At 71.1% G+C, this 56,206-nt stretch carries 55 protein-coding genes (1 of these 55 cut by a window edge); 30 read left to right on the top strand and 25 right to left on the bottom strand.

Annotation, left to right across the window (positions count from 1 at the left end; translation table 11 throughout):
* The 3 genes from AB0K10_RS01950 to AB0K10_RS01940 form a co-directional block, all read right to left on the bottom strand.
* Positions 1-178, bottom strand: partial view of a hypothetical protein gene (locus tag AB0K10_RS01950; protein WP_363678988.1) — the 5' portion only. Its footprint begins 152 nt before the window's first position; 178 of the gene's 330 nt are visible here — the first part of the coding sequence; its start codon is at positions 176-178; its stop codon lies beyond the left edge, outside the window.
* Positions 179-277: 99 nt separating this feature from the next.
* Positions 278-1,243, bottom strand: a complete 966-nt coding sequence (locus AB0K10_RS01945) for a hypothetical protein (RefSeq protein ID WP_363678986.1) — start codon at positions 1,241-1,243, stop codon at positions 278-280.
* A 187-nt stretch (positions 1,244-1,430) separates the two neighbouring features.
* Complete coding sequence (locus AB0K10_RS01940; protein ID WP_363678984.1) at positions 1,431-2,024, bottom strand: pentapeptide repeat-containing protein; 594 nt, start codon at positions 2,022-2,024, stop codon at positions 1,431-1,433.
* Between the two features lie 96 nt (positions 2,025-2,120).
* Here AB0K10_RS01940 and AB0K10_RS01935 point away from each other — a divergent pair, with 96 nt between their 5' ends.
* Together AB0K10_RS01935 and AB0K10_RS01930 are read left to right on the top strand one after the other, a co-directional pair.
* Positions 2,121-3,353 (top strand): serine hydrolase domain-containing protein, encoded by a 1,233-nt coding sequence (locus AB0K10_RS01935; RefSeq protein WP_363678982.1) that lies wholly within the window; start codon positions 2,121-2,123, stop codon positions 3,351-3,353.
* A 53-nt stretch (positions 3,354-3,406) separates the two neighbouring features.
* Positions 3,407-4,048, top strand: a complete 642-nt coding sequence (locus tag AB0K10_RS01930) for an NAD(P)H-binding protein (protein WP_363678980.1) — start codon at positions 3,407-3,409, stop codon at positions 4,046-4,048.
* 261 nt (positions 4,049-4,309) lie between these two features.
* On the opposite strand, the gene AB0K10_RS01925 is transcribed toward AB0K10_RS01930, so the two are convergent.
* Positions 4,310-4,774, bottom strand: a complete 465-nt coding sequence (locus AB0K10_RS01925; protein ID WP_358153847.1) for a PPOX class F420-dependent oxidoreductase — start codon at positions 4,772-4,774, stop codon at positions 4,310-4,312.
* A 119-nt stretch (positions 4,775-4,893) separates the two neighbouring features.
* On the opposite strand from AB0K10_RS01925, the gene AB0K10_RS01920 reads away from it, so the two are divergent.
* Together AB0K10_RS01920 and AB0K10_RS01915 are read left to right on the top strand one after the other, a co-directional pair.
* The gene (locus tag AB0K10_RS01920; protein ID WP_363678978.1) at positions 4,894-5,703 is read left to right on the top strand and encodes an ABC transporter ATP-binding protein; all 810 of its coding nucleotides are present in this window, start codon (positions 4,894-4,896) and stop codon (positions 5,701-5,703) included.
* A complete protein-coding gene (locus AB0K10_RS01915; protein WP_363678976.1) occupies positions 5,697-8,306 on the top strand; it encodes an FtsX-like permease family protein in 2,610 nt (869 codons plus the stop codon). Before AB0K10_RS01920 ends, AB0K10_RS01915 begins: the two co-directional genes overlap by 7 nt.
* Positions 8,307-8,371: 65 nt before the next feature.
* On the opposite strand, the gene AB0K10_RS01910 is transcribed toward AB0K10_RS01915, so the two are convergent.
* Positions 8,372-9,010: a DUF6642 family protein gene (locus tag AB0K10_RS01910; protein ID WP_266249300.1), complete on the bottom strand. Its 639-nt coding sequence runs from the start codon at positions 9,008-9,010 to the stop codon at positions 8,372-8,374.
* A 305-nt stretch (positions 9,011-9,315) separates the two neighbouring features.
* On the opposite strand from AB0K10_RS01910, the gene AB0K10_RS01905 reads away from it, so the two are divergent.
* Positions 9,316-10,104, top strand: a complete 789-nt coding sequence (locus AB0K10_RS01905; protein ID WP_363678974.1) for a D-Ala-D-Ala carboxypeptidase family metallohydrolase — start codon at positions 9,316-9,318, stop codon at positions 10,102-10,104.
* Between the two features lie 96 nt (positions 10,105-10,200).
* Here AB0K10_RS01905 and AB0K10_RS01900 read toward each other — a convergent pair whose 3' ends face one another.
* From AB0K10_RS01900 to AB0K10_RS01885, 4 genes are all read right to left on the bottom strand, one after another.
* Positions 10,201-10,692, bottom strand: a complete 492-nt coding sequence (locus AB0K10_RS01900) for a hypothetical protein (RefSeq protein WP_363678972.1) — start codon at positions 10,690-10,692, stop codon at positions 10,201-10,203.
* A gap of 88 nt (positions 10,693-10,780) precedes the next feature.
* Positions 10,781-12,205, bottom strand: a complete 1,425-nt coding sequence (locus AB0K10_RS01895) for a DUF234 domain-containing protein (protein ID WP_363678970.1) — start codon at positions 12,203-12,205, stop codon at positions 10,781-10,783.
* A 96-nt stretch (positions 12,206-12,301) separates the two neighbouring features.
* A complete protein-coding gene (locus tag AB0K10_RS01890; protein WP_363678968.1) occupies positions 12,302-13,015 on the bottom strand; it encodes a response regulator transcription factor in 714 nt (237 codons plus the stop codon).
* On the bottom strand, positions 13,003-14,256 hold the full coding sequence (locus tag AB0K10_RS01885) for a histidine kinase (RefSeq protein ID WP_363678966.1): 1,254 nt from the start codon (positions 14,254-14,256) through the stop codon (positions 13,003-13,005). The genes AB0K10_RS01890 and AB0K10_RS01885 overlap by 13 nt, the downstream gene beginning before the upstream one ends.
* 132 nt (positions 14,257-14,388) lie before the next feature.
* Here AB0K10_RS01885 and AB0K10_RS01880 point away from each other — a divergent pair, with 132 nt between their 5' ends.
* The 4 genes from AB0K10_RS01880 to AB0K10_RS01865 are packed head-to-tail and all read left to right on the top strand — an operon-like array spanning position 14,389 to position 17,415.
* Positions 14,389-15,285: an ATP-binding cassette domain-containing protein gene (locus tag AB0K10_RS01880; RefSeq protein ID WP_363678964.1), complete on the top strand. Its 897-nt coding sequence runs from the start codon at positions 14,389-14,391 to the stop codon at positions 15,283-15,285.
* Positions 15,282-16,079 (top strand): ABC transporter permease, encoded by a 798-nt coding sequence (locus tag AB0K10_RS01875; protein WP_363678962.1) that lies wholly within the window; start codon positions 15,282-15,284, stop codon positions 16,077-16,079. The genes AB0K10_RS01880 and AB0K10_RS01875 overlap by 4 nt, the downstream gene beginning before the upstream one ends.
* A gap of 2 nt (positions 16,080-16,081) precedes the next feature.
* Complete coding sequence (locus AB0K10_RS01870) at positions 16,082-16,819, top strand: hypothetical protein (RefSeq protein WP_363678960.1); 738 nt, start codon at positions 16,082-16,084, stop codon at positions 16,817-16,819.
* 32 nt (positions 16,820-16,851) lie between these two features.
* Complete coding sequence (locus tag AB0K10_RS01865; protein ID WP_363678958.1) at positions 16,852-17,415, top strand: heme-binding protein; 564 nt, start codon at positions 16,852-16,854, stop codon at positions 17,413-17,415.
* On the opposite strand, the gene AB0K10_RS01860 is transcribed toward AB0K10_RS01865, so the two are convergent.
* On the bottom strand, positions 17,416-19,824 hold the full coding sequence (locus AB0K10_RS01860) for an FtsX-like permease family protein (protein WP_363678956.1): 2,409 nt from the start codon (positions 19,822-19,824) through the stop codon (positions 17,416-17,418).
* A complete protein-coding gene (locus tag AB0K10_RS01855) occupies positions 19,818-20,564 on the bottom strand; it encodes an ABC transporter ATP-binding protein (RefSeq protein WP_363678954.1) in 747 nt (248 codons plus the stop codon). Before AB0K10_RS01855 ends, AB0K10_RS01860 begins: the two co-directional genes overlap by 7 nt.
* A 169-nt stretch (positions 20,565-20,733) precedes the next feature.
* Between AB0K10_RS01855 and AB0K10_RS01850 the strand changes: the two genes are divergently transcribed.
* Both AB0K10_RS01850 and AB0K10_RS01845 read left to right on the top strand, forming a co-directional pair.
* Positions 20,734-21,891 carry a sensor histidine kinase gene (locus AB0K10_RS01850; protein WP_363678952.1) on the top strand — a complete coding sequence of 386 codons (1,158 nt, stop codon included), beginning with the start codon at positions 20,734-20,736 and terminating at the stop codon, positions 21,889-21,891.
* A complete protein-coding gene (locus tag AB0K10_RS01845) occupies positions 21,888-22,556 on the top strand; it encodes a response regulator transcription factor (protein ID WP_363678950.1) in 669 nt (222 codons plus the stop codon). The genes AB0K10_RS01850 and AB0K10_RS01845 overlap by 4 nt, the downstream gene beginning before the upstream one ends.
* A 56-nt stretch (positions 22,557-22,612) precedes the next feature.
* On the opposite strand, the gene AB0K10_RS01840 is transcribed toward AB0K10_RS01845, so the two are convergent.
* Entirely contained in the window at positions 22,613-23,899 is a 1,287-nt protein-coding gene (locus AB0K10_RS01840; protein WP_363678948.1) for a hypothetical protein, read from the bottom strand.
* 150 nt (positions 23,900-24,049) lie between these two features.
* Here AB0K10_RS01840 and AB0K10_RS01835 point away from each other — a divergent pair, with 150 nt between their 5' ends.
* Positions 24,050-24,589: a DUF1697 domain-containing protein gene (locus tag AB0K10_RS01835; protein WP_363678946.1), complete on the top strand. Its 540-nt coding sequence runs from the start codon at positions 24,050-24,052 to the stop codon at positions 24,587-24,589.
* Between the two features lie 32 nt (positions 24,590-24,621).
* Here AB0K10_RS01835 and AB0K10_RS01830 read toward each other — a convergent pair whose 3' ends face one another.
* Together AB0K10_RS01830 and AB0K10_RS01825 are read right to left on the bottom strand one after the other, a co-directional pair.
* Positions 24,622-25,599 (bottom strand): MBL fold metallo-hydrolase, encoded by a 978-nt coding sequence (locus tag AB0K10_RS01830; RefSeq protein ID WP_363678944.1) that lies wholly within the window; start codon positions 25,597-25,599, stop codon positions 24,622-24,624.
* 154 nt (positions 25,600-25,753) lie between these two features.
* On the bottom strand, positions 25,754-26,653 hold the full coding sequence (locus AB0K10_RS01825) for a serine hydrolase (protein WP_363678942.1): 900 nt from the start codon (positions 26,651-26,653) through the stop codon (positions 25,754-25,756).
* A 51-nt stretch (positions 26,654-26,704) separates the two neighbouring features.
* Between AB0K10_RS01825 and AB0K10_RS01820 the strand changes: the two genes are divergently transcribed.
* A complete protein-coding gene (locus AB0K10_RS01820) occupies positions 26,705-27,664 on the top strand; it encodes a LysR family transcriptional regulator (RefSeq protein ID WP_363678940.1) in 960 nt (319 codons plus the stop codon).
* Between the two features lie 97 nt (positions 27,665-27,761).
* Positions 27,762-28,613 carry an aldo/keto reductase gene (locus AB0K10_RS01815; RefSeq protein WP_363678938.1) on the top strand — a complete coding sequence of 284 codons (852 nt, stop codon included), beginning with the start codon at positions 27,762-27,764 and terminating at the stop codon, positions 28,611-28,613.
* Between the two features lie 67 nt (positions 28,614-28,680).
* Here the strand turns inward: AB0K10_RS01815 and AB0K10_RS01810 are convergent, their stop codons facing one another.
* On the bottom strand, positions 28,681-29,523 hold the full coding sequence (locus AB0K10_RS01810; protein ID WP_363678936.1) for a helix-turn-helix transcriptional regulator: 843 nt from the start codon (positions 29,521-29,523) through the stop codon (positions 28,681-28,683).
* A 102-nt stretch (positions 29,524-29,625) separates the two neighbouring features.
* On the opposite strand from AB0K10_RS01810, the gene AB0K10_RS01805 reads away from it, so the two are divergent.
* Together AB0K10_RS01805 and AB0K10_RS01800 are read left to right on the top strand one after the other, a co-directional pair.
* The gene (locus AB0K10_RS01805) at positions 29,626-30,378 is read left to right on the top strand and encodes an SDR family oxidoreductase (protein ID WP_363678934.1); all 753 of its coding nucleotides are present in this window, start codon (positions 29,626-29,628) and stop codon (positions 30,376-30,378) included.
* Between the two features lie 84 nt (positions 30,379-30,462).
* A complete protein-coding gene (locus AB0K10_RS01800) occupies positions 30,463-31,449 on the top strand; it encodes an aldo/keto reductase (protein ID WP_363678932.1) in 987 nt (328 codons plus the stop codon).
* Between the two features lie 24 nt (positions 31,450-31,473).
* Here the strand turns inward: AB0K10_RS01800 and AB0K10_RS01795 are convergent, their stop codons facing one another.
* Positions 31,474-31,989 (bottom strand): GNAT family N-acetyltransferase, encoded by a 516-nt coding sequence (locus AB0K10_RS01795; protein ID WP_363678930.1) that lies wholly within the window; start codon positions 31,987-31,989, stop codon positions 31,474-31,476.
* Positions 31,990-32,173: 184 nt separating this feature from the next.
* On the opposite strand from AB0K10_RS01795, the gene AB0K10_RS01790 reads away from it, so the two are divergent.
* Both AB0K10_RS01790 and AB0K10_RS01785 read left to right on the top strand, forming a co-directional pair.
* Entirely contained in the window at positions 32,174-33,187 is a 1,014-nt protein-coding gene (locus AB0K10_RS01790; protein ID WP_363678928.1) for an ATP-binding cassette domain-containing protein, read from the top strand.
* Positions 33,184-34,038: an ABC transporter permease gene (locus tag AB0K10_RS01785; RefSeq protein WP_363678926.1), complete on the top strand. Its 855-nt coding sequence runs from the start codon at positions 33,184-33,186 to the stop codon at positions 34,036-34,038. The genes AB0K10_RS01790 and AB0K10_RS01785 overlap by 4 nt, the downstream gene beginning before the upstream one ends.
* A gap of 21 nt (positions 34,039-34,059) precedes the next feature.
* On the opposite strand, the gene AB0K10_RS01780 is transcribed toward AB0K10_RS01785, so the two are convergent.
* On the bottom strand, positions 34,060-37,512 hold the full coding sequence (locus tag AB0K10_RS01780) for an AAA family ATPase (RefSeq protein ID WP_363678924.1): 3,453 nt from the start codon (positions 37,510-37,512) through the stop codon (positions 34,060-34,062).
* Positions 37,513-37,614: 102 nt separating this feature from the next.
* Here AB0K10_RS01780 and AB0K10_RS01775 point away from each other — a divergent pair, with 102 nt between their 5' ends.
* From AB0K10_RS01775 to AB0K10_RS01755, 5 genes are all read left to right on the top strand, one after another.
* Positions 37,615-38,154, top strand: coding sequence for a PadR family transcriptional regulator (locus AB0K10_RS01775; RefSeq protein ID WP_363678922.1), 540 nt, complete (start codon positions 37,615-37,617; stop codon positions 38,152-38,154).
* A complete protein-coding gene (locus AB0K10_RS01770) occupies positions 38,151-38,867 on the top strand; it encodes an ABC transporter ATP-binding protein (RefSeq protein ID WP_363678920.1) in 717 nt (238 codons plus the stop codon). The genes AB0K10_RS01775 and AB0K10_RS01770 overlap by 4 nt, the downstream gene beginning before the upstream one ends.
* A 1-nt stretch (position 38,868) precedes the next feature.
* Positions 38,869-40,668 (top strand): FtsX-like permease family protein, encoded by a 1,800-nt coding sequence (locus tag AB0K10_RS01765; RefSeq protein ID WP_363678918.1) that lies wholly within the window; start codon positions 38,869-38,871, stop codon positions 40,666-40,668.
* A 109-nt stretch (positions 40,669-40,777) separates the two neighbouring features.
* Entirely contained in the window at positions 40,778-41,227 is a 450-nt protein-coding gene (locus AB0K10_RS01760; protein WP_363678916.1) for a helix-turn-helix domain-containing protein, read from the top strand.
* A complete protein-coding gene (locus AB0K10_RS01755; RefSeq protein WP_363678914.1) occupies positions 41,220-41,588 on the top strand; it encodes a DUF4180 domain-containing protein in 369 nt (122 codons plus the stop codon). Before AB0K10_RS01760 ends, AB0K10_RS01755 begins: the two co-directional genes overlap by 8 nt.
* Positions 41,589-41,593: 5 nt before the next feature.
* Here the strand turns inward: AB0K10_RS01755 and AB0K10_RS01750 are convergent, their stop codons facing one another.
* Together AB0K10_RS01750 and AB0K10_RS01745 are read right to left on the bottom strand one after the other, a co-directional pair.
* Positions 41,594-42,214, bottom strand: a complete 621-nt coding sequence (locus AB0K10_RS01750; RefSeq protein ID WP_363678912.1) for a hypothetical protein — start codon at positions 42,212-42,214, stop codon at positions 41,594-41,596.
* Between the two features lie 179 nt (positions 42,215-42,393).
* Entirely contained in the window at positions 42,394-43,299 is a 906-nt protein-coding gene (locus tag AB0K10_RS01745) for a hypothetical protein (protein WP_363678910.1), read from the bottom strand.
* A gap of 189 nt (positions 43,300-43,488) precedes the next feature.
* On the opposite strand from AB0K10_RS01745, the gene AB0K10_RS01740 reads away from it, so the two are divergent.
* Entirely contained in the window at positions 43,489-43,710 is a 222-nt protein-coding gene (locus tag AB0K10_RS01740) for a hypothetical protein (RefSeq protein ID WP_363678908.1), read from the top strand.
* A gap of 42 nt (positions 43,711-43,752) precedes the next feature.
* Here AB0K10_RS01740 and AB0K10_RS01735 read toward each other — a convergent pair whose 3' ends face one another.
* Complete coding sequence (locus tag AB0K10_RS01735; RefSeq protein WP_363678906.1) at positions 43,753-44,676, bottom strand: S-4TM family putative pore-forming effector; 924 nt, start codon at positions 44,674-44,676, stop codon at positions 43,753-43,755.
* A gap of 251 nt (positions 44,677-44,927) precedes the next feature.
* Between AB0K10_RS01735 and AB0K10_RS01730 the strand changes: the two genes are divergently transcribed.
* Positions 44,928-47,537 carry a hypothetical protein gene (locus AB0K10_RS01730; RefSeq protein ID WP_363678903.1) on the top strand — a complete coding sequence of 870 codons (2,610 nt, stop codon included), beginning with the start codon at positions 44,928-44,930 and terminating at the stop codon, positions 47,535-47,537.
* A 14-nt stretch (positions 47,538-47,551) separates the two neighbouring features.
* On the opposite strand, the gene AB0K10_RS01725 is transcribed toward AB0K10_RS01730, so the two are convergent.
* Positions 47,552-47,935 carry a peptidase inhibitor family I36 protein gene (locus tag AB0K10_RS01725; protein WP_363678901.1) on the bottom strand — a complete coding sequence of 128 codons (384 nt, stop codon included), beginning with the start codon at positions 47,933-47,935 and terminating at the stop codon, positions 47,552-47,554.
* Positions 47,936-48,038: 103 nt separating this feature from the next.
* Here AB0K10_RS01725 and AB0K10_RS01720 point away from each other — a divergent pair, with 103 nt between their 5' ends.
* Positions 48,039-48,308, top strand: coding sequence for a hypothetical protein (locus AB0K10_RS01720; protein WP_363678899.1), 270 nt, complete (start codon positions 48,039-48,041; stop codon positions 48,306-48,308).
* A gap of 30 nt (positions 48,309-48,338) precedes the next feature.
* On the top strand, positions 48,339-49,199 hold the full coding sequence (locus AB0K10_RS01715) for a cellulose binding domain-containing protein (protein WP_363678897.1): 861 nt from the start codon (positions 48,339-48,341) through the stop codon (positions 49,197-49,199).
* 14 nt (positions 49,200-49,213) lie between these two features.
* On the opposite strand, the gene AB0K10_RS01710 is transcribed toward AB0K10_RS01715, so the two are convergent.
* Both AB0K10_RS01710 and AB0K10_RS01705 read right to left on the bottom strand, forming a co-directional pair.
* Positions 49,214-50,254 carry an FAD-binding oxidoreductase gene (locus AB0K10_RS01710; protein ID WP_363678895.1) on the bottom strand — a complete coding sequence of 347 codons (1,041 nt, stop codon included), beginning with the start codon at positions 50,252-50,254 and terminating at the stop codon, positions 49,214-49,216.
* Entirely contained in the window at positions 50,251-50,487 is a 237-nt protein-coding gene (locus AB0K10_RS01705) for a hypothetical protein (RefSeq protein WP_363678893.1), read from the bottom strand. Before AB0K10_RS01705 ends, AB0K10_RS01710 begins: the two co-directional genes overlap by 4 nt.
* 249 nt (positions 50,488-50,736) lie before the next feature.
* Here AB0K10_RS01705 and AB0K10_RS01700 point away from each other — a divergent pair, with 249 nt between their 5' ends.
* The 3 genes from AB0K10_RS01700 to AB0K10_RS01690 all read left to right on the top strand — a co-directional run bounded on the left by AB0K10_RS01700 (position 50,737) and on the right by AB0K10_RS01690 (position 53,441).
* The gene (locus tag AB0K10_RS01700) at positions 50,737-51,255 is read left to right on the top strand and encodes a flavoprotein (protein ID WP_363678891.1); all 519 of its coding nucleotides are present in this window, start codon (positions 50,737-50,739) and stop codon (positions 51,253-51,255) included.
* Between the two features lie 108 nt (positions 51,256-51,363).
* Entirely contained in the window at positions 51,364-52,869 is a 1,506-nt protein-coding gene (locus tag AB0K10_RS01695; RefSeq protein ID WP_363678889.1) for a hypothetical protein, read from the top strand.
* Positions 52,866-53,441 (top strand): GNAT family N-acetyltransferase, encoded by a 576-nt coding sequence (locus tag AB0K10_RS01690; RefSeq protein ID WP_363678887.1) that lies wholly within the window; start codon positions 52,866-52,868, stop codon positions 53,439-53,441. Before AB0K10_RS01695 ends, AB0K10_RS01690 begins: the two co-directional genes overlap by 4 nt.
* 584 nt (positions 53,442-54,025) lie before the next feature.
* On the opposite strand, the gene AB0K10_RS01685 is transcribed toward AB0K10_RS01690, so the two are convergent.
* Entirely contained in the window at positions 54,026-54,784 is a 759-nt protein-coding gene (locus AB0K10_RS01685; RefSeq protein WP_363678885.1) for a hypothetical protein, read from the bottom strand.
* A 13-nt stretch (positions 54,785-54,797) separates the two neighbouring features.
* Positions 54,798-56,206: hypothetical protein (locus AB0K10_RS01680; protein ID WP_363678883.1), on the bottom strand; the 1,409-nt coding region annotated here is incomplete at its 5' end.

Here is a 56,206-nt window from a genome sequence, read left to right as displayed (position 1 = left end):
AGACCACACCGCCGGACCAGCGCCGCGGTGCGTGCACCACCACCGCACGCACCGCGAACTGGGCGTCCTCGCCCGTCACGTACGGCGGCAGGGGAATGTCGCGGAGCACCTCGCCGGGCAGGTCGTCGGCACCGGAGGAGTCGACGGGACGGACGCGGTGGGCGGTACTGCTGCTCATCTGCGGGTCCTCCACAGTGGAAAGTGAGACGGGGACCACAGAAAGTTACGTCGCTGTCGACCGAGGGCGACGGACAAACTGTCCCGCGCCCCGCCCGGTTCAGCGCAGCGCGACGGCCTGGAGCCCGACGTTGCCGCAGTGCTCGGTGAAGACCTTCTCGACGGTCCAGGTCAGCACCAGCCGGGCGTTCTTCGGCAGCTCGAACCGGATGGTGAACACCGCGCTCTGGCTGGTGTACGGGTCCTCCAGGCGTGCGGTGCCGACCGGCCCGCCGGTGGACAGCCGCGCGTCCAGCCGACCCCGGGCCATCCAGATCCCGGCGTAGACCTGGACGGTACGCGGCGCCCCGCTGCCGACGACCGCCAGCGTGAACCCGTTGCCCACACCACAGGTGTAGACACCGTTGGAACTGCCACGGTCGAACCGCTCGGGCGTGCCGTCGGACCAGCGGACGACCTCCTGGTTGCCATCCCAGCCGATCCGGTTGCCCCTCCCACCTCCGTCGACGATCTCGCCGGATCCGGAGCGCTTGCGGACGGTCGAGGTGCCGCCGCGCAGGCCCCAGTGCATCCAATCGCGAACGCCCACGGCGGTGAGGTCGACCTCGGCAGGCACCTCGGCACGGCTCACCGACAGCAGCGACGCCCCCGGCCTTTTCGGAGGCGGTGCGGGCGTGCTCGTCGACGGGGTCGGTTCGGGCGAGGGCGGCCGTTCCCGGGGGCGCAGGCCGGGCAGCGCCGGCCCGGCGTCGGTGGCGTGTCCGTCGGCAGCCGGGAAGGCCGTCGGTCGAGTGGCCCCGGCGGGTATGCCACCCGCGCCACCGACCGGGCTACCGGCCGATTCCGGGCCGGACCGTGTGCCGAGGTACGCGACGAGCAGCACGAGGCAGACGAGCGCGCCGAGCCCCTCCAACGCCCAGCGCCGCCGCTGCCGGGCACGGGCGAGCCGGCGCAGCATGCGGCCGTTCAGCCCGGTGGCGACGGTGGGCGGCCGGTGCGACGCGGGTCGCCCGGTCGGCTCGTCCCCGGCCCGCGCACCATCCCGCGTACGGTCCTCGTCCGCCACCGACCCCTCCACTCCGCCGCCCGGCCGCCACGGCACGCGACGGATCGACAGTCCACTGTGGGCCGCTCAGGTTCACACCGGTGTGGTCGACACGCTAAATCGGGACAGGCTGGCCTGTCCAGTCCGGATCGGGACGGTATGGGACGTCCGACGGTCTCGTGGCAGATCGACGGAGAGCCAGCCCGTGTCAGCCGATCCGGAAGCCGAGCGCCTGCGCGATGACGAGAGCCTGCTCGGCGTCGACGATGGCGCCGGCTCGTTCGACAGACGTCGGGTCCAGCGCCGTGAGGTCGCTGCGCCGCAGGTCAGCACCGCCCAGACGGCAGTTGTGCAGTTGCGCACCGGAGAGGTCGACGCCGGCCACCGTGGCGCCGGTGAGGTTGGCGCCGGTCAGGTCGGCCTCGCGCATCCGCACGCCGCTCAGCCAGACGGCGCGCAGGTCCGCGCCGGGCAGCGCGACGAACGACCAGTCGCCGCCGTCGACCCGCAGCGGGCGAAGCTCGCACTGGACGAAGGTGCTCCCGACCAGCTTGCAGCCGGTGAACTCGGCCTCGAAGAAGTTGCACCGCCGGAAGACACAGCGGGTGAACGCCGAGTCGAGGTGCCGGGACGCGTTGAACTGCACGTTACCGAACGTGCAGCCGGTGAAGACCGCGCCACGGGTCACCGCCTCGGTCAGGTCCACGTCGAAGAACTCGCACGCCACGAACTGGCGGTCGGTCAGCTCCTCGGCGTACCAGTCCTCGTGGCGGAAGGTCACGTCCTCGGTCAACTCCGGCATCCGGCCAGGCTAGTGCCGCCCACCGACGCCCTCGGGGCGGCCCGCGGGTGGCGGCCCCCTTCCGGTGATGGCGTACCGCCGAGTAGGTTCGGCGACGTGAGTGTGGCTCGGAGCACGGACCCGGATCAGATCGGTTTCGACCCGGCGCGGCTGGCGCGGATCGACGACCACTTCGGCAGATACGTCGACGACGGCCGGTTGGCGGGCTGGCAGGTGGTGGTCACCCGGGGCGGCGAGGTGGCGCACTCCTCGACGTACGGCCTGGCCGACCGCGAGTCGGGCGCCCCGGTCGAGGCCGACACACTCTGGCGGATCTACTCGATGACCAAGCCGGTCACCTCGGTCGCCGCCATGATGCTGTGGGAGCAGGGCCGCTTCGAGCTGACCGACGAGATCAGCCGCTGGCTGCCCGAGTTCGCCGACCTGCGGGTCTACTCGAAGGGCTCGACGCTCAAGCCGTACACCGTGCCGGCCAGCGAGCCGATCCGGGTCTGGCATCTGCTCACCCACACCGCCGGTCTGACGTACGGCTTCATGCAGACCTCGGTGGTCGACGGGCTCTACCGGGCGGCCGGCTACGACCTGTACCCGCCGGCGGACGTCGACCTGGCAGGCGCCTGCGCGGCCTTCGGCGAGCTGCCCCTGCTCTTCCAGCCCGGCACGGCGTGGGGCTACTCGGTCGCCACGGACGTGCTCGGCCGGCTGGTCGAGGTGGTCTCCGGGCAGACCTTGGACGCCTTCTTCGCCGAGAAGATCTTCGGCCCGCTGGGCATGACGGACACCCGCTGGTGGGTCGAGGGCGACGAGGCCGAGCGGCTGGCCGCGCTCTACGCACCGGATCCGCGCAGCGGCCGGGCGGTCCGCTACGACCGGCTCGGCGCGCTCGCGCACCACAAGCCCGGCCTGCTCTCCGGTGGCGGTGGCCTGATCTCCAGCGCCGCCGACTACCACCGGTTCACCCAGATGCTGCTGCGCGGCGGCGAGCTGGACGGCGTACGCCTGCTCGGGCCGCGCACGGTGCGTTTCATGACCCGCAACCACCTGCCCGGCGGACAGGATCTGGGCACGCTGTCCACCGGCGGCTTCGCCGAGACCACCCTCGACGGGATCGGCTTCGGTCTCGGCTTCGCGGTGGTCGAGGACCCGATCCCGAGCCGGGTGCCGAGCAGCGTCGGCGAGTACTACTGGGGTGGGGTCGCCAGCACGGCCTTCTGGGTGGACCCGGCGGAGGAGATCACCGCGCTGCTGTTCACCCAGCTCATGCCGTCGAGCACGTACCCGCTGCGCTCCCAACTGCGCCAGCTCGTCTACGCCGCCCTCGTCGACTGACCGGGATCGCCGTTCCGCCGACGGGTGGGGTGCCCGGTCCCTAGCCTGAGCTGGTGAGCACCATTGTCGTGTTTGGCGCGGGCGGCACCGCCGGGTCGCGGGTCACCGCCGAGGCGGTCGACCGGGGGCACCGGGTGATCGCCGCGGTCCGCCGCCCGGAGGCCACCTCGTACCTGCCGGCCGGTGTACGGACCGTCACCGGCGACGCCACGAGCGAGCGCAGTGTCCGGGAGCTGGCGCCGGACGCGGACGCGCTGGTGGTGGCGATCGGCGGCGGCGAGCGCGGGCTGTGGCGCGACGCGGCGGAGAACCTGGTCACCACGCTGCGGTCGGTGCCGTCCGCGCCGCGGATCATCCACCTCGGCGGCGGGTCGACCCTGCTCACGCCGCGTGGCACCCGCATCCTCGACGAGCCGGACTTTCCGGAGCGGTACCGGGACGCGGCGCTGGGCCAGGCCGACGCCCTGGACTACTACCGCACCGCCGCCGACGGGGTGAGCTGGACCTACGTGTCGCCGCCGCCACTGGAGTTCCACCCAGGCGACCGCACCGGGCACTACCGCACCGGCACCGACGAGCCGGTCACCGACGACCAGGGCCGGTCGGTGCTCACCTACGAGGACCTGGCTGTCGCGATCGTCGACGAGATCGAGCAGCCCCGGTACGTCAACGCCCGCTTCACCGCCGCGTACTGACCATCGCGGCAACCGACGGTCGGGGCCGAGGAACCTACCTCCCCTCGCCCCCTGTAGAGCTGCCCCAGAGATGGGGCAGACGCGGGCGGCAACGCAGAGGACAGCCACCCGCACGCGGCGGACACGCCACCCTCGTCGTCCGCCCCATATCTGGGGCAGCTCTACAGCACGCCAACCCACCCGGTGGGTGCGGGCGCGTTCGGTTGATCGAGCATCGCCGGACCTGGGGTGGCGCTCACCGCCGCGTAGTGAGAAGGGGCGTCAGTCGGCGAGGCGGGCCGGGAAGCCGCCGGTGGCGATGGGACCCCAGGCGTCGATGGTGACCCGGATCAACGACTTGCCCTGGCGCACCATGGCCGCCCGGTAGTCGTCCCAGTCCGGGTGCTCGCCGGAGATGCTGCGGAAGTACTCCACCAACGGCTCCAGCGCCTCGGGCAGGTCCAGCACCTCGGCGGTGCCGTCGAGCTGCACCCACGGGCCGTTCCAGTCGTCGGAGAGCACGCAGGCCGAGACCCGGGGGTCACGACGAATGTTTGTCACCTTCGCCCGCTCGGGATAGGTGGACACGACGAGCCGGCCCTGGCCGTCGATGCCGGCGGAGACCGGCGAGGACTGCGGCCGGCCGTCCGCCCGGGTGGTCATCAGCACGACACGGTGCCGAGGCCGGAGGAAGTCGAGCAGGGTGTCCCGGTCGACCCGGGTGTTCTTCGCGATGCTGCGCGCCATTCCCCGTTCCTACCAGGGGCCGAGGGCCGCGGAACACCGGGGCACTACCGCCAGCTGTACCCCTTTTCCGGTGGCGTGCGGTATCGGCCAGGGCCGCCGCCGTTCCTAGCATCGGACGCATGAGACCAAACAGGGAGCCGTCGGACCGGCGCGTCCCACCCGCGGAGACCGCCGCGGCCGGCTCCCTGCAGACCCGTGCGGCGCCGGCAGCGGTTTACCTGGAGTCGGTGTCGAAGGAGTACGGGTCGGGGAGGAACGCGGTACGGGCCCTCGACGCGGTGACAGCCGCGTTCCCGCGCGGCACCTTCACCGCCGTCATGGGCCCGTCCGGGTCGGGCAAGAGCACATTTCTGAACTGCGCGGCCGGCCTGGACCGGCCGACGTCGGGCCGGGTCATGCTTGGTGACACGGAGCTTTCCAGCCGGTCGGAGCGCGAGTTGACCGAGCTGCGACGCGACCGGATCGGGTTCGTCTTCCAGGCGTACAACCTGCTCGGGGCGTTGACCGTCGAGGAGAACGTCACGCTGCCGCTGCGGCTGGCGGACCGGAAGACCGATCAGGCGTTCCTGCGGGAAGTGCTGACCGCTGTCGGCCTCGGCGAGCAGGCCAAGCGGCGGCCGAACGAGCTTTCCGGCGGTCAGCAGCAGCGGGTCGCGGTGGCCCGCGCGCTGATCACCCACCCGGATGTGGTCGTCGCGGACGAACCGACCGGCGCGCTGGACACCCGGTCCAGCAAGCAGGTTCTGGAACTGCTGCGACACATCGTCGACGACATGGGGCAGACGGTGCTCATGGTCACCCACGACCCGGTTGCCGCCTCCTTCGCCGACTCGGTTGTGTTCCTCGCCGACGGCAGGATCGCGGGCCAACTGACCCGACCCACCACGGAGCAGATCGCGTCGCGTATGACGCACCTGGGCGAATGGTGATCCGCCGCATCCGGCGGCTGGTCCGCCTCGTGGTGCCGTACCCCAGAGATCTGTCGCTGGCGTGGAGCACGATCAAGGGGCGCAAGGGCGGCTTCGTCGGCTCCTTCGTCGCGATCGCCGCGGGTTCGGCGGTCATCACCGCCTGCGGGACCCTGCTGGTGTCCGGGCTCGGCACCGGCGTGGCCCCCGAGCGCTACTCGGGGACGGCTGTGGTTCTCGGCGGTCAGCAGTCGTTCCGGCTGGACGAGACCTCCCAGGTCCGCTACAGCGAGCGCGTCACGCTGCCCGTCGACAAGGTCGCCGCCGTCGCTGCGGTGCCCGGTGTTCGGTCAGCCATCGGAGACGTCAACGTCGAGGTCAGCGTGCTGACCTCCAACGGCGACACGGTGCCCGGCCCGGACGGCTTCCCGGTGTTCGGGCACGGCTGGTCCGCCGCGGCGCTCGCGCCGTTCCGGGTCCGCGACGGCCGGGCGCCCGCCGCGCCCGACGAAGTCGTGCTCGACGCCGACCTCGCCGCGCGCGGCGGCGTGTCGCTCGACGAGACCGTGCGCCTCGTGGTCGGCTCGATCCCATCGTCCTATCGCGTGGTGGGCACGGCCGCCATCCAGGGGAACGGGTTGGATCGGCAGTCCGCCGTGTTCGTCACCGACGATCAGGCGGCCAGGCTGTCCGGCCGTCCGGACCGGGTGGACGCGGTCGGCGTGCTCGCGGCGCCCGGAGCCACCCCGGAGCAGTTGGCCGAGCGCATCACGGCCGCCGTACCGGGCGTGCTGGCGCACACCGGCACGGGACGCGGCGACGTGGAGTTCCTGGACGTGGGCGCCGCCCGCAGCCTGGTGGTGGAGACGGCGGCGTCGTTCGGCGGCACCATGGTGCTGATCGTGGTGTTCGTGGTGGCGAGCACCCTCGCACTGTCGGTGCGGCAGCGCAGACGAGAACTGGCCCTGCTACGTGCCATCGGCGCGACACCTCAGCAGATCCACTGGATGATCGGCGCCGAGATGACAGTCGTGTCGTCGGTGGGCGCCGTGGTCGGCGCGGCGCCCGGCGTGGCGCTCGCATTCGTCATGCGCGGCGTGTTCGTCCTCGCGGGCGTGATGCCCCCGGACTTCCGGATGCGGGTGGGGTTGCTGCCCGTCCTGGCCTCGCTGGTGTTGTGCATGACGAGCGCCCGGCTTGCCGGCTGGCTGGTCGCGCGGCGGGTGGCCAAGGTCAGCCCGGTCGAGGCTCTCGGTGACGCCACGGTCGAGCCCACGAAGATCGGCTGGGTTCGGTTGATCATCGGCGTCGTCCTCATTCCGCTCGGGCTGCTGCTGACGTTCGGCAATGCCGTGTCACCGGGCGACTCGGCCGCCGACACGGCCGGGAGCGCGGTCCTGGTGTTCGTCGTGGCGCTCGGATGTCTTGGACCCCAACTGCTTCGGGGCGCCATCGTGCTGTTCGGCTCGCGCCTCAACCGGCAGTCCACGGCCAGCGGGTTCCTCGCCCAGGCCAACGCGCGGACCAACTCGAAGCGGTTCAGTTCGGCGACCATTCCGCTGGCCATGGGCGTGACCCTGGCCGCCGTGCAGGTGTTCGGCGCCTCCACGGCGATCGCGGGGGCGCAGCACCAACTCGAGGACGGCCTGCGGGCCGACCACGTGCTGACCGCGTCGTCCGGTGCCGGGGTGTCTCCCGGAGTCGTGGATGCCGTGCGCGGCGTGCCCGGCGTCGCAGTGGTGACGCCGGTGGCCCGGATGCAGGTGCTGTTGACCTTCCCGTCCGAGGACAGCACCGCGACCAAGGTCTTCGCCGCCCAGGGCGTGGAGCCCGAACGGCTCTCCGAAACCATGGATCTCGCGGTGGACCAGGGCGACATCGCGGAACTGCACGGCGAGGCGGTGGCACTGAGCAGAGTCGCCGCGCAGACCGTCCGAGCGAGAGTCGGCGGGACTGTCGACCTCCGGCTCGGCGACGGCACGCTTGTCGCGCCACGGGTGGTGGCGATCTACGAGAACGGCCTGGGTTTCGGTGATGTCGTCCTGCCCAACGACCTCGTCGTGGCCCACACCACCGCGCGGGTGGACGCCGCGGTGCTGATCCGATCGGTGGACGGGACCGACCCGCAGGCGCTCGCCGACGCGCTGCGTGGCGTCGTCGCACGCTACCCGACGGTTCAGGTCGGGGACCGGCAGACGTTCCTGGCCGCCCCGGGGCCCGGCGGCTCGGGTGACTGGGCGCTGAACCTGCTGTTCCAGACGGTATTACTCGGCTACATCGCCATCGCCGTGGTGAACACTCTCGTGATGGCCACGACGGCGCGGGTTCGCGAGTTCGCGATGCTGCAACTCATCGGCGCCAGCCGGAACCAGCTCCACGCGATGATGAACGGCGAGGCCAGGCTCGTGGTCTTTTCGGCACTGCTGTTCGGTTCGTTGGCAACGATCCCACCGCTGATCGGCATCAGCCTCGGACTGACGCAGTCGCCCGTTCCGAGCATCTCCCTTACCGGGCTCAGTGCGATCGTGGCGATCACCGTCGCGCTCTCCTGGGGTGCGATCAGGGTGGCCACCCGGTACGCGTTGCGACAGGCGCCTGTCGACGCGATCGGCGGTCGTGAGTGAGCAAACGATGGAGGCGGGGCCGGATCAGCGACCGCTCACCTGGCCCGCGGCGTTGAGGTGGGCGATCAGCGGGGGCCGGCGGCGGCGCGGTGCACCGCCTGGGTGGGCACGCGGGGCCGACCGACCGGGCGCCAGGCCCGGCCGTTGGCATAGATCACCCGGAAGCCGAGGTACGAGGCCAGCGGCGCCCAGTGCGCGGAGCCCATCCGCAGTTCGGCGGCATTGTGCCGCTGCCCGTTCGCCAGCACGTCGAGCAGGACGGTTTCGAAGGCGGCCGACTCGACCCAGTCGACGTCCCGGGTGAAACCGCAGATCAGGGCGGCCCCGGTGACCTCCAGGAACTCGCGCAGCACCGCGTCCGACGCGCGTAGGACGGAACAGCTGCCAAAATAGAGCCGGCGCCCCTCGCAGCGGCCGGCCATCAGCTCGGCCACCTCGTTCAGCTCCACCGACTGCCAGTCGGTGAGGCAGAGCCGACTCGGCTCGCCGTGCATCGCGAAGAAGCCGACGCGGTGGTCGGCGTACTGCTTGAGCAGCCAGCGGTCCAGGAAGTAGAACAGCTCGTCGCGGGTGGCCGCGTCCTTGTGAATGAAGCGGATCTTGCCAAGCCGCTCCAGCAGCTCAAGGGTGGGCAGCACGGAACCGCGTTCGTTGAGGTCACGGTGCCACTGACCCTCGACACAGAAGACGCCACCGCGTGCCACGTGCACCTCCGCCAGTCCGCCGGCCAGCGCTGACGTTACCGGCCCCCGACGCGCGAGGAACATCACCCTGGGTGTGACCGATTGCGACGTTCGGTGGGGTTATCCCGTCACCGGGTCCATCGGGGGGAAATGGCTGTTTCGCAAATCAGTCGAATTCCCAGCCGATGCCCAGGAACAACGAATCGTGAGGACAATTCTCGTTAATTGCCGCCTACGGCACTGATCAGTGCGAGGGTGGAAATCACGGGACGTCCCGGTCGATGTCCCGAAGCAACCCCATTCGCTCTCCTATCGGGAGGACTTCTGTGCGCGTAAACACCTTGAAGCGAGTTGCTGTCGCTTTCGCCCTGGCGCTGCCCGGGGCAGCGATCGCCTCGGTGGTCGCCGCGCCGGCAGCGTACGCGGACGGCTGCTACACCTGGAACCGCAACCTGTACCAGGGGCGCTCCGGCGACGACGTCCGCCAGCTGCAGATCCGGGTCGCCGGCTGGGCCGGCTACCGGGACATCGTGGAGAACGACGGTCGCTACGGACCGAAGACCGCCGCCGCGGTCAAGCGGTTCCAGCAGGCGTACGGGCTGCGCGCCGACGGCGTCGCGGGCCCGCAGACCTACGCCAAGCTGTACCAGCTCCAGGACAACGACTGCACGCCCGCGCATTTCAGCTACAACGAGCTGGACAACGGGTGTGGCGGCAGCGGGTGGAGCGGCGGTCCGGTGTCGGCGAGCCAGACGAAGCAGAACGCGCTGCGCACCATGTGGAAGTTGGAAGCGTTGCGCAAGAGCCTCGGCGACAAGCCGCTGAACGTGTCGAGCGGTTTCCGCAGCCGCGCCTGCAACAACCAGGTGGGCGGCGCGTCGGACAGCCAGCACCTGTACGGCAACGCCGCAGACGTCACCTCGCGGACGTCCTCGCTCTGCACGGTGGCCAAGAGCGCCCGCAACAAGGGCTTCAGCGGCATCTACGGGCCGGGCTACCCCGACCACGACGATCACGTGCACGTCGACTCGCGGCGCGAGAACAACAGCGACAACAGCCCGAACACGACGAGCTGGTCCGCGCCGGACTGCGGCATCGGCGCCGGCAACGACTGAACAAGCCGGCAGTGTGACGTCGGCCCGGCGCGGGTGGAGATCTCCGCGTCGGGCCGACGTCGTGTCGACCCCGGACAGGGCGTGGGTGGGGACCGCTCAGCTCGCCCGGGGCCAGCGCGGCGCGGTGACGGGGGGAGTCACCGGCCGGCCGGCAGAGGCCTGTCGTACCCCCGCAGGGGTGACCCGCGCGGCCTGGTGTCGCGCCGGCAGCCCGCCGCGGCCCGGGGCCGGTGCCGGATAGCCGGCGGTCGTCGCCGGCCGGACGCCTGTGGGACGCGCCGACGACGGCCCGGTCGCGGTGAACGGGAAGGGCACGTGCACGAAGGGGTTGCCGTGCTGGATCAACGCTTCGATCTGCCGCTCGTTGAGCCCGTGTGACTCCAGGACCCGACGCCCCCACCTGTGCAGTCGGCACGGGTAGGAGGCGCCGTCGTTGCGGCACAGCGGCCCGGTCGGCCACTCCTCGGCGGTGTGCACGACCACCGCCCGGACCGCGAGCCGGACATCCTCGGGGGTCAGTGGTGCCGGCACCGGCACCTCACCCAGCACCAGGTCGATGGGATCCGTCGACTGCTCACCAACACGCACGGCAGGCCTCCCGCAGTTCGGCAGCGGTACGGCGGACTCACCGCACCGACATCCTCGGGCAGTGGTACGGCCGGCATCGGACGAAGGTTCAATTCCGGTACGCGCTGAGCAGATCGTCCGGCGACAGCACATGGATCCCGTCGACAGCGCTGCCGCTGCGCGATACGGCGAGGGCCGGCACCGATTCGTCGGCACCGGGCAACCGGGATCGGTGCAGGAGCAGTCGGCCCAGGTCATGCGCGTCGAAGGGTCGACTTTCCTGCCACTTGATCGATCCGACGAAGCAGATGCGCGCCGCCACGGGCGCACGATCGGCGCCGACGATGTCGATCTCCGGATCATTGGTCCGCGTCCAGTAGCCGCCGATCACCGGCGCTTCCGCTGGCAGGTGATCCACAGGCAGCCGGCGCAGCGCCTCTCGGACGACGGGCTCGATGACTCTCCCGCGCCAGGACGTCCATGACCCGGTGATCCGATCCAAGGTGAGATCACCTCGACCTCGTTCGATCTCCGCGAGGTGTGGGCCCAGGAAGGAGAGCCAGAATCGCAGGTACGGATCGGCCACGACGTACCGGGTTTCCCGGGACGGCTTCGTCGACAGTGGGAGTGCGTCGTCCACCACCCGCTTCTGGGTCAGAAGTCGCAGAGCTCGGCTCAGTGACGCCTGCGGGAGATCCCCTGCGGCACGCGCAATCAGTGAGAAGGTCCGCTCACCCGAGCCGATCGCCCGCAGCACCAGGCCGGCCTGGGACTGCGCCGGGAACTCGGCCGCCAGTGCCCGCTCGCCGCTGACCAGCAGGGCCGAGGTCGGATCCGGTACCGCGGCGCTCAGATACTCGCGCACTGATGCGCCGGCCGGCCACTCGTCGAGAATCAGTGGCAGACCACCGGACACGAGGTAGGCGTCGAACGCGTCGGCGGCCGACAGGTCGAGCATGTCGCGGACGTCGGCCGGGCTCAACGGCGGTATGACCATCTCGGTGGCACGCTGGTGAAACGGTCGGCCGTAATCGTTGAGCGCCTCCATCATCGCCAGGTCGGACCCGACACAGATCAGCAGGACCGGAAGCCGGGAGAGCTCCCGGTCGAAGATCTTCTGCAGGGTGCCCTCGAACCCCGGGTCGGTCTCGATGAGGTACGGCATCTCATCGAGGACGACGACGCTCGGCCGATCGGTCGGCAGCGCGGCGGCGAGCAGAGTGAGTGCGGCGTCCCACGTCCGTGGTTGCTGTCCCCGGAGCAGTTGCGCGCCCGGCAGCGTCGATGCGGCCGCCGCTTCCACGAAGAGCGCGAGATCGGCCGTGACGGTCGGCTGCGCCGAGGCGGTGAAGAAGAGGTGTGGCACCTCCGCTCGCTCGACGAACTCCTCCACGAGGCGCGACTTGCCGACCCGGCGGCGACCGCGCATCAACAGGGCCCGGCCGGGTCGACCGGCACGGCCCCCGCGTTCGACCCGCGCGAGTGCCGCCTTCAGCAGGGCCAGCTCTCGCTCTCGTCCCACGAAGCCGTCCACGACACCATCCTTGAGGCTCTCATTTATGGAACACTCACGGCTGAGTGTATCAACGACAGTGGCACGGATGGCTTGGTGATGCGGTTCGACGTGCCGTCAGACGAGGTCGGCGTCGTGCACCAGCAGGGCCACCTGGACCCGGTTGTTGAGATCGAGCCGGGTCAGCAGCCGGGAGACGTACGCCTTCACCGTCGCCACGCTCATGAACAACTCCCCGGCGATCTCCGCGTTGGTGCGGCCCCGCCCCAGCGCTACCGCCACTTGACGCTCCCGCTCGCTGAGCCCACCGAGCAGCCGCAGCGCCCGCTCGCGACGCGGATCCGGGCCGGCCAGACCCGGGGTGGCGGCGGTCACGTGGTCGATGAGCGTGCGGGTCACAGTCGGGGAGAGCGTCGCCTCACCCGCGGCGACCCGGCGGACCGCGTGCACGATGTCCGCCGGAGGGGTGTCCTTGAGCAGGAAGCCGGCCGCACCGGCGCGCAGCGCCCGCAACACCTGCTCGTCGGCGTCGAAGGTGGTCAGCACCAGCACCTCCGGCGGGTGCGGCTGGGCACGTAGCGCCTCGGTGGCGGTGAGCCCGTCCACCCGGGGCATCCGGATGTCCATCAGGACCACGTCCGGGGCGTACGCGGCGACCGCCGCCGGGACCTCGCCGCCGTCGGCCGCCTCGCCCACCACCAGCAGGTCCGGCAGGCCGCCGAGGATCATCGAGAGACCCGCCCGGACCAGCGCGTCGTCGTCCACGATCAGCACCCGCACCGGCGGCGTGCCGGTTCCGGCCGGACCGGGCGGGCCGGTCACGCCGGCCACGGCAGCCAGGCGGCCAGGCGGAAGTCGCCCGCGTCGTCCCGGCCGTAGGCCAGCCGACCGCCGGCAAGTGTGACGCGCTCGCTGATACCCACCAGGCCGGTGCCGGCGCCCGGCAGGCCGCCGCCGGCCGAGGTGCCGACCGGCCACCGGTTGCCGATCGCCACGGTCAGGCCGGCGCCCGGCCCGCCGGCGACGTCAACGGTGACCGCAGCGCCGGCCGCGTGCTTGCGGGCGTTGGTGAGCCCCTCCTGCACGATCCGGTACGCGGCCCGGCCCAGCGCCGCCGGCACCTCCCCGGACCGGTCCACGGTGTCGCTGACGTTGACCCGGACCCCGGCCGACCGCGATTCCGCGATCAGGGCCGGCAGGTCGGCGAGGGTGGGCTGCGGCGGCTCGGGGGCATCGCCGGGGCTGTCGCCCTCGGCCCGGAGCACGCCGATGACCTCCCGCAGGTCCTGCAGGGCGGCGTGGGCGCTGCCCCGGATCACACCGGCGGCGCGGGCCACCTCGTCGGCGGGAGCGTCCGGGCGGAACTCCAGCGCGCCGGCGTGCAGGCTGAGCAGCGAGATCCGGTGGGCCAGCACGTCGTGCATCTCCCGGGCGATCCGGGTGCGTTCGAGGTGGCGGGCCTGGGCCACCCGCAACTGCTGCTCGGACTCGGCGCGCTCGGCCCGGTCGCGCAGCGACACGATCAACTGCCGCCGGGCCCGGACGAACATCCCCCAGGCCAGCACGACGAGGCTGAACACCACACCCCACGCCGCGGTTTCCCAGTACGTCAGATTCGGGTCCGGACGCAGCCAACTGAAGCCCAGGTTCGTGATCAGGCCAGCGCCCGTGACCCCGATCGCGATGGCGGTGCGTCGGTGCACCACCACGGTGAAGTAGAAGATCAACAGCGGGACGCCGGCGGCCAACGAGAACAGGGTCAGCGGTATCGTCGCCACCACCAGCCCCAGCGGCCACCGGCGGCGCACCCAGAGCAGCCCGCAGCAGACCAGCCCGATCAGCGCGTCGACGCCGACCATCCAGTCGTGCGGGAGCGCGGTGGCGATCGTCGGGTCGGGTGCCAGGGCGTCGGCCGTGGCGAACAACACCCAGACCAGAGAGACCAGGAACGCGAGGCCGTCCACGACCCAGTCGCGGGTGGTGCGGCGCGGGTGTGCCCGGTCACGTTCGCCCGGCACGACCAGCTCCCCCGGCAGCAGCCAGGGGTGTTCCGGGACGGCGAGGCTGGTCACGGCCCCATGCTAGGCAGCCGACGGGCACCACGACCAGCTACCAAAGTCGAGACCCGAACGTCGACCAAGGTCGGTACGGCACCTACCGGCGGCCGCAGCGGAGAGCCGGGCGGCACGGGCACGCTCAACGGCATGATCACGGTAGAGAACCTCACCAAGCGGTACGGGCCACACCCGGCCGTGGACGACGTGTCGTTCCGGTGCGAGCCGGGCACCGTCACCGGCTTCCTCGGCCCCAACGGCGCCGGCAAGTCCACCACCATGCGGATGATCTGCGGACTCACCGCCCCGACGGCCGGCCGCGCCACCGTCTCCGGGCACCCGTACCGGGAGCTGCCCAACCCGGGGCGGGAGGTCGGGGTGCTGCTGGACGCCTCCGCCCAGCACGCCGGGCGCACCGGCCGCGAGGCGTTGACGCTGTCCGCGTACACCATGGGGTTGGACCGGCGCGAGGTCGCCGCGAAGCTCGACCTGGTGGGGTTGAACGCGGTGGCGGCGAAGCGTCGGGTACGGGCGTACTCGTTGGGCATGCGCCAACGGCTCGGGCTGGCGCACGCGCTGCTCGGCGACCCCCGGGTGTTGATCCTGGATGAGCCGGCCAACGGCCTGGACCCCGAGGGGATCTTCTGGATGCGCGGCCTGCTGCGCGACTTCGCCGACCGGGGCGGCACGGTGCTGCTCTCCTCCCACCTGCTGCGCGAGGTGGAGGCGGTCGCGGACCGGCTGGTGGTGATCGGGGGCGGCCGGATCGTGGCCCAGGGCGACAAGAACGAGCTGCTGGCAGGCGGCGGGACTGTGGTCCGGGCCCGCGACGGCGCGGCGCTGCGCCGCGCACTGGAACTGGCCGGGCTGAGCGCGGCCGACAGCTCCGAGGGGCTGCTCGTGCAGGCCGACGCCGAGGCGGTCGGCCAGGCCGCCGCCGATGCCGGCGTCGCGCTGGCCGAGCTGCGCCCCGCCAGCGGCGGTGGCCTCGAACAGCTCTTCCTCACCCTGACCGCCGGCGAATCCACCAAGGAGGCCGTCCGATGACCACCACCACCGCGCCCGCCGCCGACGCCGTCGTGCCCCGGCACCACACTCCGGTACGCCGCCCGTCGCTGCTCCGGCTCACCGTCGTGGAGCTGCGCAAGCTCGTCGACACCCGGGCCGGTCGCTGGCTGGTGATCACCATCGGCCTGATCACCGCCGCGATCGTCGCCCTGCAACTGGTCTACGCGAAGGAGGCCGACCAGACCTTCCTCAACTTCTTCGTCCCCTCGCTGCTGCCGGTGTCGGTGCTGCTGCCGGTGCTCGGCATCCTGTCGATCACCAGCGAGTGGTCGCAGCGGACGGCCCTCACCACGTACGCGCTGGTGCCCCGCCGGGAGCGGGTGGTGGCCGCGAAGCTGGTCGCCGTGTCGCTGACCGCGATCGCCTCGGTGCTGACCAGCCTCGCCGTCGCCGCCGTCGGGACGCTCGTGGCGTCCGCCATCGGCGGCGCTGGCACCTGGCAGTTCGACTGGTCGCTGGTGCTGAACGCGGTGGTCATCCAGGTCACCAGCGTGCTGATGGGCGCGGCCTTCGGTCTGCTGCTGCTCAACCCGCCGCTGGCCATCGTCGGCTACCTGCTGCTGCCCACCCTGTGGGGGGTGCTCGGCGAAATGGTCAAGCCCCTGCGTGGCCCGTCCGAGTGGCTGGACACCAGCAAGACCATGGAACCGTTGTTCAGCAGCGACGCAGTCACCAGCGGGCAGTGGGGGCGGATAGCGGTGTCCCTGCTGGTCTGGATGGTCCTGCCGCTGGCCGCCGGCCTGTTCCGGACGCTGCGCCGCGAGGTGTCCTGACCATGGACCTGGCCGGATACCGACCCCGCACCGTGGTCAGCGGCGGCGTGGTCGAGCTGGTCGTCATGTGGGGTGGCTTCCCGCTTGTCGGCGCGGGCGTCGGATGGCTCCTCGCGGCGACGACCGGCTGGCTCGCCCGGCTGCCCTGGGTGCCGTTCAGCGACCTGATCGAGTGGCTGGACCGGCTGCCCGAACCACAGGCAACCGCCGGCACGATAGGCGTGGGTGTCCTGGCCGGCCTGGTCGTCGCCGGGCTGGGCACCGCCGAACGGCTGATCGTCACCGTCGACGCGGCGCAGGTCCGGCTGCGCCGCGCCGCCGAGAACCGGACCGTCGCGCGGGCCGACACGCGGGTGGTCTTCCTCGCCGACAAGCACCTGGTGCTGCTCGACGCCGACGGGGCGGAACTGGTCCGGGAGTCGACGGACCTGCCCGCCGCGCGGCTCGCCGGCGCCTTCCGGGAGCACGGCTGGGCCTGGGCGGACGGCGACCCGCACCGGTCGGCGTACCGGCTGTGGGTGCCCGACCTGCCCGGTCTGCCGGCAGGGGCGGACGCGCTGCTGCGCGCCCGCGAGCGAGCGATCGCGCGGGATCGCCGCGACGACGCCCGGGAGCTGCGACGCGAGCTGGGCCGGATCGGGGTGGTGCTGCGCGACGAGGGCAAACGCCAGTACTGGCGAGCCGTCGCCCCGGGTGCGGGACGACCGACTTCGGCCGAGCGGGAGCCGGAGGGGCGGTAGCGTCTGTCCCAGAGAGATCCTGGGAGCGCGCGATGACCGAGCAGCAGCCGTACCGGGTGGTGTCCCGACACCCCGGCTTCGAGCTGCGCCGCTACCCGGCCCACCTGGTGGCCGAGATGCAGATCCAGGCATCCTTCACCCGGGCGCCGATCGAGGCGTTCCGGCCGCTGGCCGCCTACATCGGCGGCGCCAACCGGGCCCGGCACCCGATCGGGTCGGCCGCGCCGGCGCTGTCGGCGGCCAGCGACTCGGAAAAGATCGCCATGACCGCGCCGGTGGTCCAGATCGAGGGCGAGTGGCCCGGCGCGTACCTGATCCAGTTCGTCATGCCGGCCACCTTCACCACTGCCACCCTGCCCGAACCGGTGGACGCCCGGGTGCGCATCCACGAGGTCCCGGCACGCCTGGCGGCGGCGATCCGCTTCTCCGGCCGGTGGACGGAGCGGGCGTTCAGCCAGCGGGCCACCATGCTCGGCCGGTCGGTGACCGCCGCCGGGCTGCAACCCACGGGCGCGATCAGGTACGCGCGCTTCGACCCGCCGTGGAAGCCGTGGTTCCTGCGCCGCAACGAGGTCGTCCTGCCGGTCGTCGAGTAGCTAGCGCGCGGGGCGGTGCCGCAGCGACCGCCACGTCGGCAGCACGCTCGCCAGCGCAGCGAGCAGCAGGCACAGCCCCACCACCCCGGCCACCACCGACCACGGCACCACGAGGTCGACGGGGGCCCCGACCTGCTCGGCGAGGCCGGCGCGAATGCTGAGCAGACCGACGAACGCGACAGCCCCACCGAGCAGCGCACCGATCATCACCACCAGGGCGGACTCGGCCGTGACCAGCCAGATGACCTGCCGCCGGGTCGCCCCGGCCAACCGGATCAACCGCAGGTCGGCGGCTCGGCCGGCGGCGGCCAGCACCAACGTGTTGACCACGGCGATGGCGCCGTAGCCGGCCGACACACCGATCAGCAGCAGCGTGAAGAGCCAGACGAGACGGTCCTCGGCAGCGTCGGCCTCCGCCGCCCAGGTGGCGACGTCGACGACCCGTGCGCCGACCGGAGGCGCGATCCGGTCCCGGACGTACACCGTGGACGTGAGCGCCGACGGGTCGTGCGCCCGTACCACGGCCCGGGGCAGGAGCAGGTCGCCGGGGAGCGAGGTGTCGGTGACCACGGCGACGACGCGCAGCGACACCGACGTCCCGTCCGCGAAGACCACCACGTACGGCTCGGACGGCCGCAGGTTCGCCGCGGCGGTCACCACCACAGTGTCGTCGCCGCGCAGGTCGTCGAGCGTGCCGGCGACGACGGTGAGCGCCCGGTTCGCGGCGGCGAAGCCGGCCGGGTCCACACCGAGCGCGGTCAGTGGACGGTCCGCCGGCCCAGTTCCGGGGTCGGTGCGGAAGACAGTGGTCGGCAGGAGAGCGGTGCCACCGGTCGCGGCGACTGCCTGCTCCGACAGTCCCGGCGTCCGGTCGGGCACGACGATCCAGCCGGCGTTCACGTTGTCCGCCCGACCTGCCGCGTACGCGGCGGTGGTGGTTCGCACCATCCCGGACACCAGCACCGCGAAGGCGACCGTGAGCAGCACCGGGGCGGCCGTCGACGCCGTCCGCCGGGTCGCGGTGAGCGCCGAACCCCGGACCAGCATCCCGATCGCGCCGCCGGAGCGCCGCACCGGAGACCGCAGCAGTCGCACCACCGGCCCGACCACCGCCGGGGACAGCACGGTGGCACCGGCCACCAGCGCCATCACCGCGTAGAGGGCGTACTGCGCCGCGACGCGGGCCTCGCCGGCGGTCGCCGTCCCGACGCTGAGCGCGACCCCCGCCGCGACGAGCAACGCCCCGACGACGACGCGCGGCCGTCCCATCGGCCGCTGTTCCACAGTCGCCTCGCGCAACGCCTCCAGCGGGCGGACCCGCGCTGCCCGGCGCGACGCCGACCAGACGGCCAGCAGCGCGATCACCGGCCCGGCGGCGAGCGAGACCGCGACCGGCCAGGGGGCGTACCGGACCCGGAAGGTAGCCGGCTCGAACCCGACGTCGACCAGGAGCCGACCCAGCAGCGGGGCGAGCGCCGCGCCGACCAGCAGGCCGACGAGCCCGGCCGAAGCGCCGACGACGAGCGCCTCGACGTGGACCATGCGGCGGACCTGACGTCCAGTGGCGCCGACAGCACGCAGCAGGCCCAGCTCACGGCGGCGCTGGGAGATGGTGAACGCGAAGGTGGAGGCGACGACGAACACAGTGACGAAGCCGGCGAGAACAGCCGTACCGGTGAGCACCTGCATGCCGATCCAGCGGATGCGGGCGTCGTCGCGCGGCTCCAGCGCGCTGCGCGCGTCGCCGGTCAGCACCCGCCCGTCACCGCCGACGACGCCACGAGCCGCCGCGGCGACCCGCTCGGGGTCGGCGCCCGCCGTGAGCACCAGCCCGATGGCCCGGACGCCGGGCGCGAGCGCGGCGGCGACCTCGTCCGCGACATGGACGCCGGGCCCGTCGACCAGACCACTGACGGTGTACGCCTCCGGACCCGCCGCCGTCAGCAGGGTGACCCGCGCCCCGGTCCGCAACCCGAGCGCACGGTCGACAACCACCTCACCGGGCCGGCGCGGCGGTTCGCCGGCCGTGCGGCGCAGTCCACCGAGCTGGGCGCTGGACCAGCCGTGCCCCTGGTGGGCGTCCTTTCGCCCGGTGTCGGCGGCCGAAGGCCGTCCGTCGACGAGCGGCTGGGCGTAGAAGGTCCGGTCCGGCACCGCCGCCGCGACACCGGGCAGGGCGGCCAGCCGGCCGACGAGTTCCGCCGTCGCCGTGGCGGACCAGGGCCGGGTCGGCACGAACGAGTCGGCCGACGCGCCCGCCTCGGGGCTCTGCACCACTACCGCCGCCCGCGCCAACCGGTCCGGCACCTGCGGACGCCCGGAGGCGAGCAGCAGGGTGGCCGCCGACACCAGCGCGACTCCGACGGCGACGGCCACGAACGCGCTGGCCGACCGCCGGACGCTCAGCACGACGACTCCGCGACGGTCTCCCGCTCGGCGATGCGTGCGGCGACGGCGGCGGTTATCCCGTCGGTCAATTCGTCGACGACGCGACCGTCGGCGAGCAGGAGGACCCGGTCGGCGTACGCGGCGGCGGCGGGATCGTGGGTCACCATCACGACGGTCTGCCCGTGGTCGTCGACGAGCCCGCGCAGCAGCCGGAGCACCTGCCGGGACGCCGCACTGTCGAGCGCCCCGGTCGGCTCGTCGGCGAACACCACCACCGGCCGGGTGATCAACGCGCGGGCCACTGCGACGCGCTGCTGCTCGCCACCGGACAGCTCGCTCGGCCGATGCCCGGCCCGGTCGGCGAGGCCGACCGCGTCGAGCGCGGCGGCGACGTCCGCGGCCGGTGGACGGCGACCGGCCAGCCGCAACGGCAACTCGACGTTCTGCGCGGCGGTCAACGTGGACACCAGGTTGAACGCCTGGAACACGAAGCCCACGCGGTCGCGCCGCAGGCGGGTCAGCTCGTCCTCGCCGAGGTCGTCGAGCCGGGTGCCGTCGATCGTGACGGTCCCCTCGGTCGGGCTGTCCAGCCCCGCCGCGCAATGCAGCAGGGTGGACTTTCCCGAGCCCGAGGGGCCCATCACCGCCGTGAACGTGCCGCTCGCGAAGCTGGTGGTCACGCCGTCGAGCGCCGTCACCTGCCGGGTTCCGGTGCCGTACACCGCGCGCAGCCCCGTCAGGGTCACCGTGTGTGTGGTCATGACCGTTACGGTGCCGAATGCGGGGGGTGCGGCGCGTCGTGCCGGGGCTGGCACTTTCCGGCCCTCCCCCGGGCGGAGGCGAAGGCCCGCAGGCACGGTCGGATCGTCCTCGGGGATGACCCCCCACGGGTGGACGCGGTCCGGCCCGCCGGCCGATACGGTCGGACAGGTGACCGCTCTCCTGTTGACCCGACGGCTGCGACCGGTGGACCTGTACGTCGTGGACGCCGTGCTCGCCGTGGCGGTCGGTGGGCTGCTCTGCCCGTACGCGGCTCTGGAGTCCCCGCTGCGCGGGGGCGTGCACGAGCCGCTCTGGGTGTCGGTGCTCGTCGGGATGGCCCTCGGCCTGCCGCTGGCCGCCCGCCGACGGTGGCCGATCCCCGTCGCCGTCGTGATCAGCGCCGTCACCACCGTCGCCCTGATCACCGGGGTGATCCCCAACTTCGCCGCCGCCGCGCCGGCCCTCGCCATCGGCCTGTCCTTCTACACGGTGGCCGTGTCGACCACCACGCGCCGCTCGCTGCTCAGCGCGGCCGGTTGTCTCGCTCTGGTGAGCGTCGCCCTGGTGCTGACCGCGGGCGACCTCTGGTCGCGGACCGGCGCGGTCGTCTACGCCGCCGTCATGATCGCGCCGGCCTGGGTGATCGGCTGGCTGCTCCGGGAGCGACGTGCCCTCGCCGCCCGGCAGGGCGAGCACCTGGTCCGGCAGGCCGCCGCCGAGGAGCGGTTACGGGTGGCACGGGAGCTGCACGACGTGGTCGCGCACACGCTGAGCCTCATCGTGGTGAAGGCGGCCGTCGCCAACCATGTAGCCGAGGTCGATCCGCGTGAGGCGGGGGCCGCGCTGCGGGTGATCGAGGAGACCGGCCGCACCGCGCTGACCGACGTCCGGCGCGTGCTGGGCGTCCTGCGCGAGGGCACCCCGTACGCCCCGACGCCGGGGTTGGACGAGTTGCAGGTGCTCGCCCGGCAGGCGGCGATCGGCGGGGTCGACGTCCGGCTCGACGTCCGGCGGGAGGAACCGGTCGGCGCGGTGCCGGAGTCGGTGGGCCTCGCGGTGTACCGGATCGTGCAGGAGGCGGTGACGAACGTGGTGAAGCACGCGGCGCCGGCGGCCTGCCGGGCCACGGTGACCGTCACGCCCGACGAGGTACGGGTGGAGGTGACCGACGACGGCCGACGGCCGGTCCTGATCGGCGGGGAGGGGCACGGGTTGATCGGCATGCGGGAACGGGTGGCGTTGCACGGGGGTGAGTTCCGGGCCGGGCCGCGCTCTGACGGCGGCTTCGCGGTGACGGCCAGCCTGCCGTACCGGGTGGCCGCGTGATCCGCGTGCTGATCGCCGACGACCAGGCGCTGCTGCGCGGCAGTTTCCGGCTGCTTGTCGATCTCGCCGGGGACTGCACGACTGTCGGCGAGGCGGGCACCGGCGCGCAGGCCGTCGCGTTGGCCGGACAGCACCGGCCGGACGTGGTGTTGATGGACGTCCGGATGCCGGAGATGGACGGCATCGAGGCGACCCGGCGGATCTGCGCCGACCCGGCGACGGCAGGCACCCGGGTCATCATCCTGACCACGTTCGACCTGGACGAGTACGTCTACGGGGCGCTGCGCGCGGGCGCCAGCGGCTTCCTGCTCAAGGACACCCCACCAGCGGACCTGCTGGCGGGGATCCGGGTGGTCGCCGCCGGTGAGGGCCTGCTCGCGCCGACGGTGACCCGCCGGCTGATCGACGAGTTCGCGCGGCAGCCGGAGCCGACCCGGCCACTGCCCCGGCAGCTCGACGGGGTGACCGATCGGGAACGGGAGGTGCTCGCGTTGATCGCCCGGGGCCTGTCCAACGCGGAGTTGGCCGCGCACCTCAACCTCAGCCAGGCCACCGTGAAGACCCACGTCGGGCGGTTGCTGACCAAGCTGGCCCTACGCGACAGGGCGCAACTGGTCATCGTCGCGTACGAGACGGGCCTGGTCGGGCCGGGCCGGTCGGGGTGACTCAGGAGGGTAGGCGCGGGAGCACCCGCGGAGAGACGCTCCCGCGCCTACCAAGATCAGCTGACGTACACCGACGCGCTGGTCGCCGACTGGAAGTCGGTCGAGGTGCCGGGGTAGACGACTCGCCAGTAACCGGCCGTCTTCTTGTAGATCGACGTGGCGAAGTCGTAACTGCCGCCCGCGTAGATGGTTGCCGGGGTGGCCCAGGTGCCGTCTTCGCCGGTCGCCGAGAACTGCACCTTCAGCGGCAGCGTCCCCGGGGAGATCCCGCCGTTGAACTCAATTTCGCCGCTGAGCGCCACGGTCGTCGCGTTCTCCCGGACGGCCGAGAAGCTCCGGAAGGCGGCCGGTTGCAGCACGGAGATGTTCGTGCTGGCGGTCACGGAGCTGACGAACTCGTCGTTCATCGAGTAGCCGACCTGGAGGCGGCCGCTCTGGTACGGGGAGACGGTCAGCGAGTATCGCCCGTCCGCGTCGGTGGTGGCGGAGCCGAGGAACGTCTGGCAGTAGTCGACACTCGAGCAGAGGGAGACCACGGGCTGCACACCGGGCACCGGCACCCAACCCTCCGGCGTCCGCCAGGTCAGCTGGCCGCTCACCGTGACGGTCTCATCCTTGAGGATCTTGGGTCGATCCGCCCCGATGGTGATCCGCATCGGCCGCTTGGTGATCGCGATGGTGGTCTCGGCCGACCGCGACGAGCCGTGGAAGAGATGGTCGTTGTCATAGCTGTAGGCCGCGTACACCATCTCGTCCTTGCGGCCGATCGTGACCGTGCCGGTGAAGGAACCATCGGCCCTGGTGGTGACCGCGTCCCAACTGAGGTCGGCGTTCACCGACATGGGGAACTTCCCCAGTGACCTGATCTCGCGGCTGCCCGGCCAGCGGCCCTTGAGCCATCCCCGCACCGTCACGTTGCGGTTCTCATAGGTCACCGTGGTGCGGTTCAGCGTGACGTTGTCGAAGAACGTGACCACTGAGTAGTCCAGGTCGCCGGCATCGGTCTGGGTGACGTGGTGCCCGGCCTCGTCGCTGACCTCCACGTCGACCCGGTAGTAGCCGAGCTTGTCGAGGATGATCGGACTGGATCGCCACACGCCGTCCCGCTCGGTGCCGGACTGGAGGTAGAAGTTCTCCTGAACGGCAACCTCCGCCCCGGTGTTGTAATCGCGGATGTGCGCACGGACATCGGTGACGTCGCTGGGCGACGTGATGGACACCAGCAGCGTGCCCCGATCGAGGTCGTAGTCGCTGTGGGCGGACGTGACGATCGGGACATCGTCGGCGTGTGCGGTCGCGGGAAGCCCCACGATCGCCGTCGCCGCGGCGACGGCGATCGCCACGGCAAAACGGGAACGGATCAAAGCTGACCTCCAGGAAAGACCGGCGATTCGCTGAGTGGCGGCCGGCAGTGGGAGCCTACCGATCCCGTCCGACAGCTCCGCGCACACCGCTAGGCTGACGCCGTACCCATGTGGACGGAGGAGGACGGGATGACCCGTTACGTCGCCCTGCTGCGCGGAGTCAACGTCGGCAGCGTCCGGCTGGCGATGGCCGACCTGCGCCGGATCGTCACCGACCTCGGCCATGAGGACGTCACGACGTACCTGCAGAGCGGCAACGTGGCCTTCGGCAGTTCGGTCCGCGACGCGGAGAAGCTGGCCGCCGGGATCGAGCGGGCGCTCACCGACGAGCTGTCGTTGACAGTGCCGGTGCTGGTGCGCAGCGGCCGGGAGCTGGCGGCGGTCGCCGGCGGCAACCCGTACGCCGACCGCGAGGACGACCCGAAGAGACTGCTGGTGGCCTTCCTCGCCACTGCTCCAAGGGAGTCCACGGTGGATGCTCTCACCGTGCCCGGCGGTGAGAACGTGTCGTTCACGGTGACCGGCCGGGAGGTGTTCCTGCACTTCCCCGATGGCGGCTACGGCCGGTCGAAGTTCACGAACGCCTACCTGGAGAAGAAGCTCGGTGTGGTGGCCACCACCCGCAACTGGAAGTCGGTGCGTGCCCTCGCGGAGCTGACCGCCGGCTGACCGGGCGGGCGTGGACGCCCGCCCGGATCCGGTCAGAAGCGGTACGCGGTCTCGTACTCGGGCACCAGCACCCGGCTGCGCGGCGAGATCCGACGCACCGCCGCGATCATGTCGTCGAGCCGGGCGCGGTCGGCAGGTGCCACGACCGGCGGGTTCTGCAACGGCGTCTCGAAGTTGTCCCAGTGCACCGGCACGACGACCTTCGGGTAGTCCAGACCGGCCAGCAGCCGGGGCAGGTAGTCGCCTGTGGTGGTGGCGCTCTGCATGGCCACCATCGCCACGTCCGGCGCCAGGCCGGAGAGGTTGCGCTCGGCCACGTCGCTGGCCCCGGTGAAGTAGACCGACGGGCCGCGTTCGACCCGCAGCAGGTATCCCAACGTGTCGCCCTCCGGGAGGTCCGCGATGGTCGCGGGCCGCGCCGGCTGGCTCACCCGCACCCCGGGGAAGGCCACGGAGTACGACGCGTTGCGGCTGTGCAGCGAGCCGACCACCTCGATGCTGTGGTCGCCGAAGTCGAGCACCTCCCCGCCCTTCACGGCGCTGAGCTGCGTCGCCGGCACCCCGTAGGCCAACCCCAGGTGGTACGCGGTGAGCGTGCCGAACACCCGCGCGCCGGTGCGCCCGGCGATGTACGGGACGTCCATGAAGTGGTCCCAGTGGGTGTGCGTGACCAGGACTGTCGTGGCCTTCTCGACGCGCGGATCGATCACGTCGGTGCGCACTGTCAACGGGGCGTCGGTCTTGAACGCGCCGGCGAACAGCCCTGTGTCGATGCGGCTGAGGAACGGGTCGACCAGGACTGTCCGGTCGGCGATGTCGATGCGCCAGCCGGCCGTACCCCACCAGCGGAAGCTGACCGCGCCGGTGCGGCGGGCGGCGGGTGTCGGCGCGGCGGCCGGCGGCGCGGCCTGGGCCGGGGTGGTGGAGGTGGCGGCGAGGCCACCGGCCGAGACCAGGGCGGTGGTGGCTGCGGCGTCGCGCAGGAAGCGACGGCGGTCGAGGTTGGACATGCGGATCTGCTCCCCGTGTTCGGGTGATCGGTCGACACGAGCCAACCAGCGCCACCGCGCCCCGGTCCAAGATCGAACGCTGCCACCTCCGATACGTCCCGGCATATCGTGCCTGCTCAACGGCTGCCTGTCGGCGCTCGGACGCGCGGAAAACTCAGCCGCCGCGCAGCGCCTCGACGGCCGTGCGGGCGGCCTTACCCATCGCCAGGTCCACGTCGATCCGGCGCGGGGTCAGCTCGTCGGCGCGGGCGAAGACGGCGATGGCGTACCGGCCGCCGTCGGGGTATTCGGCGACGCCGGCCTCCAGGTGCAGGCCGGGCAGGGTGCCGGTCTTCCCGGACACGCGGACACCGGGCGGAAAGCCGGCCGCGAGCCGGGTCCAGAAGATCTGCCGAGCCATCCAGGCGCGGACCATCGCGCAGGCGGCCGCCGACCCGGCCTCGTCCCGCCAGATCAGGGTGAGCAGCCGGGTGATCTCCCGGGCGGTGCTGCTGGTGGTGTGCGCGGGGTCGAAGACCCGCATCGCCCGGACCCGCTCTGCCGGCAGCGTCGGGAAGATCCGCGCGAACTCCACCTCGGTCCGTGCGCCCACATCGGCGAGCATCAGCTCGACCAGCTCCCGAGGACCGCCGAGGACGCGGGTGCGGGTCAGCCCCAGCTCGGCGGCGAGCATCGGCAGCAGGTCCAGGCCGACCCGACGCAGCAGCAGGTCGGCGGCTGTGTTGTCGCTGACCGACATGGCGAAGTACGCGAGGTCGCGCAGCGACACCTCGGCGTCGTCGGCGCAGCCGGCCAGCCCCCACCCGCCGAGCCGGTCGGCGGCGGTGACCAGCACCCGTTCGGTGGGGTCGAGCTGGCCGGCGTCGACCTGCCGGGCGAACTCCAGCACCAGCAGGATCTTGAAGATCGACGCGATCACCACCTGCTCGTCGGCACGCACCCCTACCTGCCCGTCCACCGCGTCCGCGTCCACCGCGTCCAGGTCGACGACGTGCAGGCTGGCCGTCACCCCGACGCCCGCGAAGATCGCCTCGATCCGCTCCCCCACATCCACCCGGGCACGGTATCCAGTGGGGGTGTTCCGCCGCTGGCGTAGGGTCCGGCCGTGGACCTGCTCCGGCACCTGCGGCACTTCGTGGTCGTCGCCCACGAGCTGCACTTCGGGCGGGCGGCCGAACTGCTCGGGATGGCCCAGCCGCCGTTGAGTCAGTCGATCCAGCGGCTGGAACGGGAGCTCGCGGTCGAGCTGTTCGACAGGTCCCGCCGCCAGGTGCGGCTCACCACCGCCGGCGGTCTGCTGCTCGCCGAGGCCGAGGAGCTGCTCGCCGGCGAGGGCCGGCTGCGCAACCTCATGGGGCAGGTCCGCGCGGGCGAGCTGGGCGTCCTGCGTGCCGGTGTGCCGCCGGAGACCCCGGCGGTGACGCTGCGCGCCCTGCTGGACCAGCTCACCTGTCGAGCGCCCGGCCTGGACGTGGAGCTGCACGAGCTGACCACCGCCGAGCAGGTACGGATGCTCACCGAGCGGAGGTTGGACGTGGGCCTCGTGCACCATCCGGTCCAGGCGGACGGGCTGCGCTTCGGCGCCCCGGTGGACGTACCCCTGGGAGTGTTGCTACCGCGGACCTCGCCGCTGGCCCGCGGCCGGGAGGTGCCGCTCGCCGCGCTCGCCGGCCTGGACCTGGTGGCCGCGCCCCGGGCCACCGCGCCGGGCTGGCACGACCACCTGCTCGCGGTCTGCCGGCGGCACGGGTGGCGGCCGGCGCGGGTGCGGCCGGCGCGCAACCCGGAGTTCCTGTTCGGGCTGGTGCTGGCCGGTGGCGGCGTGGCCGTGGAGCCGGCGACGCTGGCACGCCGGGAACCCCGGCTCGCGTGGCGGCCGATCGCCGACGCCTCGCTCGCGAAGCGCACCTCGGCGGTCTGGCCGGAACGGGCCGCACATCCGGCGGCGCCGATGGTCGGGCAGCTCGCCGCCGAGGTGCTGGCCGTCGCCGAGCCGGCACCGCCCACGCCGTCCTCGGCGCCTGCGGAACGGCCCTGGCCGGTGTTGTTCGACACGACCGGGTGAACCGGGCCGACGTTGCGCTCGTCACCCCGGGTTGGGCGGTGGATCCTTCGCCTGCCCGGGTATGGATGACGGATACCGAAGACGCGAAGGAGCCGCAATGGCGAACACGATTCCTGACATCAGCCTGAACGACGGCACCACCATCCCGCAGCTCGGCTTCGGGGTGTTCCAGATCGAGCCGAAGGACACCGTCGCGGCGGTGACCACGGCGCTGGAGACCGGCTACCGGCACATCGACACCGCCGAGATGTACGGCAACGAGGCCGAGGTCGGCGAGGCGGTCCGCGTGTCCGGCCTCGACCGGGGCGACGTCTACGTGACAAGCAAGCTGAACAACGGCTTCCACCGCCCGGACGACGCCCGCAAGGCGTTCGACTCGACGCTGTCCGCGTTGAAGATGGACTACATCGACCTGTTCCTGATCCACTGGCCGCTGCCGACGCTCTACGACGGCGACTACGTCTCGACCTGGAAGGTGCTGGAGGAGTTCCAGCGCGACGGTCGGGCCCGCTCGATCGGCGTGTCGAACTTCCAGGTGGCGCACCTGCGACGGCTGGCCGACGAGGCGAGCGTGGTGCCGGCGGTCAACCAGATCGAGGCGCACCCGTACTTCGTCAACGACGAGGTCCGCGCCTACGGCCTCGAGCACAACATCCTCACCGAGGCGTGGTCGCCGATCGCCCAGGGCAAGGTGCTGAACGACCCGACGGTCGTGGACATCGCCGAGCAGCTCGGCCGTACCCCGGCGCAGGTGGTGCTGCGGTGGCACGTGCAGCGCGGCGACATCATCTTCCCGAAGTCGACCACGCCGAAGCGGATCGAGGAGAACACCCGGATCTTCGACTTCGAGCTGGACGACGCGGCGATGGAGCGGATCACCGGGCTGGACAAGGGTGAGGCCGGGCGGACCGGCCCGAACCCGGACACCTTCGCCTACGTACCCCGCTGACGCTCGCCGGCCGGTGCTGCCGCTCGGTCAGTGCGCTGACCGAGCGGCAGCACGATCGCCCTCGGGGTCAGGAGTCGACGCGCTCGGCCAACCGGCGGAACACCGCCTGGGTCGGCGAGTCCGGCTCGGCGACGTAGACGATCAGCCGCTGCTCGGTCTCCGGCACCAGCAGCACACGGCACTCGAACTCCAACGGCCCCAGCTCGGGATGCGCCACCCGCTTCACGACGGGACGGCGCTCCTCGACGTCATGCTCGGCCCACAGCCGAGCGAACCGGGGCGAGGTGCCGAGCAGTTCGGTGACCAGCTCGCGGATCGCCGGGTCCGCCGGGTAGCGGCCGTAGGCGGCCCGCAGGTCCGCCACCGTGCTGTGCACGAACCGGCGTGCGTCGGCGTCGGTCCAGTGGGCGTCGGTCATCGGCTGCCGGAACGTCCAACGGATCATGTTGCGCTCCGCGTCCGGCACGGCCGCGAGATCCCCCACGAAGTGCGTGGCCAGACGGTTCCAGGCCAGCACGTGGTACGCGGCGTCGACGAGGTACGCCGGCGACTCGCTCATGGAGTCGAGCAGGTGCCGCAGCCCGGGGGTCACCTCCCGGCTCGGGCCGACGGTCGAGGGCGCGTGCTCCCCGGCGATCCGGAACAGGTACTCCCGCTCGTCGCGGCTCAGCAGCAGCGCCCGGGCCATCGCGGCGAGCACCTGCCGGGACGGGTGTGGGCCGCGGCCCTGCTCCAACCGGATGTAGTAGTCGATCGACATCCCGGCGAGCTGGGCGACCTCCTGCCGACGCAGCCCGGGGGTGCGCCGACGCGTCCCGTCGGGGAGGCCGACCTCGGCGGGGCTCAGGCGGGCGCGGCGGGTGCGCAGGAACGCCGCCAGTTCGTCACGCCGCAGGCCGCTGCTCGTCATCACACCAGCATGCCCCGGGCGGGGCCGGTCAGGGTGGTATCGCCGGTCCCAGCCTCGGCCCGTCCCTGTCCACGGGCCGCCGCCGGGGTGAGGCTCGACGGCATGACGAACATGGTCGCCCTGATCACCGGGGCCAACAAGGGAATCGGCTTCGCCACCGCACGACAGCTCGGCGGCCTCGGGATGACAGTCCTGGTGGGCGCACGCGACGCCGAGCGCGGTCGGGCCGCGGAGCGGGAGCTGCGCGACGGTGGTGCCGACGCGGTGTTCGTACCGCTGGACGTCACCGACGCCGGGTCGGTGGCCGCCGCCGCGAAGCTGGTGGAGGCGGAGTACGGCCGTCTGGACGTGCTTGTCAACAACGCCGGCATCGTCCTCGCCGACGGTGCGCGAGGGCTGCCGAGCGAGACGACAGTGGCCACGCTGCGCCGGCTGTACGAGACGAACGTCTTCGGGGTGGTGACGGTGACCAACGCGCTTCTGCCGCTGTTGCGCCGGGCACCGGCCGCCCGGATCGTCAACGTCTCCAGCGAGGTCGGCTCGATCGCGGTGATGACCGACCCAAACGGCGCGCTGTTCGAGTTGACCTCGGTGCCGTACCCGTCGTCGAAGGCAGCGCTGAACATGCTCACCGCCATGTACGCCAAGGAGCTGCGCGACACCCCGATCAAGGCGAACGCGGCGAACCCCGGCTACTGCGCCACCGACCTGAACGGCAACAGCGGCTTCCGCACCGCCGAGCAGGGTGCCGAGGTGAGCGTGCGCCTGGCGACGCTGCCGGCCGACGGGCCGAGCGGACTGCTGTGGGGCTTCCAGATGGACGCCGACGGCGGGTACGGCGTACTCCCCTGGTGAGGACGAGCACTTGACCTGGAGCGCACTCCAGCCACCACTGTGGTCCTCGGGCGCCCACCGGCAGGGCGCACGGAAGGAGATCCCATGCGGTACCGCACGATCGGCACCGACCCGGCGACCCGGCGCGAGGTCAGCGTGCTCAGCCTCGGGGCCATGCTGTTCGGCAGCGCCACCGACGAGGCCACCTCGTACGCGATCCTCGACCGGTACGTCGAGGCGGGCGGCACGTTCATCGACACGTCGGACAACTACGCCTTCTGGGTCGACGGCTCGCAGGGCGGGCAGAGTGAGGAGCTGCTCGGGCGATGGCGGCGCAGCCGGGGCATCGGCGCCGAGATCGTCATAGCCACCAAGCTGGGTGCCCGCCCGCTGGCCCCCGGCACGAGTTACCTGGACAACGCCGAGGGCCTGTCGGCGAAGGTGATCCGCGAGTCGGCGCAGCGCAGCCGCGACCGGCTCGGCGTGGAACGGCTGGACCTGCTCTACGCACACATCGAGGACCGGACGGTGCCGCTCGCCGAGACGGTGGAGGGCTTCGCCGAGCTGGTCGCCGAGGGGACTGTGGGCCTGCTGGGCGCGAGCAACCACCGGGCGTGGCGGGTGGAGCGTGCCCGGGCCCTCGCCGCAGCGGCCGGCCTCCCGGGGTACGAGGTGCTCCAGTACCACCGCAGTTACCTGCCCAACCGCACCGACCTGGCCAGCGAGCTGGACCCGGACGGCGAGCCGGGCGGAGTGGGCGGCGACCTGCTCAGCTACCTGCGCGCCGAGCCGGAGCTGACCCTTGTGGCGTACTCGCCGCTGCTCAAGGGGGCGTTCACCCGGGCCGACAAGCCGCTCAGCTCGGCGTACGACCTGCCGAGCGCGCCCCGGCGGCTGGCCGTCCTGCGGGAGGTGGCGGGCCAGACCGGCGCGACTGTGAACCAGGTGGTGCTCGCCTGGCTGCTGGGCGGTGACCTGCCGTCGATTCCTCTGGTGGGAGCGTCCTCGGTGGCCCAGCTTGAGGAGAGCCTGGCCGCCGTGGAGCTGGAGTTGACCGCCGAGCAGCGACACCGCCTCGACACCACCTGGTGACCGGCGACGGCCGCCCCACCGACCTCAGTCCCCGGTCGGCGGGGCGGTCAGGTCGAGCTGCCAGTCGTTGGCACGCATCATCTGCCCGGGCGGGTACTCGAAATTCGTCTCTCCGAGCAGGGTGAAGCCCGCCTTGCGGCAGACCGCGTTCGAGGCGGGGTTGTCGACCGAGGGGTACGCGTGCGCGTAGCGACGGTCCCGTCGGGCGCGGGCCACGTCGAGAGCCGCGCGCACCGCGGCGGTGGCCAGCCCCTGCCCCCGGTACGCGGGCAGCACCGCCCAGCCCAGCTCGTACACCTGTTGGTCGCGCCACTCGCGGGCCCAGTAGCCGACGCTGCCCGCCCGCGCGCCGTCCGGCAGCACAAGTGTGAACATGCACCCCTGCCCGCCCTCGGCGAAGTGCACGTACCTGTCGTGCCGGGCGAGCACCTGCTCGTCGGTCTCCGGGCCGCCGGTGTGTCGGCGCGTGTCAGGTGAATTGAGCTGCCGCAGCAGATCGAGATCATCCTCGTGCCACGGCTCGATGCGTACCTGCGCCATTCCGTCCCCTTCGTCGACCCCAGTCAAGCCGATCCCACCGACATTCCTTTCCGAAACAGCGCCCGCTAGATCCGATCTAGCGGGCGGTCGGCCGTCACCTCGCGCCTTGTGGTGGGCGGCGTCGTTGATCTCACCAACCACGGCGCTGCGCGTCTGTGCACACGTCGGACGAGAGGTACGAATCATGGATAGACGTTCCACCGGCCTGGCCATCGAGGCCGAGGGGCTCACCCGCTCGTTCGGGGAGACCCGGGCGCTGGCCGGCATGGACCTGCGGGTGCCCGCCGGGACCGTCTACGGCCTGCTCGGCCCGAACGGGGCGGGCAAGACCACGGCGGTCCGGGTGCTGGCGACCCTGCTGCGCCCCGACGGCGGCACCGCGCGGGTGTTCGGGCACGACGTGGTCGCCGAGGCGGACAAGGTTCGCAGCCGGGTCAGCCTCACCGGCCAGTACGCCTCCGTCGACGAGGATCTGACCGGTACGGAGAACCTGGTGCTCCTCGCCCGCCTGCTCGGCCTGCGCAAGCCGGCCGCCCGCGAGCGCGCGGCGGCGTTGCTCGCCGCGTTCGGTCTGACCGAGGCGAGCGACCGCCAGGTGAAGAAGTACTCGGGTGGGATGCGGCGGCGCATCGACATCGCGGCGAGCATCCTCAACACGCCGGACCTGCTCTTTCTCGACGAGCCGACGACGGGTCTCGACCCGCGCAGCCGCAACCAGGTGTGGGAGATCGTCCGGGCCGTGGTGTCGCACGGGACGACAGTGCTGCTGACCACCCAGTACCTCGACGAGGCCGACCAGCTCGCCGGCCGGATCGCTGTGGTCGACCACGGCCGGGTGATCGCGGAGGGCACCCCGGGGGAGCTGAAGTCGTCGGTCGGCTCCGGCACCGTCCACCTGCGACTGCGGGACCCCGGTCAGCGGCCGCAGGCGGAGCTGGTGGTCCGCGAGGCGCTCAACGTGCCGGTGCAGCTCTCCGCGGATCCGGTCGCGTTGACCGCCCGGGTCGGCGAGGCCGGCAGCGACCTCGACGCCAGCGCGCAGGCCGCCCGCGCGCTCGGTGACCTGGCCCGCGCCGGCATCGTCGTCGACGACTTCTCCCTCGGTCAGCCGAGCCTGGACGAGGTCTTCCTGGCCCTGACGGATCACCCGGCCGTGTCGGCCGACGAGCGCGACGACGAGCTGGAGGCAGCCCGATGAGCGACACCACCACCACTACCGAACGGGCACCGTCGGTCTACGTACCCTCCGCCGAGGCGCTGGCGACCGTCCTCGCGCCGGGTGCGCGACCGCCCCGACCCAGCGCGTTGGGCGCGTCGCTCACCTTCGGTTGGCGGGCCCTGCTGAAGATCAAGCACGTGCCGGAGCAGCTCTTCGACGTGACCGCGTTCCCGATCATCATGGTGCTGATGTTCACGTACCTGTTCGGTGGCGCCCTCGCCGACAGCCCGCGCGACTACCTGCAGTTCTTCCTGCCCGGCATCATGGTGACAAGCGTCGTGATGATCACCATGTACACCGGCATCGGCCTCAACACCGACATCGAGAAGGGCATCTTCGACCGCTTCCGGACGCTGCCCGTCTGGCGGCCGGCCGCGCTCGTCGGCATGATCTTCGGCGACGTGCTGCGCTACGTCCTCGCCGCCCTGGTCATCCTCGGCGTCGGGTTGGCGCTCGGTTTCCGACCCGACGGCGGCGTCGCCGGGGTGGCTGCCGGGATCGGGCTGCTGGTGGTCTTCTCGTTCGCGTTCTCGTGGGTGTGGACGTTCTTCGGGCTGATCCTGCGCAGCGAGAAGTCGGTGATGGGGGTCAGCATGATGGTGCTGTTCCCGCTGACGTTCCTCAGCAACGTCTTCGTCGAGCCGAGCACCATGCCCGGCTGGCTCCAGGCGTTCGTGAAGGTCAACCCGGTGACGCAGCTGGTGGCGGCGGTGCGCGCGGTGATGGCTGGCGAGTCGGACCCGTCCGCCACGATGTGGCTGCTGGCGTGGAGCGTCGGCTTCGTGCTCGTCTTCGGCACGTTGACCATGTACAGGTACAACCGCCGCTGACCGTGCCCGCGAATCACGGGGTCAGAGCCGCCAGCGCAACGGCTCGGGCGGCAGGTAGCGGCAGGTGCTGCCGGTCGAGACGGACTCCCGCAGGTGACCGCCGAGCGCCGGATGGCGTTCGTCGAGCTTGCGCAGCGTGTCCCGGATCCGCGCGGTGACCGTCTTGCGCGCCCGCTCGGCCTCGTCGCCCAGCCGCCGGCTCCGGCCGGCCAGCCCCGCCGCGGCGCGCAGCTCGTCGAGCAGCGCGCCGCGCTCGGCGTCCAGCGCGGCCGCCTTGCGCTCGTCGCCGCGTGCGGCGGCCCGGTCGATCTCGTCGTCGAGGCGGGTCAGGTGCCGCCGGTAGCGGGCCTTCGCCTCGTCGTCGAGGACCGGATCGCCGCCCATCCGGCGGGCGGCCACCAGCTCCGGTCCGGCGGCCGGGTCGAGCAGCTCCACCGCCGGCACGTCGCTGCCTGGGCGGCTCAGCAGCAGGTGTAGGTCGTGCAGACCCTTGGCGTCGGGCAGGTGCGCCACGACTCCGGCGTACGCGAGCTGCCAGACCGGCCCGTCGCGCCGAAAGGCGTACCCCTCGACCGGCGGGTCGGGCGGGGTCACCCGGCGCCGCCCGACGGCCTGGCTCGCCTCGGCGGCCCCGCCCGGAAGGGCGACCTGGGCTGGCCCGGCGGACCGGCCCGGGGGCGCGACTCGGCCTGGCTCGGCGGCCCGACCCGGGAGGACGACTCTGCCCGGCCCGGCGGCCCCGCCCGGGAGAACGGTTCGGCCTGGGCCGGCGTGTTCGCCCCTGCCGGTGACGTAACCCGGGGCGGCGCGGGCCGGCTTCGGGGCGGCGAGCCGGAGGAGTACCTGTCGCATGCCGAGGGCTGTGGCGTCCCGCGCGGTCGTGGCACGCAGCTCGGCAAGCGTCGCGGCGTCACCCGGGTCGTCGCGGCCGGCCAGGGCGTTCACCAGCCCGGCGCGGGCGATGAGCGACCAGGGTCGGGAGCCCATCCGGTCGGCGGCCTCGCGGGCCGCCGTGAATCCGGCGATCGCGTCGTCCCAGCGCTCCTCGGCGGCGTCGACCACGGCGAGCCAGTGGTCGATGGGCCCGCTGATGTCGCAGCCGAAGAGCCCCACCGCCCACCGCCCCCGGTGCGGGGTCAGCGCGGCCCGCGCGTCGCCGCAGCGCTGCGGGTCGCGGGACGCGGCGGCGGCCTGCGCGCGCAGGCGCAGCCACAGCGGTGACACCGGACGCGGGTAGCGAATGTCGGCGGCCTCGATGACGGCGGTCAGCCGCACCGCCGTCTCGTCATCACCGCGCTCGGCCGCCGTGATCGCCGACAGCAGCTCCCGGTACGGGTAGTCGGTCGGCGCCCACTCGCGCAGCAACGCGTCGATCTCGTCGAACCGCCCCTGCAACAGCAGCCGGGCCCAGCGCAGGTGATGGCCCATGAAGGCGAACTCGGCATGCCCCGGGTCGGACAGGTCGGTGATGACTGTGAACCGCTCGTCAGCCTCGGCGAAGTCACCCCGGAACGCAGCGATGATCCCGCCGTCGACGGCCGCCGCCATCCGGGGGCGGGCCAGGTCATCCTGCTGGCCCGCGGTGACGAAGGCGGTGAACTCCTCGACGAAGCGCGGGTCGCCCAGTTCCAGCAGCGCCACCCAGCGCAGCGAGGTGGCCCACAGCTCGGTCTCCCGGTCGCCCGAGCGGCGGGCCACGTCCCGGATCTCGGCGGTGAGCGCGGCTCGTGCCGCCGCGGTGCCCAGACCCCAGGTGGTGTCGTGGCGGGCCCACAGGCTGAAGGTGAGCGCCTCGTCGTCGCGGCCGGAACGGGCGATGGTCTCCGTCGCGGTGATCAGATCCGCCACCAGCGTGCCCACCGACGCGGTGGCGGCCGGCTCGCCGATCAACCGCTGGTACGCCTCGCGTACCAGGTCCGCGGCGTCGACCGAGTGGATGGTGTCCACCTGGCGGGAGCGGTGCACGGTGAGCGCGACGCGGGCCAGCAGCACCGGGTCGTCGAGCGTGCGGGCCAGCGTCGCGGCCTCGGCGAGCAGGCGTACGGCCTCGTCCCGACCGGCGTGGTGATATTGCACCTCACCGAAGTCGACGAGCAGCCGCACGCGCTGCGCCCGATCCTCGACGACCTCCAGCGCCCGGCGGAAGTGCACAGCCGCCTCGTCGGCGGCGAGCCGGGCGAACGCGTCCCGCCCGGCGGCGACCAGCAGCTCCACGACCCGGGCCCGGTCGAGCGCGGGGCCGGCCAGGTAGGCGTGGCGGGCCAGGTCGGCCGGGATCAGCCGGTCGGTCAGCGCCGTCGGCGGGTCCACCGCTCGGACCACCGCGGCGTGCCAGGACTGCCGGTCGTCGGCCGTGAGCCCGTCGTAGAGGGTCTCCCGGACCAGGTCGTGGGCGAAGGCGAACCGGCCGCCGCCCCGGCTGACCATCAGCCGGGCGGTCACCGCCTGGTCGAGCAGGCGGTCGAGCTGCGCCGCCGAGGCAGGCGCGCTGGCCGCCAGGACCTCTCGGTGGAACTCGCGGCCCAGCACGGCGGCGACGATCAGCGCCTCGACCACCGTCGCGGGCAACTGGTCGAGCCGCCGGCGCACCGCCTCCCGGACACCGGGCGGGATGGTGCCGGTCGTGCCGTCGGCATGCCACAGCCGGGCGGTCTGTTCGACGAAGAACGGGTTGCCGCCGGTACGCCTGTGCACCTCGTCGGCCAGGTCGGCGTCGGGCGCACGCCCGGCGGTGCGCGCCATCAACGCGGCCACCTCGTCGCGGGTGAGGCCGGTGAGGGTGATCGTGGTGGCCTTGGCGACCAGCGGCATCAGCAGCGGGCGCAACGGGTGCTCGCCCGCCTCGACCTCCGCGTCGCGGTACGTGCCGATCAGCAACAGCCGCTCGAACCAGGTGTGCTGGGCGGCGAACGCCAGCAGCCGCAGGGAGGCCGGGTCGGCCCAGTGCAAATCGTCGAGGACGACCACCACCGGCCGGTGCTGGGAGACCGCGACCAGGGCGGCGGTCACCGCGTCGTACACGGCGAACGCCTCCTGGTCGGCGACGTCCCGGGCGTCTTCCTGGACGGTCCAGGCGGCTTCGTCCTGGCCGTCGGCCTGGGCGGGCCAGGCGGCGGCGAGGTTGGGCATGTCGGCGGCGCTGGTCTCGCCGAGCAGGGCAGCGAGGGCCGGCTCGGCGTCCGGCCGGGCGAGCGCCCAGTCATCGGCGGAGCGCCGCAGGACGCGCAGCACCTGCACCCACGGCCAGTAGCCGGGGGCGCTGTCGGAATCCCAGCAGGCCGCGCCGAGCACGAGCGCCCCGCGCCGGCGGGCTTCCCGGGCCACAGTGGTGACGAGGGTGGTCTTGCCGATGCCCGGCTCACCGGTGACCAGGACGAGACCGCCGTGGCTGGTGGCGGCCCGATCCAGCTCGGCGCGCAGCAGGCCCGCGGGATGATCCCGCCCGATGATGGCGTCGCCGCCCCGCGCGTCCATGGTCCCCAGACCGTACTGGACCCCACCGACGGTGAGCGTCGAGATTTGACAGCGCAATAGCTAGCGGTTATCTATTAGCGGTCGATGTGGGGGGCGTGCCGGATGCAGGACGTGGTGCTGGCCATGCTGGCCAAGGAGCCGGCGCACGGGTACGAGCTGCGCAGCCGGATGCGCGGCGCGCTCGGTCCCCTCGGCGAGGAGATGAACGCGGGGCAGATCTACGTGACCCTGGCCCGGTTGGCGAAGGCCGGCCTGGTGACCTCCGAGCGGGCGGACGGTCTGCCGGATCGGCCGGATCGGCGCGTCTACGCGTTGACCCCGGCCGGGCAGCAGCGTGTCGCCGGCTGGCTGACCGAGGTGAGCTGGCCGAAGCCGGACCTCGCGGAATTTCACCTGAAACTGGTGGCCGCCGCGGCTGCCCGGCTGGCCGATCCGGTCGCCCTGGTGGACGCCCAGCGGCGCGAGGTGCTGCGCAGGCTGCGCGACGCCCAACGGGCGGCGTTGGAGCGGTCGGTGGATCCGGTCGCCGGATTGCTGGTGGAGGGCGTCGTGTTGCGTCTGCGGGCTGACCTGGAGTGGCTGGAGGCGTGCGAACGCATGTGGACCGAGCGCGGTCGAGCGGGACGGAGGGCGGGGGCATGAACGGGTCGATGGCGTTGCGGGCACGCGGCCTGAGCAGGTACTACGGCTGGGACAACGCGCTGGTCCGCGCGGTCGACGACGTGGACCTGGACGTGCCCACCGGGCAGGCGGTGGCGATCATGGGTCCCAGTGGGTGCGGCAAATCCACCCTGCTGCACCTGCTCGGCGGGCTGCAGCGCCCCACCGACGGCGAGGTGTGGCTGGCCGACCGCCGGATCGACACGATGAGCGAGCGCGCCCTCGCCCGGCTGCGACGCGACACCATCGGCCTCGTGTTCCAGTCCTTCCACCTCATGGACGAACTGACCGCCGTGGAGAACGTCGAAATGGCCGCCCTGCTGGCCGGTCGGTCACCCGGTCAGGCCCGCCGACGCGCCCTGCACCTGCTCGACCAGGTCGGGCTGGCCGACCGTGCCTCGCACCTCCCCTCGGCCCTGTCCGGCGGCCAGCGTCAACGCGTCGCCATCGCCCGCGCGCTGAGCAACGAGCCGCAGGTCGTGTTGGCCGACGAACCCACCGGCAACCTGGACAGCGCCGCCACCCTTGAGGTGCTGCGGCTCTTCGAGGACCTGCGCGGCGCGGGGCAGACCCTCGTGGTGGTCACACACGACCCCCGCATCGCGGCGGTCGCCGACCGGGTGATCTCCATGCGTGACGGGGCGTTCGCCGACGACAGCATGCTGGCCGGCACCGCCGTGCAGAACGGGGCATGACGTGGCGGGCCGCCTGCTGCTCGTGTGGCGGTTGCTGGTGCGAAGCCTGCGTCGGCACCGGACCGAGAACGTGCTGCTGCTGGTCGCCATCACCGCGGCGACCGCGACGTTGACCCTCGGTCTCACCCTCAACGAACTCGTCAATCGCCCGTACGAACGCACCCGATCCGCTACCGCCGGCCCCGACCTGGTGGTGGAGCCAGCATTCACCGGACCGCAGGCCCGGGACGCGCTCACCCCACTGACGACCCTGCCCGGTGTCACCGACCACAGCGGGCCGTACCCACTGGCCTTCCTCGCGCTGACCGCCCGCGACACGACCGTCCGGGTCGTCGTCGAGGGCCGCGACGACACGCCGGCCGCCGTCGACCGGCCGGCGGTCACCGACGGCACCTGGACACGCCCCGGCGGGGTCGTCGTCGAACGCGCCTTCGCCGACGCCCTTCACCTGCACACGGGCGACACGGTCAGCGTCAACGGTCACCCGCTGCACGTCACCGGATTCGCGGTCACGGCCGCCCGGCCCGCGTATCCGCGCCCCGGGTGGCACTTCCCGGGAAGCATCACGACGGAGGGCGGCGGCCTGGTCTGGGTCGACCGCCGTGACATCGCCACGCTCGCCGGGGACCAGCCGCTGTCGTACACCTTGAACCTCAGACTTACCGACCCGCGGACCGGCATCGCGGCGGTGGATCCGGCGGGCGGCGGCATCGGGTCCGATGCGCGATTCCACGGGTGGCGCTTCCGCACCGGGCCACAGATCGCAGAGGTCAACAGCATGTTGAATGGCCCGGCGCGGCAGGCCCTGCTGATCGGCAGCTGGCTGCTGACCGCCCTCGCGGTGACCGGTGTCGCCGGCATCGTCGCGGGCCGGGCCATCGGCCAGCGCCGCCGGGTGGGCCTGCTCAAGGCCGTCGGCGCCGGGCCCGCCATGATCGCGACCATCCACCTCGCCGAGTACCTCGTGATCGGGCTCGCCGCCGCTGGCACCGGTCTGGCCGCCGGCTGGCTCGCCGCGCCCGCCCTGTTCCGCCCGGCGGCCGGGCTCATCGGCTCGGTCGGCGTACACCCACCGCCGCCGCGCATGGTGGTCGCGGCCGTCGCGCTCGCCCTCGGGATCGCGGTCACGGCAACCCTGGGGTCGGTGGTCCGCGCCGCCACCACCAGCACCGTCCACGCGTTGGCCGACGCCGCGACACCGCCGCGCCGCCGGCGGTGGGCCATCTGGCTGTCGCGCCGGCTGCCCACCGCTCTCCTGATCGGGGTACGCATCAACGCGCGCCGACCGCGCCGCGCCCGGCTCATCACGGTGAACACTCTGATCACCACCACCGCGATCGCCGTCGTGCTGATGGCCCTGGCGCAGGATCGCGCCCCACTGAAACTCGGCTACTCGGAGCTTCCGGACGTTCGCGACGAGCGCACCACCCAGGCGATGCTTCTCCTCGTCGGCGTGGTGTGTGTCCTGGCCCTGCTCAACACCGCCGTGAGCACCTGGACCGCTGTTCTCGACACCCGGCACCCGTTGGCGGTGGCCCGCGCGCTCGGCGCGACACCCGGGCAGGCCGGCTTGGGGCTGGCGACGGCACAGCTACTTCCCGCGATACCGGGCGTGGTCGGCGGAATCCTCGTCGGCCTCGTGACCTACTTCGCCGGGGACGACAACCGGTTCGCACCAGCTTCCTGGATGCTCTCGGCGGCGTTCGGGGTGCTGCTCGCCGTCGTCGCGCTCACTGCGATCCCGGCGCTGGCCGCCGCACGCCGTCCGGTGGCGGACACCCTCCGGTCCGCAGCGACCTGACCGCCGCCGCTCACCACATCGGGGGGCGGGCGGTCCTGCGGAGTTGATGTCGTCCATGACTCGACCCCATCGTTACCTAACTTTCCTTATCTGGTTACGATAGGGAGCGATGACGGAAGAAATGTACTCGGTTGAACAGGTCGCAGACCGGCTCGGCCTGCACGTGCGGACGGTGCGCGGCTACATCCGCTCCGGGCGGCTGCGCGCCGTGCGGATCGGCAAGCAGTACCGGGTCGCCGCCAGTGATCTCGACGCGCTCACCGGGCGGCCGCCCGTCGCCACCGTGGCCGGGCAGGCCGAGGTGTCGAGCATCGTGCAGATCGACGGTGTCGACCGGGCCGCAGCCGACCGGCTGGGCACGCTCGTGCTGGCCGGCGTCAACACCGGGCACGACCCGGCCCGGCCGATCCGTGTGCAGACCGTGCACGACGACGATCGCCGCCGCCTGAAGATCATCATCCTCGGTGATCCCGCCGGCACCGCCGAGCTGCTGCACCTGCTCGACGCCGTCCTCAACGCCGACAACGGCCTACTCGACCGGGAGGTCAACGATGCCTGACGAGATGCAGGAGCGCGCCGGAGTGCCGGTGCTGGTGTGCGACCCGGCCGGCCCGCCGGTCGCCACCGAACAGGACGCGCTGGACCTGATCGGCGCGGCCTTCCTCGGCGCCCAGGTGGTGGCCGTGCCGGCCAACCGGTTCGACGAACGCTTCTTCTCGCTGGGCACCCGCTTCGCCGGCGACGTGATGCAGAAGTTCGTCAACTACCGGATGCGGCTCGCCGTGGTGGGTGACATCTCGACGCAGCTCGCCCAGAGCTCGGCGCTGCGCGCCCTGGTGCACGAGTCGAACCGGGGCGAGCACATCTGGTTCGTGCCCGACCTCGACGCCCTCGACGAGCGCCTGCGCGCCGCGTCCTGACGCCGTCACCGGCCCTGGAAGACCGCCAGCTCCACCTCGTCGGGCTCGACGCCCCTGCTCCGGGCCTGCTCGGCGGCCCACCGCAGGTAGGCCAGCCACTCCTCCGCCAGCCAACCGTTGCGGCGGGTGACACCGGCCTCGGCGGGGAGGTGACCGGCCACGACGCGATCGAGGATCAGGGGCTGCACACCGCCCGCCCCCTGGCGGTAGCCGACGAAGTAGAGAACCTTCGTGAAGAAGGCCGGCCCCAACCAGGGCAGGCGCACCTGGCCCGGGTCGCGGAACCGGCGGTACGCCGTGCGCAGCAGCGCCTCGTCCAACGCCGACGCCGACACCTCGTCGAGGACCCCCGCCAGACGCTGGCCCGTCGGGTCGCCGCCGAGCGACTTGGCGGCCCGCCACGGCCCGTACCCGATGGGCCCGTAACCCCACATCAGCACGGCGGCCAGCAGTTGCCGCGCGCTCGCCGACCCGGCTCGGTACGCGTCGGCGACCGCGAACACGTCCCGCCGCCAGACGTCGCCGCTGGTCGGGAAGCCGTCGGGCCAGGCATCGGCCGGCAGCCCCGCCCGCCACCGGTCAACCTGGACGGGGATCGGGCACTCCCCCGGTAGTGCTTGCCGCATGACCGCCTCCCTCAGGTCGCGAAGCAGCCCGCCGCGCTCGGGCGCCTCCGTCGCCTGCACGCTATGACCGCACCCACCGGCCCGACCGTCCGAGAACGCCATATCGGGGTATCCGCGCTCCAGCCCCGAGACGTGACCGCCCCGCGCGTTGCGGGGCGGCCATGCCGGACAGCGGGTGGTCAGGCGGTGGCGCAGATGGCGTACGCCGTGTTGGACCAGTTGCCGGCGAACGCGTCCTCCTCGTACGCGCCCGAGTCGACAGTCGTCGGCGCGGTCGTCGTGTTGCCGTTGGGCCGGAAGTCGTCGACGACGCCCTCACCGGTGACCCCGTTCAGCTCGTAGCCGGCACCGGTCAGCACCTTCCCGACCGGGCAACCCGCCAGGACGCTGCGGAAGTCGAGCGAGTTGCTGGCGCCCACGGTGGACGTCCGGACCAGGCCGGCCAGCGGGTTGGCGCAGATGGCGTACGCGGTCGCGGACCAGCTCAGCGCGGTGGCATCCGCCTCGTAGGCGCCCACGGTAACGGCGGTGGGCGCGGTGGCGACGCCGCCGTTGGGGCGGAAGTCGTCGACGACACCCTCACCGGTGACCCCGTTGAGCTCGTAGCCCGTGCCGGTGAGCACCTTGCCGACGGGACAGGTGGCGGTGGTCGAGTGGAAGTCGGCCGAGTCGTTGACGCTTACCGCCGACACCCGCACGAGCCCCGGCACCGGGTTGGCGCAGATCGCGTACGCGGTCACCGACCAGACGCCGGCGTACGGCTCGGCCTCGTAGGCGCCCACGGTGACGGCCGTCGGCGCGGTTGCCGGGCCTCCGTTGGGGCGCAGGTCGTCGAGGATGGCCTCGCCTGTCGCCCCGTTGAGTTCGTAGCCCGTGCCGGTGAGGACCTTGCCGACCGGGCAGGTGGCGGTGGTGGAGTGGAAGTCGGCCGAGTCGGCGACGCTGGTCGCGGAGATCCGCACCAGGCCGGGGACCGCGGCGGAAGCCGGGCTCGCCGGGGCGAGCACCGTCGCGGCCACGACGAGACCGAGCACGAGTACGGATGCTGGGGCGCCGAACCGTCGAGTCTGGTTCTGAGCACGCATGGTGTTTTCTCCCGTCTGAGACCTCGACGGCCCTGTCACGAAGCCAGGATCGAGGCCGGTGGTGATGACTGCTTGACGGTAAGTAGTCGCGCGACCAGGCGTTATCTCCAAACCGACTACGTCGCGTAACGGACGGTCGACCCCGCGAGCACGAGGACTAGCCGCCCGGCGGCCGGGTACGCGTGCGGCATGGGTAGCCACAAGGAGAACAAACACGACAGTGGTGGCGAGTCGGCGCGAGGTCGGCGGCATCCGGGCAGCGGCGCTCGGGGCCGCCAGGGTTCGACGGTGGAGCACTCGCCCGATCAGCGGCACCGCCGTACCGCGACCGGCTCCGCCGGCACTGAACGCGACCTCGGTCGGGCCAAGATCTCCGGCGACGGACGGATCCAACGCCAGGGCGGCTCCTGAAGCGACGTCACGTGACGGACCACCGCGTCCGAGGCGGTGGTGTCAGTCGGTCCGGGCCGCCGGCGGGCGGGTGCCCAGCAACTCGGCGAGGGTCGTCATCGCGGCCTGGAAGTCGACGCGGTCGGCGGCGTGGAACCGTCGGAAGAACCAGTCGGGCACGCGGGCCTGACCCCGCCGACTGTGGAAGATCAGATCCTGGATCTGTCGGGCGAGGGTGAGCAGGGCGGGATCGGTGGCGGGCTCATCCCCGCGGACGGCGGCGGCGATCTGCCGCTGCAGGATCGCCAGGGCGCGGTCCCGTTCGGCGGCGACGTCGCGCTGACCCCGGTAGATCTCGACACCCAGCAGGAGGGCGCCGAGGGACGGGACGAACCACTGGGTCAGCAGGTCGGCCACGGTCAGGTCGGCGGTCACCGCGAAGACGACCCCGACCGCCGTCCAGAGCGCCACCCCGGCGAGCACTGTGTACGCGTAGCGCCGCCGGACCCGCGCACCCCACCCCAGGTTCTGGTGCTGACAGGCGAGCACGTCGTACGGGTGCGGCAGGTGCGGCACCTCGTAGTAGTCGCGGAGGTATCGCTCGTCGCCCCGGTAGGCGCGGTCGAGCCGGCTCACCTCCTCCGCGCCGACGGGCTCGCCCGCCGCCACCGTGTTCCAGGGCAGCCCGAAGAGGCGTACGTCGAACATCTCCTGGAGGGTGGCCGCGCGGCGGATCTGGCCGGCGGACCAGGAGCCGAGCCCGATCGCGTTGACGACGGCCCAGAGCGCGCCCACGGCGGTCACCCCGAGGGCCGACACGTCGGTGAAGGCGACGACCGCCCCGGCGACGCCGATGGCGACGGAGAGCGTCATCCGGAGGTTGTCGAGCCGTTGCGCCCGGCCGTGGCAGACCGACATGGCGTGCAGCAGCGCCATCATCTCGGGGCGGCGCTGCCGCTGGAGCAGGGATTGCGTGCTTTCCGTCACCGGCACCTCCCCTTTCCGTGACGATCCTATATCCACCTATCTAGATGTCACGGAATGCGCTCTCGCGGACGCGGAAGGTAAGCATTTATTACTTTTAGGTAGGTGCGGGGGCGGCTGCGAATTAATAACGCGTTCGCCCGAAAGTTGCGGTAGCTTGAGCCTCGCGCCCACCCGCGCATCCCTCACTCGGACGTGCCACCCCCGCCCGTCCGCGTCCACTTTCACCACTCGTGGAAGGTCCAACGGCGGACATGGGCGACGGCCTCGTTGACGAGTTCGAACGGTACATACAGGATGCGACGGTTTCGGCCGCGCTGCGGGACTGGGCGGCCGGGCGTGACGCCACCGTCCGCCCGCCGTGTCACGGCACCCGACTGCGGGGGCGCAGCGGCGCGCAGCTGATACCGGTGATCGTGCAGCAGAGCGACGGCCAGGATCCGGAACAGCTCTACATCAAGCTGCTGTCGGCCAGGCAGGCGCGCGAGGAGGCCGCCCGGCACGCTCGGGCGGTCCGGCTCGACGCGGGCTTCGCCGAACGCCACCTGGTCCCTCAGCCGTACTCGCCATATCCGGTCGGCGACGGCCGGTACCTGATGTTCCAGGACATCGCGCACGGGGCCGAGCAGGTCGTTCCGCTCGCCGAGGTGGCTGACGACCAGCTCAGGGACGCCTATCGCACGCTGCTCGACGGGGTGTGGGGGTGGCATCCGAAGGGGCGGCGAACCACCCGGACCAGCGTCGGCCGGTTCGTACGACGCGAGCTGACCGCCGCCGACGCCGAGACCGAGGTGTACGCGGCCGTCACGTCACTCGGCCTCGGCGACCTCGACCCGAACTGGCTGCACGACTCGGCGAGCGGTGTGGTGCTGCCGAACCCACTGCGGTTCGCCGTGGCCGGGTCGCTCTTTGACGACGACCAGCTCGACCAGCTCTGCGGGGCGTCGCACGGCGACCTGCACGGGCGCAACGCTCTCTTCCCCTGCTCCCGCGCGGGCCACGTACAGGTCAAGAAGTTCTGCCTGGTGGACCTGGACCGGTTCGCCGTCGACGCGCCGCTCACCCGCGACCTGGGCACCCTGCTCCTGGACTTCGTCCTCCCCGAGGTGGCCGAGGCCCCTCGCACCGTTCAGGCCGACGCCCTGCGCGCCCTGCTGATCGACCCGACCGGCACTGCCTCCGGCCGGCTGCCGGGCCTGACGGTCAAGGTGATCAAGGCGAGCTACGCGGTCGGGCAGGCTCTCGCCGAGAAGGGCAACTGGGCCCGGATCTGGCGGGCGCAGTACCTGCTCTCCCTGCTGAGCCAGGCGTTGATCTGCTGCACCTACGACGATGCCGGGCCCGCCGGGCGCGCCTGGTACTTCCGACTGGCCGGCCACGCGGGCCTCGCCTACCAGCGAGAGTTCCGTCCCGAGGTCGTCCCGCCTGCGGCGGCGGGCCTGTCCACCCTGCCGGGCACCGCCCCGCAGCCCGCCTTCCCGCCCAACGACCGGTCGGCCCGGTTCGACGCGGTGGGACCGTTGCCGAGCCAGCAGAACCGCAGCGCGCCACTGGACCGGACGCCAACGGACCAGGTTCGACCTCCCGCCGACCCGGAGGCGCCCCAGTGGCCCTGGGGGATGGTCCCGATCCAGCAGCGACCGACACCCGGCGGCTGGCACGGGATGTCCCGGCACCCGGCGGCGCTCCCGACCGCCCGCTCCGGCGACGAGAACAGGCCACCACACCGCCACCAGGCCGCCCCGACTCCCGTCGGCAACACACCCTCCGGGAAGGCAGCGGCCGGCAATGCGCCGGCCGGCAACCTGTCGGGGGCGACGCCGACGGGGAACGCTGCCAGTGTCATCCGTGCCGGTGTGCCGGGCCGGCCCACCCTGCGCGACCGCGAACGGCGCGTCAACCGGCCGGCGTCGCGGCATGCCGCCTCCGCCCGGACGAACGCGATCCCGCGCCCCCGCCGCCCGGTGGACGAGGGCTCCTGGGGTGCGGCAACGGGCTCGAGACGGATCGGCCGGCTGCCCCCGAAGCTGCGAGCAGTCCTGGCGATCCTGCTCGGCGGGGTGTCGTTGACCTCGTTGGTGGCGGTCGGCACCGCAGCGAACCGGGGGCGCGGGGAGACCCGCGTCGCCCCGACCGAGGCCCTACCGGGGGCGCTGTCGTCGTCGGGCAGCGCCACCCCGGCGTACACCGGGAATGGCCGCCGACTCGCGGACCTCGCGCTGGCCGTCGCGGGCATGACAGCGACGATCCACGACGGGTCGTACACAGTTGTCTGTCGGCGGATCTGGGCGCCGGCGGACCTCGCGCCGGGAGTCGATCGGCGGAACTACCGGGACGAACAACTGTGGTGGACGCCTGCCCTGTCCGGCCGCCGGACCGTGACCGTGGTCGCGGACGGTCACCCGTCCGGCGAGCCCACGTCGGCGCCGTACGGGCCGGGCGACCTCGCCGAGATCCCACCCGTGCCCTCGGCGGACCCGGCGGTGCTGCGCCGGCAACTCGACGCCCAGTTGGGTGAGCTGCCCGCCGAGCTGCGCACCGCCGCCGGGATGATCACGGTGGTCAGCCGCATCTTCCGCTACCACCTGCTGAGCCCGGGGCAGATCTCGGCGCTGTTGTTCGAGTTGGCGGCGATGCCGGGTATCCAGGATCGGGGCGCGTACCCGGACTGGCACGATCGGGCCGGGCTCGCCTTCAGCGCCGACGACACCCAGGGTCGCCGGGAGACGGTGCAGTTCGACCCGCACACGGGCGAGCTGCTCAGCCACGAGACGACAACGGTGCGCGACAACCAGATCCTCGACTACGTGCTCATCCTGAGCAGGGCGCGGACCGACCGGACCACCGGCCCCGGCTGCGCCTGACAATACGACGCGGGTCAGCAGCGACGCTGCACGTAGTTCGGCCAGTTCCGGAAGGGCGACGCATCGCTGCGGACCCGGCTGGACGCGCCGATGTCGAAGAGCCGGGTGTCGTAGTAGTAGAACGACACAGTCCCGCTGCCGAGGTTGTAGTGCGCCGACTCGACCCGGAACTGCCAGTTCCAGGTGGCGAGGCTCTGCCGGCCGCAGTCGGAGAGCCGCCCCCGGGGGTAGCCGTAGTTGGGCCACTCGTAGAAGCAGTACCAGCCCGAGGGGCAGTCGGCGGCGACGAGCGTGCCGATCGGCCGCCGCAGGGTCACGACGAAGGCCCCGCCGTCGTAGCTGATCTCGTTGTCGCTTATCGCCTTTCCGCCCGGGTGGGCGGCCAGATAGGCAGCCACTTCCGGGCCGTCTGTCGCCGCCGCGCGGGCACGTCCGGGCGTCGGAACGACGATCAGAAGACAACTGAGTACGGCGACGAGCAGCGTACGTAAAGGACGGGAAATGGCCATTCGACACCTCGCGATGTGGGCGCGCAGGGACGGACAGACGACAGCACCGGCCAGTGGTGACGGCCGGTGCGAGCGCGACGGATTGCTGCGGTACGCCGCCACGCCAGCGTATGGACTTGCCGCGATTGATCGCCAGCTTGAGGCGGTGCGGCATTTTGCCAATGCACTATTGGGGCAAGATTGCGGGCTTCCCATTTCGCCGCAATGCACGCTGGTGGAAGTTGCGAGCAGCGATCCGCCAACCAGTGGGAATGCGCATTGATCGATGTCCATGGTGGATACGATTCGAGCCATGCGTGCCCGTCGCGTCACCGCCGTCGTCGTCCTCGCCGCGCTGGCGAGCCTGCCCGTCGCCGCCCCCGCCCGAGCCGACGACACCCCGGCGCTGACCACCCCCGGCAGCCCGACCGTGCTGGCCAACGAACCACACCAGCTCACCCTGAGCTGGGCACCTGCCACCTGGGCGGGCGAGCCGACCGGCGACGGCCCGATCAGCTACGAGGTGCAGGCGCCGCTGGGCCCGTACACGTACCGCCTCCTCGGCACCACCACCGCCACCACCCTCACGCTTACCGACCTGGCGCCCGGCACGACGTACCGGATCGCGGTCGCCGCCCGCGCGCCCGGCGGCTACTCCGACAGCTCGACCGCGACGGCCGTCCGCACCGCCGCCGGCCGCGCCACGGTCGGCTACCGCAACCTGGACTGGTCGCCCACGAACAATCAGATCCAGTACGTCCTCCAGGTCACCAACACCGGCAGCGCGCCGCTCGACCTGGCGAGGGTGCGGGTGCGCTACCACCTGCGTTTCGAGGGCGGCAACACGTCGCTGGTGACCAATTGCGACTGGGCCGCGTTGGGCTGCGAGCGCATCGGGCAGACCGTGGGCTTCTACGTGGTGCCGGGCACGCCGCCCGGCTATCCGATCCCCGGCACCACGATCCCCGGCTGGGTCGAGCTGACCTTCACCGACGGGACGCTCGCGCCGGGGGCATCGACCGGGCCGATCCAGCTACGCCACCATCGGCACAGTTGGAGCGACATCGACGAGCACGACGACCCGAGCTGGCTCGCCGCCGCGGGCCAGTGGACCGAGAACGACCGGATCACGCTGGACGTCGACGGGGTACGCGAATTCGGCGACACGTTCTGATGCGCCGACGGCCGTCAGCGGGCGGGCGTGTGGATGCGGGTGGCGGGGATGCCGAGGGCCAGCAGCCGTGACCGGGCGCCCGCCAGCATTCCGGGCGGGCCGCACACGTAGATGTCCTGGTCGGGGCGGTGGTGGTCGAGGGCGATGGTGAGGGCCTCGCCCTGCTCGGCCGGCTCGGCGCAGGGGTCGTCGGAGAACGCCGGCACGAGCGTCAGCCAGTCGTGGGCGCATTGGAGCTTGTCGAGCGCTATCGCGTCGTACAGGTCGACGAAGGCGCGCGCGCCGACGACAAGCGTCACCCGCCGGCCGGCCGGTGCGGCGGCGACCTGTTCGACCAGGGCGCGCAGCGGCGCGAGACCGGTGCCACCGGCGACGAGCAGCAGATCGTTCGTGCTCGAGCGCTCGAGGCGCAGACCGGTGTTGCAGGGTGGGCCGAGCCAGATCAGCTCGCCGGGGCGTACCTGCTGGACCAGGAGGTGGGAGACGGCCCCGGCGGCTACCGCTCGGACGTGCAGCTCGACGGTGCCGTCGGCGCGTGGGGCGTTGGCCGGGGAGAGCCAGCGCCAGCGGCCCGGCAGGCGCGGCGTGCACACCGGGACGGCCTGGCCAGGGTGGTGGGGCAGGCGCCGCCAGGGACGTACCGTCAGGATGGCGATTCCCGGCGACGGCCGTTCGTAGTCGATCACCTGGGCGGGCCACCACGCCGGGCCGTCGCCGATGCGGGCGGCAGCGCGGCGGATGGCGTGCGTGGCGCGGTCGGCGGCGGCCTTCCACTGTGGATGCGGTCCGTGACGGGCGACGGTGGCGAGCAGCGCGTCACTGACGGTGGTGGCGTGTGGGAGCAGGTCGTAGCGACGGTACGCGCGGCCGAGCACCAGGAGCAGCGCCGCCCGGCCCGCCCGATCATCGCCGCCGGCCACGAGACTGCCCAGCGTGGCGAAGAACAGCGACGCCTCACTGTTGGGAAGCAGGCCGGGACGGCGATCTTCTAACGTGCCCCAGAAGTCGGCCGCTGCCCGGTCGTCGATTGCCGCCCAGGCGGCGGCGAGGCTCACGCGCTCACCTCGGCGGCCTGATCGTCTGGCAGGTAGTCGACGATCCGCCGGTGCTTCGCCTCCGACAACCCCAGGCCGCGCCACTGGGTTGCCTCGCCGTCGAGCCCGTGCGCCAGGCTCGCGGTGAGGTGTGCGGCGAGCCGATCAAGGTCAACCCCGATGAGGTACGGCGACAGCTCCGCGTCCGCCATGACCAGCCGCAGCCAACGGGCGACGATGTCAGCCGTGGTCATGGCACCTTCCGGTTCTTGCGGGGTGGTCATGGCAGCTCCGAGGCGTCGACGGATCGGGGGCGCCGGGGCGGGCGGGTGCGGAGCTGCGCCGATGGGGGCCGGCACAACTCCGGAGCCAGCACCCGCCCCGGGCCATGCGTCGACCCTCGCGGCTGACCAGGCACAACGGCATGTCAGGGTGATCATCGACGGCATGCGCGGTGGGTATGCGGCCGACTACGCGCCGGCCGAGTCGGGCAGACTGCGGGCATGACGGAACGTCCGGTGCTGTATCTGGTCGTCTGCGCCGCTGGTCCGGCGGAACACATCGACGAAGTAGTCGACCTGCTGATCGCCGATGGTTGGCGGGTGTGCATGATCGTCAGCCCGACGGCCGCAACGTGGCTCGATCGGGCGGCGCTCCAGGACAGGACCGGCTATCTCGTACGGGTGGAGTGGCGCATGCCCGGCGACCCCGAGCCCCACCCGCCGGCCGACGTGGTGGTAGCCGCGCCTGTCACGTTCAACACGGTGACGAAGTGGGCGCTGGGCATCAACGACACGTTGGCGCTCGGCGTCCTCAACGAGTCACTGGGCGCGGGCTTGCCGATCCTCGCCTTTCCGCACGTCAAGACGGAGTTGGCCGCCCATCCGGCGTATGCGGGGCACGTGGCGGTGCTGCGTGCTGCCGGCGTGGTCGTCGCCGACGGCAGGGCGCTGAACCCGGCGGCCGAGCGGGAGCGCTGGGACGTCGTCATCGAAGCGGTGCAGATGTATCGCCCGTCCTGAGGTCCCCATGGTCGACGGCCGTTGAAGATATGCGTCGTGCGTATACCAGCGCTCCACGCACCGTGTTCAATGGATAGGTTCGATGAGGCGAACTGGACGGAGCCGCCCGTGACACACGCGAACTGCCCTCGCTGTGGCGGTCGGCTGGCCCGGGACAACGACAGCGGACGGTGCACGCCGTGCCAGGCCGCCGAACGGGACCGGCTGAGCAGGCCACCGACGGTGCCGGCGAGCTTCTGGGAACACGAGCCGGTGCGGCAAGCCTTGGCCGAGCGGCATCTGGGACGGGTGATCAGGGCTTACCGATGCCATCCCTACCACGGCCGGGTCGCGTTGCCGCAGTCCGTGGTGGCGGTGTGGCTCGGGATCACGCAGGCGCAGTTGAGCAGGGTGGAGAACGGGCCACCACTGGTGCACCTGGACCGGCTCTCACATTGGGCGCAGCTCCTTCGAGTGCCCGCGGAGAGCCTTTGGTTCCGCCTCCCCGATGAGCCTCGTGGGACTGGTGCGAGCGTCGCACACATCGCACATGGCGTCGATCAGGCGGCCAACCAAGGCCAGAGAGCTGCCGTGGTGGTGAGCGTGGAGCAGGAATCGAGCCTAGGGGGTGGCGCTACGGACCGACGGCGCTTCAACGTATTGGCCGCGCTCACGGGACTCGCCGCAGCTGGCCATCCTTACCTGCTCACGGGCCATGCCGACGCGCCCGGAAACATCGGCATGGAGCAGGTACGGCTCGCCAGCTCGATGGTTAACGATCTACGGCAGGCTGATGCGGCGGTCGGCGCAGACCAGCTCTGCGACGTCGCCATCCAGGTGCACACCAGGCTGTCGAACTGGGCTGCCAAGGCGAAATACAGCCGAGAGGTGGGTGACGCCCTTCAAGGTGCCCTGGCCGACCTCGGCATCCAAGCGGCGTGGCTCGCCATTGACGCCGAACGCAGGCCGGAAGCCAGGCCCTTCCTCAACGAGGCCATCACCCGCGCCCGTATCGCCGACGACCCTCGGGTGGAAGTACGGGCGCTGGCCCTTCTATCGCTGCTGCTCCGCGACAGCCAACCCGGCGAGTCACTGCATTGCGCCGAGGCGGCAATACGTGTCTCTGCCGGATGGGCAACACCTCGACTTACGACGCTGCTGCACCTACGGAGGGCACACGCGTACGCGGTACTCAGCGATGCGAGTGGGTTCAGCCTGGAGATGACCAAGGCTCGGCGGGAGTTGGAGCGCGGGCCGCACGAGGACGATCCGGGGTTTGTCGACTTCGTGAACGAGCAGGAACTGAACGGAATCCAAGGGCTTTCCTACCTCGCTCTGGGGAGGCCAGAGCGTGCCGCTCAATCGTTCCGTGCCATCACTGCCAACCCGTCGCCGGGCCATCGACGCAACCAGGTCCTGTACACAGTCGACCTTGCGGAGGCGACGTACCAGCAGGGTGATGCAAATGGGGCAGCGCGCATCGCTCTGGACGTCCTGCCGGCAGTGAGTCAGATGAAGTCGGGGCGGGTGAGCCGGAATCTCGCGCAGGTGCGCTCAAACTTGGCGGCACCACGGCATGCGACGACAACAACTCGTCAGTTCGTCGACGCCTACGACCGGGCGGTGACTGTGTGATCGAGGGCTTGCAGCTTCGCCATCACGATGCCGACGAGGCATACGGGTTCCTTGATCAGCTCGTGGACCTGTACTTGGCGGTCTACTCAGACGGCGACGAGTTCCACAGCGAGGACCGCTACCGGCGTCAGCTCGACCTGCACATGCAGCGGGCTGGGTGGGAGCTGGTCACCGCAGCGGTCGACGGGGTCTTGGTCGGTTACGTCTATGGCTTTCCACTGCCTCCGCAGACACGGTGGTGGGACGGCATCCACGAGCCGGTGCCGCCCGGATTCACCGATGAGGACGGGAAGCGCACGTTCGCGATCAGCGAACTGCTAGTACACCTCGCCTGGCGCCGCCAGGGCATTGCCGCCGCGCTGCACTACAAGCTGGTCGCGGGCCGACGTGAGCAGCGAACCACGCTTCTGGTCCATCCGGACAATGCTGCCGCTCAAAGGGCTTACCGCTCCTGGGGTTGGACCAAAGTAACCAAGCTTCAGCCAAACTGGAAGAACGCACCAGTCTTCGATGTCCTGGTCCGAACACCCGCCCGGCTCGAGGAGAGGAAAGCAGTCGTCCTGATCCGATAGGCGACAAGCACAGAAAGGGGTGAACCGGCCGAGAGGGCTGGCCTGATCTATGGCGCGCCGATCCGGAGATGGTGCCCAAGCTGGCGAAGCACACGCGGGACGCGGTGGACCAGTAATTGAAAATGAGATCTACTTGGGAATCTCTCCTCCGGGGGCGTTGCGTTGACAAAATAGGAGGGATGGACCAAACTGGTGCGCTGCGGCGTACTAACGGCGACTCCGGCGCTGAATTCGGCCATTGACACCCTCTAACGCGGCCGACCGCCGTTGATTATGACCGACGCGAGCGCCAGTCATGGCGGACCGACTCCCCACCACACACGTCCGTTAGTAGCGTCGATCCATGAGTACCAGACAGCTCATCAGCAGGAGGGACGTGAGCGTCAATTCGTGAGCGATGCAGCGCTGGCCATACTGCCGCCCAAGCTTAGCCAACGCTACCCCGAACCGCTCCAACGCCGGCCCGAAGGAGTGTCGACCTCAGCGCCGAAAAAATGTGCCCAATTAGCCAATACGCGCCTCCCGTGCGGTGGCCGCCTTCAGAGCGACTTCGGGCACTTTGGAGATGAGGTTAACACAAAGGACTATGCGCCATTTCCGCTTTTCTTAGGCGATGTAAAGACTAGTTGACGAGCAAATATTCTCCCCTCGACCACGTAGGCAGGAGAGACGACGAATCGCACAGGACAACCCGGGTCACAGCTACCCCACGGCTCTTGCCACTGCTCATCAATAGGAGAGTGTGGCCGGAAATAGAAGTCCCAGCAAAACTGAAGATCCAACCGATCCGCCGCAAGCTCAATCTCCTCAGCGCCTCGCGCTAGCGACTTTGCGGTATCACCCCATCCGCTACTCTTATACGGCAGTTTGAGCAGGTTCTGCAAGCGCTCTTCTGACAGCCTGAAGACTGCAACGCAAATGTCCGCTGCAAAGCGCGCGACACGTTCCGGACGATAGCCATGCCTGGGATGAGCAAGGCACTCCTTCATCGCGGCGGGCGCCACTTGCTGCTCAAGGAAGAGTCGATACTTCTGACGAAGGTCCAAATGTCCGCGATGGCGCCCGTCACTCAAGTCGTTCCGGGCTTCTGTAGCGCGAGAAAGCGTTTCCGCCAACCCTTCGTCCAACCGCTCTACAGCCTTATAAAGCTGCCCGACTCTCCCTTCAAGCTCTTCGTGCATTGCCAACAAGCCCATTACGTCCTGCCTTAAGGATTCAAAATCTTCGTCGAAGGAATCCTCACAGGCGCTTGATGAAGATTGCCCCGAATTCGTTAAGGAATCATCTTCAGCATCTGGCGCTGATACCCCGCCAAGCTCTTCGTCCTCCGCCTCAACGGACACCAGACACGCCCCTCTAATTTGGCTCGAAATCGATTGATGCTTCTACTCGCTGGCCAGATTTAACCACTTCGGCCGAAACGCGAATCTGTGTTCCGCCAAAGTGCATTGTCACACGGACGGACTTCTCGTGTTTCGGCAAATGCCTGACGGCCTTAAGGTCCACTGAGACTTTTCCGACATGAGCAACTCCGGCATCTGTTGTATACAGAGCATGCCGGGTCGACGCTTTGCAAACGTTTATCTGCAAAGCAGACTGGCTATCGGTTGTAGGAAAGAATATCTTACTTTTTTCGTAGCCAATTTCGACGATATCTCCCGCCAAGACGAACTTCGCAAAGATATCGTCACAGTATGGCTCTCCATCGATATCAACGAGCTTATCTTTCGGGTGCGAGGCGTTAAATTGCTCCACACACTCAATCCCGTACGTCGACTTCGTTCGTCTTGCTCGAGTTTGCGGATCATAGGCAAAGTGGGCCGCTCCCAGCAATACTGCGGCCTCCGGCTCACCGGGAACTAAGACTTCCGCGCGGTCCCTAAAACGTTCAGCAATCTTGCGCTGCAAGTAGCTTGACTTACCAAAGCCGCCGACGAGCACGATCAGTTCAGGGAACTTCCTAGTCGCCCCCGTAGACTGCATTTCGTCCAACTGCTTACCAATTAATGTCAGGAGACCAGGAATGACAGCATCGAAGCAAGATTCGACCTCTTCCTCTCGGATGACGATTGCATCGGTAATGCCGTCTTGATCGTGCGCAAGTTGAGTACGCACATCCTCCGGCAATACTCTGTCCACAGAGGCCGGCAGGTGAATGTAGACATCGGTGAAGCTCTCGCCAAAGCCGGTTTTCGCCCGTTCCCAGGCGTCGAGCATGTCGAAAAATGCACGGGGATGGTCTTTCTTCAAATCGGCTACAAACTCGGTTGAGCCCAGCTTTCGGCATAGGATTTCACTTACGAAATGCCTATTAATGTATTCGGAACCAAAAGGGCCTCCGTGGTCGTTACCGATCTCGGTCAGCTTCCCATTTGAACTCGTCCGATATGCTGTGATGTCAACAGTCCCGCCCCCACAGTCAACTAACATGAACCTAGTTCCCGGAGAAAGCAGGTTCGCTCTACGTCCACTTGTAGCACCGACCGTTCTGACACCCGACAATCGAGCGTAATGAGCAGCCGCTTCCGGCTCGATAGCGAGGACTAGGCGCTTCGGATCATCAGGCATGCCGGCGTCGACAGCAGCTTGGCGCATCCTTTGTTTCTGAAAATCGTCCCAGATTGCAGGCACAGTTAGGCACCAGCGGACTTCTTCTTCCTTATAGCCGCTTTTTGCAATTTCCGAAACGGCATTTTCGTAAATCTTCTCGAGGTAAAGGCCTATTAGCGTAGCTGGGTCCTTGTGGGCCGGCGTCTTGCTGGCTG

This window comes from Micromonospora sp. NPDC049274 (genome assembly GCF_040678875.1).
GTDB lineage: Bacteria > Actinomycetota > Actinomycetes > Mycobacteriales > Micromonosporaceae > Micromonospora.
Note: the sequence above shows the minus strand (reverse complement) of the source record. Positions and strands in the feature narration are given on the sequence as shown.

Bases quoted from the DNA above. Each gene is read 5' to 3' on its own strand.
- AB0K10_RS01700 (WP_363678891.1), top strand. From the start codon at position 50,737: ATGACGGAACGTCCGGTGCTGTATCTGGTCGTCTGCGCCGCTGGTCCG.
- AB0K10_RS01875 (WP_363678962.1), top strand. From the start codon at position 15,282: ATGACCACCACCACCGCGCCCGCCGCCGACGCCGTCGTGCCCCGGCAC.
- AB0K10_RS01800 (WP_363678932.1), top strand. From the start codon at position 30,463: ATGCGGTACCGCACGATCGGCACCGACCCGGCGACCCGGCGCGAGGTC.
- AB0K10_RS01855 (WP_363678954.1), bottom strand. From the start codon at position 20,564: ATGACCACACACACGGTGACCCTGACGGGGCTGCGCGCGGTGTACGGC.
- AB0K10_RS01915 (WP_363678976.1), top strand. From the start codon at position 5,697: ATGGTGATCCGCCGCATCCGGCGGCTGGTCCGCCTCGTGGTGCCGTAC.
- AB0K10_RS01745 (WP_363678910.1), bottom strand. From the start codon at position 43,299: ATGCGTGCTCAGAACCAGACTCGACGGTTCGGCGCCCCAGCATCCGTA.
- AB0K10_RS01835 (WP_363678946.1), top strand. From the start codon at position 24,050: ATGACCCGTTACGTCGCCCTGCTGCGCGGAGTCAACGTCGGCAGCGTC.
- AB0K10_RS01785 (WP_363678926.1), top strand. From the start codon at position 33,184: ATGAGCGACACCACCACCACTACCGAACGGGCACCGTCGGTCTACGTA.
- AB0K10_RS01715 (WP_363678897.1), top strand. From the start codon at position 48,339: ATGCGTGCCCGTCGCGTCACCGCCGTCGTCGTCCTCGCCGCGCTGGCG.
- AB0K10_RS01830 (WP_363678944.1), bottom strand. From the start codon at position 25,599: ATGTCCAACCTCGACCGCCGTCGCTTCCTGCGCGACGCCGCAGCCACC.
- AB0K10_RS01815 (WP_363678938.1), top strand. From the start codon at position 27,762: ATGGCGAACACGATTCCTGACATCAGCCTGAACGACGGCACCACCATC.
- AB0K10_RS01880 (WP_363678964.1), top strand. From the start codon at position 14,389: ATGATCACGGTAGAGAACCTCACCAAGCGGTACGGGCCACACCCGGCC.
- AB0K10_RS01870 (WP_363678960.1), top strand. From the start codon at position 16,082: ATGGACCTGGCCGGATACCGACCCCGCACCGTGGTCAGCGGCGGCGTG.
- AB0K10_RS01720 (WP_363678899.1), top strand. From the start codon at position 48,039: ATGGCCATTCGACACCTCGCGATGTGGGCGCGCAGGGACGGACAGACG.
- AB0K10_RS01795 (WP_363678930.1), bottom strand. From the start codon at position 31,989: ATGGCGCAGGTACGCATCGAGCCGTGGCACGAGGATGATCTCGATCTG.
- AB0K10_RS01740 (WP_363678908.1), top strand. From the start codon at position 43,489: ATGGGTAGCCACAAGGAGAACAAACACGACAGTGGTGGCGAGTCGGCG.
- AB0K10_RS01780 (WP_363678924.1), bottom strand. From the start codon at position 37,512: ATGGACGCGCGGGGCGGCGACGCCATCATCGGGCGGGATCATCCCGCG.
- AB0K10_RS01730 (WP_363678903.1), top strand. From the start codon at position 44,928: ATGGGCGACGGCCTCGTTGACGAGTTCGAACGGTACATACAGGATGCG.
- AB0K10_RS01705 (WP_363678893.1), bottom strand. From the start codon at position 50,487: ATGACCACGGCTGACATCGTCGCCCGTTGGCTGCGGCTGGTCATGGCG.
- AB0K10_RS01775 (WP_363678922.1), top strand. From the start codon at position 37,615: ATGCAGGACGTGGTGCTGGCCATGCTGGCCAAGGAGCCGGCGCACGGG.
- AB0K10_RS01805 (WP_363678934.1), top strand. From the start codon at position 29,626: ATGACGAACATGGTCGCCCTGATCACCGGGGCCAACAAGGGAATCGGC.
- AB0K10_RS01925 (WP_358153847.1), bottom strand. From the start codon at position 4,774: ATGGCGCGCAGCATCGCGAAGAACACCCGGGTCGACCGGGACACCCTG.
- AB0K10_RS01750 (WP_363678912.1), bottom strand. From the start codon at position 42,214: ATGCGGCAAGCACTACCGGGGGAGTGCCCGATCCCCGTCCAGGTTGAC.
- AB0K10_RS01865 (WP_363678958.1), top strand. From the start codon at position 16,852: ATGACCGAGCAGCAGCCGTACCGGGTGGTGTCCCGACACCCCGGCTTC.
- AB0K10_RS01940 (WP_363678984.1), bottom strand. From the start codon at position 2,024: ATGCCGGAGTTGACCGAGGACGTGACCTTCCGCCACGAGGACTGGTAC.
- AB0K10_RS01920 (WP_363678978.1), top strand. From the start codon at position 4,894: ATGAGACCAAACAGGGAGCCGTCGGACCGGCGCGTCCCACCCGCGGAG.
- AB0K10_RS01770 (WP_363678920.1), top strand. From the start codon at position 38,151: ATGAACGGGTCGATGGCGTTGCGGGCACGCGGCCTGAGCAGGTACTAC.
- AB0K10_RS01760 (WP_363678916.1), top strand. From the start codon at position 40,778: ATGACGGAAGAAATGTACTCGGTTGAACAGGTCGCAGACCGGCTCGGC.
- AB0K10_RS01755 (WP_363678914.1), top strand. From the start codon at position 41,220: ATGCCTGACGAGATGCAGGAGCGCGCCGGAGTGCCGGTGCTGGTGTGC.
- AB0K10_RS01810 (WP_363678936.1), bottom strand. From the start codon at position 29,523: ATGACGAGCAGCGGCCTGCGGCGTGACGAACTGGCGGCGTTCCTGCGC.
- AB0K10_RS01790 (WP_363678928.1), top strand. From the start codon at position 32,174: ATGGATAGACGTTCCACCGGCCTGGCCATCGAGGCCGAGGGGCTCACC.